Raw genomic sequence first — 41,821 nt, forward strand, 5'->3', positions numbered from 1 at the left:
GTCGGGGAAGTCTTCGAACAGAAAGTCGAATTGCCGAATATTGTCGGCGACCAGGATCAGCCCCTTATCCACCGACCGGCCCTTGATCGCCAGCAAGCGATCCACCGCTTCCTCGTTCCACGGGTCGCAGCCCAGGCCCCAGACGGCCTCGGTCGGATAGGCAATCACCGCGCCTGCGCGAATTTCTCGTGCGGCTTCTTGCACACGCCACCTGTTGACCATTACTCACTCTCCGGACTAAAGCTCTGCGCAGTTTACCGATGTTCGTTACAAAACCTAACTGCGTGCAAACCAACGACCGCTTTCGCAGATCACCCGACCCTCCAGCTCCAGTTCGGTGAGGCTCGCCAGCACCTGGCACAGGCTCTGCCCGCTGGCGATGGCCAAGCCTTCACTGGTCTGGGGCGCCGCATGCAACAGCGCCACCAGTGGATGGGTTACCGCCACCGGCGCGGGCCGCGATAACGCCTGCCAACCGTGCAACCCTTCAAGGATGTGTTCGATGGTTTCCACCAGCACCGCCCCGTCACGGATCAGTTGGTGACAGCCCCTGGCGCCAGGATGATGAATCGACCCCGGTATTGCATACACCTCGCGCCCCTGTTCGGCGGCCAGCCGCGCGGTGATCAGCGAGCCGCTGGCGACGCTGGCCTCCACCACCAGGACCCCCAGGGACAGGCCACTGATAATGCGGTTGCGCCGCGGGAAGTTGCCGGCCTGGGGACCGGCGTCCAGCGGGAACTCGGAAACCACCGCGCTGCCTTGGGCAATCATCGCCTCGGCGAGCTGGCGGTGGCGCTGTGGATAAAAATTTTCCAGGCCGGTGCCCAGCACGCCGATAGTCTGACCCCCGACATCTAATGCTGCCTGGTGGGCCGCCCCGTCGATACCCAGGGCCAGGCCGCTGGTAATGACAAAACCGGCGCTTGCCAGGCTGCGGGAAAAGGCGGCCGCCGTATCCATTCCGGGCCGGGAAGCGCGGCGGCTGCCGACCATGGCCAACTGCGGTTTTTCCAGGATAGCGGGGCTGCCGGCTACGAATAACAACGGTGGTGCATCATCCAGCTCGGCCAGCAAGGCTGGGTAATCGGGTTGGTCCCACATCAGCAAATGCTGGGCCGGACGCTCTAGCCAGGCCAATGCGACGCTGGCGCCATCGCGCACTTGCACGCTGCGCCGGGCTTCGGCACAGGCCGCCGGCAACCCCAGCGAACGCCAGGCACTGGCCGGCGCGCCGAGGGCTTTCGAGGCGCAGCCAAAGGCCTCGATCAATGTCTTGAAACGCCTGGGACCGAGCTCCGGCATGCGATGCAAACGCAGGCGGGCTTCCAGCTCGGCGGGGGAAATATCCGGGGTATGGATTACTGACATATGATCATCCTTGATCAGGAACAAGCTGTGGATAACTCTGTTGGTAACTTCTGTAGCAGGCTAATTATTGCAGCGGGTCATCGCCGCCCAACCGGCCACTGCATTTTGAAGACGAGTAGCGATTTCCTCATGGGCGCAATCTCCTTTATTATGTCGGTTCGCGTGAAATGCCTTGGCCTTCGCGGCCTGCGAGCGTTTCACACCGGTCGTGCGGGTTGTCCCGAGGCCGATTTGCCTTTACCTCACATGTGCAGCAATTACGCTTATGGCTATTTTGAACATCCTCGAATTCCCGGACTCGCGCCTGCGCACTATCGCCAAACCGGTGGCCGTAGTGGACGACAAGGTTCGTCAGTTGGTCGATGACATGTTTGAAACAATGTATGAAGCCCCGGGCATCGGCCTCGCCGCGACCCAGGTCAATGTGCACCTGCGCGTGGTGGTCATGGACCTGTCCGAAGACCGCAGCGAACCGATGGTGTACATCAACCCCGAGTTCGAGCCGCTGACCGACGAGATGGGCGAGTATCAGGAAGGCTGCCTGTCGGTGCCGGAGTTCTACGAGAACGTCGAGCGCCCGCTGCGCGTCAAGATCAAGGCCCTGGACCGTGACGGCAAGCCCTTCGAGCTGATTGCCGAAGGCCTGCTGGCCGTGTGTATCCAGCACGAGTGCGACCACCTCAACGGCAAGCTGTTCGTCGATTACCTGTCCACGCTCAAACGCGACCGGATCAAGAAGAAACTGGAAAAGAAGCATCGCCAGCAAGCTTGATTCCCTTCTTCCAAAGGCTTGCTCCGGCAAGCCTTTTTCTTTTGTGAGACGTTTCCCATGACCGAGCCACTGCGCATCGTTTTTGCCGGCACCCCCGAATTTGCCGCCGAACACCTCAAGGCCCTGCTTGCCAGCCCTTATGAAATCGTCGCGGTGTACACCCAGCCGGATCGCCCGGCCGGCCGTGGGCAAAAACTGATGCCCAGCCCGGTCAAGCAACTGGCCCTGGAGCACGGCATCGTCGTGCTGCAACCGCCCACCCTGCGCAACGCCGAAGCCCAGGCTGAACTGGCCGCGCTGAAGCCGGACCTGTTGGTGGTGGTGGCCTACGGCCTGATCCTCCCGCAAGCCGTGCTGGATATCCCGCGCCTGGGTTGCATCAACAGCCACGCCTCGCTGCTGCCACGCTGGCGCGGTGCCGCGCCGATCCAGCGCGCGGTGCAAGCCGGTGACGCCGAAAGCGGCGTGACGGTGATGCGCATGGAAGCCGGCCTCGACACCGGGCCGATGCTGCTCAAGGTCACCACGCCCATCACCGCGCAAGACACCGGCGGCAGCCTGCACGACCGCCTGGCCGAGCTGGGCCCGCCTGCGGTGATCCAGACCATTGCCGGCCTTGCGGCTGGCACCTTGGAAGGCGAAGTGCAGGACGACAGCCTCGCCACCTACGCCCACAAGCTGAACAAGGACGAAGCGCGCATCGACTGGAGCCGCCCGGCCGTGGAGCTGGAACGCCTGGTACGGGCGTTCAACCCATGGCCGATCTGCCACAGCACCCTCAATGGCGAAGCCTTGAAAGTCCTCGCCGCCAACCTGGCCGAAGGCCACGGCGCCCCCGGTGAAATCATCGGTGCCAGCAAGGAAGGCCTGTTGGTAGCGTGCGGGGAGCAGGCCTTGTGTCTGACCCGTCTGCAATTACCCGGTGGCAAGGCGCTGAACTTCAGCGATTTGTTCAATAGCCGTCGTGAGAAATTTGCCCCCGGCATCATCCTCGGAGTGGACGCTTGATGAACCCGCGTTTGGCCGCCGCCAAGGCCCTGGCCGCCGTGCTCAATGGCAAGGCTTCCCTGAACAGCTCGTTGCCGGTGCAACTGGATAAGGTCGAAGACCGTGATCGCGGCTTCACCCAGGACCTGGCATTTGGTACCGCGCGCTGGCAGCCGCGTCTATCGGCGCTGGCGGCCAAGTTGCTGCAAAAGCCGTTCAAGGCAGCCGATGCCGACGTCGAGGCGCTGCTGCTGGTGGGGCTTTACCAGTTGCTCTACAGCCGCGTGCCGGCCCACGCCGCCATCGGCGAAACCGTGGGCTGCGCCGACAAGCTGAAAAAACCCTGGGCCAAGGCCTTGCTCAACGCCGTGCTGCGCCGCGCCCAGCGCGAAAGCGAGGCATTGCTGGCCGAGCTGGAACACGACCCGGTAGTGCGCACCGCACACCCGCGCTGGCTGCAAAAATCCCTCAAGGCGTTCTGGCCCCAGCAGTGGGAAGCCATCTGCGCCGCCAACAATGCGCACCCGCCGATGATTCTGCGGGTCAATCGCCGCCACAACAGCCGCGATGCCTATCTCACGCTGCTGGCAGATGCCGGCATCAACGCCAGCGCCTGTGTGTACAGCCAGGACGGTATCGTCCTCGAAACGGCTGGCGATGTACGCAGCCTGCCAGGCTTTGCCGAAGGCTGGATCAGCGTGCAGGACGAAGCCGCGCAACTGGCCGCCGACCTGCTCGACCTGGCGCCCGGCCAACGGGTGCTGGACGCCTGCTGCGCGCCTGGTGGCAAGACCTGCCACATCATGGAAGTCCAGCCCAACCTGGCCGGCGTGGTGGCCGTGGATCTGGAAGCCAAGCGCCTGGTGCGGGTGCGCGAAAACCTCGCACGCCTGGGCCTGGAAGCTGAGTTGATTGCCGCCGACGGTCGCGACACCGCCACCTGGTGGGATGGCAAACCGTTCCAGCGCATCCTGCTCGACGCACCGTGCTCTGCCACCGGGGTGATCCGCCGCCACCCGGATATCAAACTGACCCGCCAACCCGACGACATCGCCGCCCTGGCTGTGCTGCAAGGCGAGCTATTGGACGCGCTGTGGCCGACACTGGAAGTCGGTGGCATCCTGCTCTACGCCACCTGCTCGACATTGCCCACCGAGAATACCGAAGTGATCCAAGCCTTCCTTGCCCGCACCAGCGGCGCGCGGGAGTTGGACATTGCCACCACGGCCGGCATCAAGCAGCCCCATGGCCGCCAGCTACTGGCGCAGGAAGGCGGGCACGATGGCTTCTATTACGCCAAGCTGATCAAGATTGCCGCTGCACGCGGTTGAATGGTTTTTAAGGGAGTGACCGGATGAAGATCATCATCCTTGGCGCAGGGCAGGTCGGCGGTACGCTGGCCGAGCATTTGGCCAGTGAAGCCAACGACATTACCGTGGTCGACACCGACGCCGAACGCCTGCGTGGCCTGGGAGATCGCCTGGATATCCGGACGGTCCAGGGCCGTGCCTCGTTCCCCACCGTGCTGCGCCAGGCCGGCGCCGACGACGCCGATATGCTGGTGGCGGTGACCAATAGCGACGAGACCAATATGGTCGCCTGCCAGGTCGCCCACACCCTGTTCCACACCCCGACCAAGATCGCCCGAGTGCGTGAAGCGGCCTACCTGACCCGCGCCGGGCTGTTCGACAACGACGCGATTCCGGTGGACGTGCTGATCAGCCCGGAGCAGGTGGTCACCCACTACATCAAGCGCCTGATCGAAATCCCCGGTGCACTGCAGGTGATCGACTTCGCCGAAGGCAAGGCGCAACTGGTGGCGGTCAAGGCCTACTACGGTGGGCCTCTGGTGGGCCAGCAACTGCGTCAGCTGCGCGAACACATGCCGAATGTGGAAACCCGCGTGGCCGCGATTTTCCGCCGCGACCGGCCGATCCTGCCCCAGGGCGACACAGTGATCGAAGCCGACGACGAAGTGTTCTTCATCGCCGCCAAGGCCAACATTCGCGCAGTGATGAGCGAAATGCGCCGGCTCGACGAGAGCTACAAACGCATCGTCATCGCCGGCGGCGGGCAGATCGGCGAGCGCCTGGCCGAGGCTATCGAAAGCCGCTACCAGGTGAAGATCATCGAGATGAGCCCGGCACGCTGCCGGCATTTGTCCGACACCCTCGACAGCACCGTGGTACTGCAAGGCAGCGCTTCGGATCGTGACCTGCTGATGGAAGAGAACATCGCCGACGCCGATATCTTCCTGGCCCTGACCAACGACGACGAGGCCAATATCATGTCGTCGCTGCTGGCCAAGCGGCTGGGGGCGAAGAAGGTCATGACGATCATCAATAACCCGGCCTATGTGGACCTGATCCAGGGCGGCGACATCGACATTGCCATCAGTCCGCAATTGGCCACCATCGGCACGTTGCTGGCCCACGTGCGGCGCGGCGATATCGTCAGCGTGCACTCACTGCGCCGGGGCGCGGCGGAAGCCATCGAGGCGATTGCCCACGGTGACTCCAAGTCGAGCAAGGTGATCGGCCGGGCGATCCGCGATATTGGCTTGCCACCGGGCACTACCATTGGCGCGATCATTCGGGATGAAGAAGTGATCATCGCCCACGACGACACGGTGATCGCCACGGGGGACCATGTGATTCTGTTCCTGGTGGATAAAAAACATATCCGCGATGTGGAGAAACTGTTCCACGTGGGGTTGAGCTTCTTCTGATCAAGTGGAGTGATTGAAATGCTCGAATCCCTGGAAAAAATGCTCGCCAAGGGTGTGGATAACTCGCTGCTGCGCTTTGGTTTGGGCAAGGGTTATCTGGACCTGAAAGACAACGCCAAGGCGGCCGAGCATTTAAGCAAGTGCGTCGGCTTTGATCCGAAGTATTCAGCAGCGTGGAAGCTGTTGGGCAAGGCGCATGCTGCGCTGGGCGATAAAGACGCGGCACGGCAGGCGTGGGAGCAGGGGATTGCAGCGGCCCAGGCCCATGGCGACAAGCAGGCCGAAAAAGAGATGACGGTGTTCCTGAAAAAACTCGACCGCCAAGCCTGAATGGAGATCACAACTGTGGGAGCGGGCTTGCTCGCGAATGCGGAGTCTCAGCCACTGAATGTGTAGCTGATACACCGCATTCGCGAGCAAGCCCGCTCCCACATTGGTTTCGCATCGACCTTGAATCAGTCGCGAATCAGTACCACCGCGCCTCGCCCGGCGGGCGTTTCTTGAAGCGCTTCATGCTCCACATGTACTGGCTCGGGTAAGCGCCCACATAACGCTCCACCACCTTGCTCATCGCCGCGCAGGACGTGGCCGTGTCGGTGCTGTACATATCTTCCGGCGCCGCTTCCAAAATCACTTTGTAGCCCGAGCCATCCGGCAGCCGCAGGGCATGAAGGAATACCCCGACCGCCTTGTGACCGGCGAGCATGTTCGGCACGAACTTGCTGGTCAGCGCCTGGGTGGCGAAGAACGGCACGAAGATCCCGGCCGACTCTGCCGGCTCCGGGTCAGCGGGAATCCCCACCTGGCCGCCCTTGCGCACTTCCTTGATGACACTGAGGATGCCTTCTTTGGTGGAGGCCGCCACCCGGTTGCCCAACTGCACGCGTTGCTTGCGCAGCAGGTCATCCACCGCCTTGAGCTTGGGCGGGCGGTAGAAAATGATCGGTTTGCACTGGCTGCAATAGAAGTGGTTCAACACTTCCCAGTTGCCCAGGTGGCTGGTGATGCCTACCACGCCTTTGCCTGAGGCCAGGGCTTGCTGCAGCACTTCCAGGCCTTCGACTTCGCGCACCAGGTCGATGGAACGCTGGGCCGGCCAGATCCAGGCGCAGGCGCTTTCGGTCAGGGACTTGCCGATGTCCATCAGGCTTTGGCCGACCAGGCGCTCACGCTCGATCGGGTCCATGTCGGGGAAACACTTGGAGAGGTTGATCCGCACCGTATCGCGGGAGCGGTTGGGGGTTTTCCACATGATCCAGCCAATGGCCGTACCCACCGCCTGGACGGCGCGCCAGGGCAGCAGGGCAAACAATCGCAGAGCGCCTACCAGCAAGGCGCCTTTTAACTTTTCCACAGGTCACTCCTGATGTTGTGCGGTGCGCAAAGTGCGCCATTCTACCCGGCGTTGACCAAGTCCGCGTAACGGTCGCAATCCTGAGTGTGGTCCATGACCATGCCCGAGGCCTGCATGAACGCATAGCAGATGGTCGGCCCGACGAACGTGAAGCCGGCTTTCTTGAGCGCTTTGCTCATGGCTTCGGCCTCTGGCGTAATCGCCGGAACCTGGCTGCGATCCTTGAAATGATTGACCTTGGGCGCGCCGCCGACAAACCCCCAGAGCAACCCCACCGGGTCCTCCAGCGCCAGCCAGGCGGCGGCATTGCGCCGGGTGGCATTGAGTTTCAAGCGGTTGCGCACGATGCCTGGGTCGAGCATCAACTGCTCGATCTCGGCATCACTCAACTGCGCCAGGCGCTGGGGATCAAAACCGAACAAGACCTTTCGATAATGCTCGCGTTTGCGTAAAACGGTGATCCAGGACAGGCCCGCCTGGAACCCTTCGAGCAAAAGCAACTCGAACAAACCCTGCGCATCGCGCAGCGGCGTTCCCCACTCCTGATCGTGATAAGCCATGTACAGCGGATCTTCAGAACACCAAAAGCAGCGTGGCATAAGGCTCCAGGGAGTGGTGGCAAGGCCGAATCGGGTATACTGCCGCCCTTTAAATCGCAGCCCAAGTAACAGGTGAATTTTGTGAGCCAGCCTACGCCAGCCGTGCGTACCTTCCAAGACTTGATCCTCGCCCTCCAGCAATACTGGGCCGAGCAAGGTTGTGTGGTACTTCAGCCCTACGATATGGAAGTAGGCGCCGGCACTTTCCACACCGCAACATTCCTGCGGGCCATCGGCCCGGAAACCTGGAACGCCGCTTATGTGCAGCCCAGTCGTCGCCCGACTGACGGCCGCTACGGCGAAAACCCCAACCGCCTGCAGCACTACTATCAGTTCCAGGTCGTCCTCAAGCCAAACCCGGACAACTTCCAGGAGCTGTACCTGGGCTCGCTGAAACATGTCGGCCTGGACCCGCTGGTCCACGATATCCGTTTCGTCGAAGACAACTGGGAGTCGCCAACCCTGGGCGCCTGGGGCCTGGGCTGGGAAGTCTGGCTCAACGGCATGGAAGTGACGCAGTTCACTTACTTCCAGCAAGCGGGCGGCATCGAGTGCTACCCGGTGACCGGCGAGATCACCTACGGCCTGGAACGCCTGGCCATGTACCTGCAGGGCGTGGACTCGGTCTACGACCTGGTATGGGCTGACGGCCCGTTCGGCAAAGTGACTTATGGCGATGTGTTCCACCAGAACGAAGTGGAGCAGTCGACCTACAACTTCGAACACGCCAACGTCGAGAAGCTGTTCGAACTGTTCGACTTCTATGAAAGCGAAGCCAAGCGCCTGATCGAACTGGATCAGCCGCTGCCGTTGCCGAGCTATGAAATGGTCCTGAAGGCATCCCATACCTTCAACCTGCTGGACGCTCGCCGTGCCATCTCGGTAACCGCGCGCCAGCAATACATCCTGCGTGTACGCACCCTGGCGCGTTCCGTCGCCCAAGCCTACCTGCTGGCTCGCGCCAAGCTGGGCTTCCCGATGGCCACCCCGGATTTGCGTGATGAAGTGTTGGCTAAGCTGGAGGCTGCACAATGAGTGCTCAAGATTTCCTGGTTGAACTGGGCACCGAAGAGCTGCCACCCAAGGCCCTCAACACCCTGGCCGACGCATTTCTGGCCGGTATCGAAAAAGGCCTGCAGACTGCCGGCCTGAAGTTTGAAGCCAAGAAGGTCTACGCCGCGCCACGTCGCCTGGCGGTGTTGCTGACCGCGCTGCAAACCCAGCAGCCGGACCGCAACATCAACCTCGACGGCCCGCCACGCCAGGCCGCTTTCGATGCCGAAGGCAACCCGACCCAGGCCGCCCTGGGTTTTGCCAAGAAGTGCGGCGTCGAGCTGAGCGAGATCGACCAAAGTGGCCCGAAACTGCGTTTCAGCCAGGTCATCACCGGCAAGCCGACTGCCAGCCTGCTGCCGACCATCGTTGAAGATTCGCTGAACGACCTGCCGATCCCCAAGCGCATGCGCTGGGGCGCACGCAAGGAAGAGTTCGTTCGTCCGACCCAATGGTTGGTAATGCTGCTCGGTGATCAAGTCATCGATTGCACCATCCTCGCCCAGAAGGCCGGCCGCGACTCCCGTGGCCATCGCTTCCACCACCCGCAAAACGTGCGCATCGGTTCGCCGGCCAGCTACCTCGAAGACCTGCGTGCAGCCTATGTGCTGGCGGATGCCAACGAGCGTCGCGAGCTGATCAGCAAGCGCACCGAAGAGCTGGCTCGTTTGCAGGAAGGCACCGCCATCGTGCCACCAAGCCTGCTCGACGAAGTAACCGCGCTGGTCGAGTGGCCGGTGCCGCTGGTGTGCTCGTTCGAAGAGCGCTTCCTCGATGTGCCACAAGAAGCCTTGATCACCACCATGCAGGACAACCAGAAGTACTTCTGCCTGCTGGATGTGGACGGCAAATTGCTGCCGCGCTTTATCACCGTGGCCAACATCGAAAGCAAGGACCCGCAGCAGATCATCGCTGGTAACGAAAAAGTCGTACGCCCGCGCCTGACCGATGCCGAGTTCTTCTTCAAGCAAGACAAGAAGCAGAAGCTCGAAGACTTCAACCTGCGCCTGCAGAACGTGGTGTTCCAAGAAAAACTTGGCAGCGTCTACGACAAGGCTGTGCGGGTTTCCAAGCTGGCGGCCTACATCGCGCCACGTATTGGCGGCGATGCGGCCTTGGCCGCCCGCGCTGGCCTGTTGTGCAAATGCGACCTGGCCACCGAGATGGTCGGCGAGTTCCCGGAAATGCAAGGTGTTGCCGGTTACTACTACGCGCTCAATGACGGCGAGCCTGAAGACGTCGCCCTGGCCTTGAACGAGCAGTACATGCCCCGCGGTGCTGGCGCCGAACTGCCGACCACCCTGACCGGCGCGGCCGTAGCCATCGCTGACAAGCTGGACACCCTGGTGGGGATCTTCGGTATCGGCATGTTGCCCACCGGCAGCAAAGACCCGTATGCCCTGCGCCGTGCGGCCCTGGGCGTGCTGCGCATCCTGATCGACAAGAAGCTGGACCTGGACCTGACCCAGGCCGTGGTGTTTGCAGTTGGTCAGTTCGGCGCCAAGGTCAAGCAAGCCGGTTTGGCCGAGCAAGTGCTGGAGTTCGTGTTCGACCGCCTGCGTGCGCGCTACGAAGACGAAGGCGTGGACGTTTCCGTCTACCTGTCGGTGCGTGCCCTGCAACCGGGTTCGGCACTGGACTTCGACCAACGTGTGCAGGCCGTACAGGCCTTCCGCAAGCTGCCGGAAGCCGATGCCCTGGCCGCCGTGAACAAGCGCGTGTCGAACCTGCTGAGCAAGGCCGAAGGCCTGGGCACCGGCGACGTCGATCCTGGCCTGTTTGCCGATGCCAAGGAGTTCTCGCTGAACTCGGCTATCGCCAAGGCAGAAAACGCAGTGAAACCGCTGATCGCCGAGCGCAACTACGCCGAAGCACTGGCGCGCCTGGCCACCTTGCGTGAGCCGGTGGATGCGTTCTTCGAAGCGGTGATGATCAATGCCGAAGATGCTGGCGTGCGGAAAAACCGCTACGCCATGCTGGCGCGTCTGCGCGGTTTGTTCGTCAACATCGCTGACATTTCGACGCTGAGCTGATCATGTTGAAACTGCTGATTCTCGATCGGGACGGGGTGATCAACTACGACTCCGACGCTTACATCAAGTCGGTAGAGGAGTGGATCCCGCTGCCCGGCTCGATCGAGGCCATCGCGCAGTTGAGCAAGGCCGGCTGGACGGTAGCCATTGCTACCAACCAGTCCGGCATCGCCCGCGGCTACTACGACATCGCCACCCTGGACGCCATGCACGCGCGCTTGCGCACGTTGGTGGCAGAGCAGGGCGGTGAGGTGGGGCTGGTGGTGTATTGCCCCCACGGGCCGGACGAGGGCTGCGATTGCCGCAAACCCAAGCCTGGCATGTTGAAAATCATTTCAGAACATTACAAGGTGCCCCTGGCTGGGATATGGTTCGTCGGGGACAGTCTCGGTGACCTGGAGGCGGCCAAAGCCGTCGACTCTCAGCCAGTTTTGGTAAAGACCGGAAAAGGCGAAAAGACCCAGGCGAAAAACCTGCCGGTAGGCACCTTGATTTTTGACGATCTGGCGGCGGTTGCCGCAGAACTTATCAACAACTAGTCGCCCTCGACTTCCTGACCAAGGATTGTTCGGGAGTGCACTTTTAACAGGCGGGCGTTGTCCCGCAACGGTAAATGCTGCCATGTCGATTTTGCAGGCCATCAGAACCTTCTTCTTTTACCTGCTGCTGGGCACCAGTTCGTTTCTCTGGTGCACCCTGAGCTTTTTTATTGCGCCCTTTTTGCCATTCAAGGCGCGCTATCGCTTTATCAACGTCTATTGGTGCCGCTGCGCGTTGTGGCTGACCAAGGTGTTCCTGGGCATCCGTTTCGAGGTCAAGGGCGCCGAGAATGTCCCGGACCAGCCGTGCGTGATCCTGTCGAACCACCAGAGCACCTGGGAGACGTTTTTTCTTTCTGCCTACTTCTCGCCCCTGAGCCAGGTGCTCAAGCGTGAGTTGCTGTTCGTACCGTTCTTTGGTTGGGCCATGGCCATGCTGCGCCCGATTGCCATCGACCGCGACAACCCCAAGGCCGCGCTCAAGCATGTGGCCAAGAAAGGTGACGAACTGCTCAAGGACGGCGTTTGGGTCCTGATCTTCCCTGAGGGCACCCGCGTTCCCTTTGGCACGGTCGGCAAGTTCTCCCGGGGCGGTACGGCACTGGCGGTCAACGCCAATCTGCCGGTGCTGCCGATTGCCCACAATGCCGGCAAGTTCTGGCCCAAGGAAGGCTGGGCCAAGCGCAAGGGCACCATCACTGTGGTGATCGGCGAGCCGATGTATGCCGAAGGGGAAGGACCGCGTGCAATTGCCGCGCTCAATGACCGCGCTGCAGCCTGGAATGAAGCGCAGCAACGGGCCATGGGTTCGCTGCCGCCACTGCCGGTTGCCGAAGACCGCGCGGTGATCTGACGTTCTGTGGATAACCTGTGTACGGTTTGTTGGCGAAAAGCAGTTTTTGGCTTATAGGCTTATGATTTGATTACATATTTCTTAAGCTAATAAAACACCGAAAAACGTGCATAAGTTTTTTCGACCGTTGAAGACCGGCCCTTGCGGCCGGTTTTTTATGCACAGCTGTTTACTCTTCCCACAACGGCAACTGCAGGCTGAAAACCGTGCCTTGCCCGACCTCACTCGCACACTCGATCCGGCCCCCATGGCGGTCCATGACCGCCTTGACCATGGTCAGGCCCAACCCAAGGCCTTCGCTGCCCTGGGCCGAAGCAAAACGTCGGTATTGGCTGAACAGTTCGGGAAGCTCCTGGGCCGCGATGCCGGGCCCCTGGTCCTGGATATGACAGGCCAACCATTGGCCTTTGCGTTCGAGTCGCACCGTCACTGTGGTGCCGGATGGGCTGTACTTGATCGCATTCTCCATCAGGTTGAACAAGGCTCGGGTCAGTAGGGATTGATCCGCCAGGACCATGTCCTCACCCGCCTCGTCCAGGTCGTGGACCAATTGGATCTTTTTCAGTTGGGCCAGCAGCGCTACCTGGTCAAACGCATCGAGCACCAGCATGGCAAACAGGCTGGGCTCAAACTGGTAGCCGTCGGACTCGGCCTTGGCCAATTGAACGAACGACTCGGTCAAACTCAATGCCCGCCGCACTTGCTGTTCGATCTGGGTAAATACCTGCCAGACGTCAGAGGCCTCATGTCGCTGCACATCCAACAACGCCAGAATGGCTGAGTGGGGCGCCCGCAGATCATGGGAGAGGAAGCGCAGCAGGGTTTCACGTTGCTGTTGGGCGTCACGTTCGATACTCAGGTCAGTCAGGCTCAGCAGCCAACCCAACGCCACATCACCGTCGACCGGTAACAACGGTGCCAACTCCAGGCGCAGGCTGCGTTGCTGGGTGTCGCGGAACTCGACGATTTCCAGGGCTGACAGCGGCGTGCTCACCCCGCCTTGCAAGGGCGGGTAGCCCAATGCCTTGAGTTGCTGTAGCAGGTTCTCGGTAATCAGCTCGTTGCCAAATACATCCCGGGCGATGCGATTGGCCAGCAGGATTTCGCCCGTGGGATCGGTAATCAGGGTCGCGACCGGCAGGCACTCCAGGCCGTCGGCCATAAAACGCCGGGTGTCGCGGGTGCGGCTGACCGCTTGCTCCAGGGCCACGATACGGCCCTGCAATACATCGCCCTTGCTGACGGCGGCACGACGGCGTTCCGGCAGCACCTTGGGCTCACTGTCTAGGCGCGCCAACTCCCAGCCGAAATAGGCCAGGATTACGCTCAGGCGACGCCAGTTCCAGATCAGATAGCCGAGCAACATGCCGACCAACGTGGCTGCTGGCGACCACCAGAGCCCCAGGCGCAACAAGCCCCAGGAAGCGAGGAGGGCACCCACCATACAACCCAGGCTCAGCCACAGGGCATAACGCGGGCGCAACAGCAGCAGGCCCAGCAGCAATGCCACCAGCGAGGTAGACAGCAGCGTGGCCAGCCAGCCAGGCAACACGGTAATGCTGCGCCCTTGCAGCAGGCCGTTGAGAATATTGGCCTGGATCTCGACACCTGGGGTCGTGCCAACGCTGGCCGAAAGCGGTGTCACGTAGCGATCGCCCATGCCTGGCGCGGTGGCTCCCACCAGGATGATCCGATCGCGCAACAGTTGGGCCGGGACTTCACCGCGCAGCACGCTGACATAGGGCACGCTGGGAAAGCCGTTATCGGCGGCGATAAATGGAATGCGGATGGCATTGTCCCGTTGCCAATCACTGGTTTCCGAAGACGCTGGCAGCCCCGGCATGTCGGCCTGTTGGCCGGTCAGTTCGAAGGCCAGCCACGCCAACTGCGGGACCAGTTGCCCCGGCGGCCCTTCACGCAAATAGAGGCTGCGCACAATACCGTCGCTGTCCGCTTCCACGTTGATATGACCCACCGCCCTGGCACAGTCGCGCAGTGGCAGCACGGGGAGGATTTGCGTGAGGGGTTGCCCCAAGCGCGGCGTGCCTTCGCGAATCAACGGCAGCAGCACATTGCCGGCCTTGCAGATCGCCTGGGCCAGGCGCTGATCATTGGCCGGCTCGCGTGCCGGTTCGCTGAAGATCACATCGAGCAGGATCCCGGCAGGTTTGGCGGCACTCAATTGGTCGATCAGGTCGGCATGCAGACGCCGCGACCAAGGCCATTGGCCAAGCTCCCTGAGGCTCATGTCATCAATGCTCACCAACAGGATGCGCGGGTCCACCTGCAACGGCGCCATGCGCCGCAAGCTGTCGTACAACAGGTTATTCAGGGACAGGCCAGGGCTCAGGGACAACAAGGCCGTCATCGGCAGCAGGAGCAGGCTGATCCACAGCCATTCCCTGACCAGCCCATTGAACAGGCGCTGGGCCTGGCTCGGCTGACGTTGTTCAGCCCGGCGCCACCACTTCACCGTCCCAACACCGCGGTGCTACTGCACACGGGTGGCAGGTGGGTAATAGAAGATGTCATAAACACCTGTTTCTCCTTCCAGTCCCTGGTCATCAAAGGCCGACACGCGCACGTGATAGAACGAGGCCTTGAGTCCAGTGAAGCTCAAGCGCGGTTCACTGGAGAAGTTTTCCTGCTTGATGTTCATGAAGGTTTTATCGGTAGCCACCTGCGCACGGTAGCGCTGGGCCCCCGGTTGCGGGTGCAGGATCAATGTCCAGACCGGCGCATCGCCTTTCTGGCCGTCCTGGCCCATCAGGCGCGGAGCAGGCAATAAGTCGACCGTCTTCAACTCGCCCTGCGTCTTGAGCAACAACCCTTGTCGAGCGCCAACCTTCAGCTCACCGTCCACCGGACCCGTCTGCGGTTTTTTCTTGAGCTGTTTGCCCTGCGGTTGCGACTCGCTGCGGCTGGCGGCCACCTGGCCGTTGAGCACTTCGACAACCGATTGCTGATCGTCATTACGCACACGGAAATGCGTCCCGCGCACGCCAAGTACGCCCACCGGGGTCACGATCTGAAAACGGTCATAGTCACTGGCGCGCTTGAGTACGTAGGCTTCCACTTGCCCTTGTTGCAGGATCACCTGGGGAATCGCCTGTTCTTCCACCAAGTGCAGACGCACCTCGGAGCTGGAGGGCAGGACAACCCGCGAGCCGTCACCCAGCAACAAGCTGACAAACGCCGAGGGCGAGGTTTTTACGCTTTCCTGCTCATCAATCAGCATGCCTTCTTCCAACACGCTGGGGCGTCCCTTGGCATCGAGCTTCCAGGCTTCACCGGTCAGGTGCTGCACGACTGCCGGCAGCGGCTGTGCCCGGCACATCAGGTTGTCATCTATGTAGGGCGCACGCACAGGGGCAGGCTTGGCTAGAACGTGTGGGCTGTTGATCACAAGCGCCAGGGCCAGGCTTGAACCGAATAGAGAGGAAAGGGAATAGCGGCGAGGAAAGAGGGTCATGGCGCTCATCAAGGTTCTAGTTCTAAAGGTCCGTCAGACTGTACGTTCAGAAAGCGTCTTGCCGCGGCAGGACCTTGAATCTCGCCTACGATACCCGATGACGCATCGAACTCGATAGCCGTAGTGGCAGGGATGAGGTGCTCGGAAAGGTGACACATCCCTGTGTCTGCCGGATCGACGAGGCCGAACCGGATGTACATCGAAGAAATACTGTCCCTCACATCCCTCCGACAGCAGCCCGTAGCGAACCGCGGACTACAGATGATACGTCCGTGTATCGAGAGCGCTTCCCGCGCACGCCCTCCATGTGTCACTCAGCGAAAGAGAATTTACCTACAAGAGTGGTGCACAGGGGCGCAGCGCAACATTTGTTCAGATTTAGAAGATCCACCGTTGGTCCTGGTCGAGCACGCTACCGTGTTGAAAGGCATTGGGTGCATCAACTTCCCTGAGTCCGGCGTAACCAAGGCCGTCTACCGATTCGGCATACACCGACATTTCGTTAAGGGGGGCAGACGGCGCCGGGCTACACGCATCCACCATTTCCGTGCCAAAACCTGTTGCCGCAACCAGCACTAACATCTTTCCCCACACTCTGACCTTCTGCACAAGACTCACCTGTCCCGACAGCGCATAAAACCTGATTGCCATTGATCCTTTTCCTGAGGGGCTTGAGCCGGTATCTTTCCAGCTGGGTACGCGATGTTTAACGGCCTTAGGGCTATTTGATATCAGCGTACCGAGAGATGCAGGGAGCTTGAGAAACTGGCCATAATTGTTCAGATTCAACGGCGAACCAATGTTCTCTTCAACCGCTGCAACACTCTTCAAAAAGAAAGGACCCTGCCATGCGTGTCGCGATACTGGATGACGAACCTGCCGAATTGCGGCGGGTGGAACAGACTCTGCGACAAATCCCAAGTGCCTCGGAGCAGCCATGGACGCTGCATTGCTTCGAGCGTGGCGAAGACTTGCTGCGCCAACTGCGCCGAGAAACCTTCGACTTGCTGGTACTCGACTGGCAATTGCCGGACCTGAGCGGTATCGCGATCCTGCGCTGGACCCGTGAGCACATGGAGGCGCCGCCTCCGGTGATCATGCTTACCAGCCGCGACGCCGAGAGCGATATCGTCCAGGCCCTGAACAGCGGTGCAGATGACTATGTCAGCAAGCCGTTTCGTCCCAACGAGCTGAAGGCACGGGTCAGTGCCGTCCTGCGCCGTCACGGCCTGCAGAAATCGGCTGCCTCGGAAGTGCTGGTTTTCAACGACCTGACTTTCGACGATGCCGAGCTGACCGTCAGCCGCGCCGGTGATCCGATCAACCTGACCGAAAGGGAGTACCGCCTGGCACGCTGCCTGTTCGCCAACCTGGCGCGGCCGCTGTCACGGGAATATCTCTATGAGCGGTTCTGGACCCATGAAGAAATGGTGTCTTCACGGCCCTTGGATACCCATATTTATCGCCTACGAAACAAGCTTGGGCTGACGCCGGAACGAGGCTGGCAGCTGCTGACCATCTACGGCTACGGCTATCGTTTGGAGAGCGTGACTGCCGCTACGGCATAACAGATGTTCCACGTGGAGCATTTAAAAATGCGCAATAAAAAAGGCCAACGTTAAACGTTGGCCTTTTTGTTTCGCAAATGCGTTATCAGAAGTCCAGGTTGGACACTGCCAAGGCATTGCTCTCGATGAAGTCACGACGTGGCTCGACCGCGTCACCCATCAGGGTGTTGAAGATCTGGTCCGCGCCAATGGCGTCTTCGATGGTCACACGCAGCATGCGACGCTGCGCTGGGTCCATGGTGGTTTCCCACAGTTGATCCGGGTTCATTTCGCCCAGACCTTTGTATCGCTGGATGGTATGGCGCTTGGTGCTTTCCGCCATCAACCAGTCCAGTGCTTCCTTGAACTCCTTGACCTGCTTCTTGCGTTCGCCACGCTGAATATAAGCGCCGTCGTCCAGCAGGGTGCTCAGTTGCGCGCCCAGGGTAACCACGGTCTTGTAGTCGTTGCTGCCGAAGAAGTCACGGTTGAAGGTGACGTAGTTCGACAGGCCGTGGGAGATCAGTTCGACCTCTGGCAGCCAAACGTTACGTTCACGGTCTTCACGCAGGCTGGCTTTGTAAACCAGGCCAGACTTCTCAACGGTGCGCAGGCGAACTTCGTACTGGGCCAGCCAATCCTGCATCGCTGCGTGATCGCCCAACTGTTCCAGGCTGACGGCTGGCAGGTAGATGAAGTGTTCGGTCAGCTCCTGAGGGTACAGGCGCGACAAACGCTTGAGGGTCTTCATCACCATCCGGAAGTCGTTTACCAGACGCTCCAGCGCCTCACCGGAGATCCCCGGGGCTTCATCGTTCAAGTGCAGGCCGGCATCTTCCAGGGCCGACTGCGTCATGTACTCTTCCATGGCGTCGTCGTCTTTGATGTATTGCTCTTGCTTGCCCTTTTTCACTTTGTACAACGGTGGCTGGGCGATATAGATGTAGCCACGCTCGATCAACTCCGGCAACTGACGGAAGAAGAAGGTCAGCAGCAGGGTACGGATGTGCGAACCGTCGACGTCAGCATCGGTCATGATGATGATGTTGTGATAGCGCAACTTGTCGATGTTGTACTCGTCGCGACCAATGCCACAGCCCAGGGCGGTGATCAAGGTGCCGACTTCCTGGGAGGAAATCATCTTGTCGAAACGGGCTTTCTCGACGTTGAGGATCTTACCCTTCAACGGCAGGATCGCCTGGGTGCGGCGGTTACGACCCTGCTTGGCGGAACCGCCAGCAGAGTCACCTTCCACCAGGTACAGTTCGGAGAGGGCAGGGTCCTTCTCCTGGCAGTCCGCCAGTTTGCCCGGCAAGCCAGCGATATCCAGCGCACCTTTACGACGCGTCATTTCACGGGCTTTACGCGCCGCTTCACGAGCCCGTGCCGCATCGATCATCTTGCCGACGACCAACTTGGCTTCGTTAGGGTTTTCCAACAGGAAGTCGGAGAAATACTTGCCCATTTCCTGTTCAACAGCGGTCTTCACTTCAGAAGAAACCAGCTTGTCTTTGGTCTGGGAGCTGAACTTGGGATCCGGGACCTTGACCGAAATAATCGCAGTCAGGCCTTCACGGGCATCGTCACCGGTGGTGGCGACCTTGTGCTTCTTGGCCAGGCCTTCGGCTTCGATGTAGGTGTTCAGGTTGCGCGTCAGTGCAGAACGGAAACCCACCAAGTGAGTACCGCCGTCGCGCTGGGGAATGTTGTTGGTGAAGCACAACAGGTTCTCGTTGAAGCTGTCGTTCCATTGCAGGGCGATTTCCACGCCGATGCCGTCTTCACGCTGGATGTTGAAGTGGAACACCTGGTTGACCGCAGTCTTGTTGGTGTTCAGGTATTCAACGAATGCACGCAGACCACCTTCGTACTTGAACAGCTCTTCCTTGCCGCTGCGTTCGTCCTTGAGGACGATACCCACACCGGAGTTGAGGAACGACAGTTCACGAATCCGCTTGGCCAGGATGTCCCAGCTGAAGTGAATATTCTTGAAGGTGTCAGCCGAAGGCTTGAAGTGAATCTGGGTGCCGGTGGTTTCGCTGTCACCGACGATCGCCATGGGTGCCTGAGGTACGCCATGCACGTAAGTCTGTTCCCAGATCTTGCCGCTACGGCGAACGGTCAGGATCAACTCTTCTGACAGGGCGTTTACTACCGACACGCCTACACCGTGCAAACCGCCGGATACTTTATAGGAGTTGTCGTCGAACTTACCGCCGGCGTGGAGCACAGTCATGATGACCTCTGCCGCCGATACGCCTTCTTCTTTATGCACATCTACCGGAATGCCGCGACCGTTGTCACGCACGGTGATGGATTCGTCCGGGTGGATGATGATGCTGATGTCGTCACAATGGCCGGCGAGAGCTTCGTCGATGGAGTTGTCGACCACCTCGAACACCATGTGGTGCAGACCGCTACCATCATCGGTGTCGCCAATGTACATACCGGGACGTTTGCGTACGGCATCCAAACCTTTCAGCACTTTAATGCTGGTCGAGTCGTACGTGTTTTCTTCGCTCATGCCTTCACTCCCGATGGTCGTGGGTCTGGGTGATACGGCCTTGTTCCACGTGGAACAAAGCGACTGGCGTTTCCGTCTGCCAGCCTTCCCTCAATAATTCGTGGTCTACACAGGTAATAAATACCTGGCAGCGTAAGTCTTCCAACAAGCGGCATAGCGCGCGGCGGTGTTGCTCGTCCAGTTCGGACGGCAAATCATCCACCAGATAAATACATTGACCGCGTCGGGCCTGGCTAACCAAGTGCCCCTGGGCGATACGCAGCGCGCAGACCACTAGCTTCTGCTGACCACGGGACAAGATATCCGCGGCGTTATGAGCACCTAATCTAAGGCGCAAATCAGCGCGTTGCGGTCCTGCCTGGGTGTGGCCAATTTGCTGGTCCCGTTGCAAAGAGGTGGCGAGTACTGCACTCAAGTCACGCTCTTTGTCCCAACCACGGTAGTAGCTCAGCGTCAGCCCCTCGAGTTCCAGCAACTCACTCAAGGTCTGTTCAAAGACTGGTTTCAAGGCTTTGATATAGGTGCGGCGGTATTCATCTATTTCGTCGCTGGCCAGGCACAGTTCACGGTCCCAGGCCGCTTGCGAAGCGGCGTCAAGTGTACCATGCCGCAGCCATGAGTTCCGCTGCCGCAGGGCCTTCTGCAGGCGCTGCCAAGTGGCCATGAACCTCGGTTCCACGTGGAACACTCCCCAATCGAGGAACTGCCGGCGAATTTTGGGTGCGCCTTCCAACAAGCGGAAGCTGTCGGGGTTGATCAATTGCAGTGGCAGGATTTCCGCCAGTTGCGCCGCACTGCGCGCATTCTGCCCATCGATACGGATCTGGAACTCCCCTTGGCGATCACGGGATATCCCCAGGCTGCTATGCCCGCCTTGCGCCAGTTCAACCTGGCCAAATACGGTGCACGCCAATTGCTCGTACTGAATCACCGGTAGCAGGCGGGCGCTGCGAAAGGAACGAGCAAGGCCCAACAAGTGAATGGCTTCCAGCACGCTGGTTTTGCCACTGCCGTTGGCGCCGTGGAGGATATTGATGCGGGGGGAGGGGGAGAAGGTCACCGGGTGCAGATTGCGCACCGCGGTGACCGAGACGCGACTGAGGGACATCTAGCTTCTGCTGAACATGATTACAGGCGCATCGGCATAACAACATAAGCCGAGTCGTCGTTATCGGATTCTTGCACCAGGGCGCTGCTGTTGGAGTCGGACAGGATCAGACGCACTTGCTCAGTGGTCATCACACCCAGCACATCAAGCAGGTAGCTCACGTTGAAACCAATCTCCAGCGAGCCGCCGTTGTAATCAACGCTGATTTCTTCTTCAGCTTCTTCCTGCTCCGGGTTGTTGGCCTGGATTTTCAGCTGACCGTTGGCCAATTGCAGGCGAATACCCCGGTACTTTTCGTTGGACAGGATCGCGGTACGGCTGAACGCTTCACGCAGCGCCTGACGATCACCGATCACCAGCTTGTCGCCACCTTTGGGTAGCACACGCTCGTAATCCGGGAACTTGCCGTCTACCAGCTTGGAGGTGAAGGTGAACTCGCCAGTGGTCGCACGGATGTGATGCTGGCCGAGGACGATGCTGACGTTACCGTCCGGCTCGGTGAGCAGACGCGCGAGCTCCAGGATACCTTTGCGCGGCACGATCACCTGATGGCGATCCGGCTGGCCGATATCAGCCTTCATCGAGCACATGGCCAGGCGGTGACCGTCTGTGGCCACGGCGCGGATGATGCCTTCAGATACTTCCAGCAGCATGCCGTTGAGGTAGTAACGCACGTCCTGCTGGGCCATGGCGAAGCTGGTGCGCTCGATCAAACGACGCAGACGGCTTTGTTCCAGGCTGCAGGTCAGCGAACCCGGGCCTTCTTCCACAGTCGGGAAGTCGTTGGCCGGCAAGGTCGACAGGGTGAAACGACTGCGCCCGGCCTTGACCACCAACTTCTGCTCATCGACCTTGATGTCGATCAGCGCGTCATTGGGCAGGCTTTTGCAGATGTCCATCAGCTTGCGCGCAGGCACGGTGATCTCACCGGGCTCAGCGGGTTCTTCCAGCTGTACACGACCAACCAGTTCGACTTCCAGGTCGGTACCGGTCAACGACAACTGCTGGCCTTCGACAACCAACAGTACGTTGGAAAGTACCGGCAAGGTCTGTCGGCGCTCGACGACGCCTGCGACCAGTTGCAGGGGTTTCAACAGGGCTTCGCGTTGAATGGTGAAATGCATGGTCTAGTCCCTTGCCTTAATAAGCTGCGCTGGTGTTCATCAAGTTGTCAGTGTACGCAGCAGGTTCTTGTAGTCCTCGCGAATATCCGCGTCGGATTCCTTAAGCTCGTTGATCTTGCGGCACGCGTGCAAGACCGTGGTGTGGTCGCGGCCACCAAATACATCGCCGATTTCCGGCAGGCTGTGGTTGGTCAACTCCTTGGAGAGCGCCATGGCCACCTGACGCGGACGCGCTACCGAGCGCGAGCGGCGCTTGGACAGCAGGTCGGAAATCTTGATCTTGTAGTACTCAGCCACGGTGCGCTGAATGTTATCCACACTCACCAGTTTGTCTTGCAACGCCAGCAGGTCTTTGAGGGATTCGCGAATCAGCTCGATGGTGATATCGCGGCCCATGAAGTGCGAGTGAGCGATAACGCGCTTGAGCGCGCCTTCGAGCTCACGCACGTTGGAGCGAATGCGCTGGGCGATGAAGAATGCGGCGTCGTGAGGCAGATCGACTTTCGCCTGGTCGGCCTTTTTCATCAGGATCGCAACCCGGGTTTCCAGTTCCGGCGGCTCTACCGCAACGGTCAGGCCCCAACCGAAGCGCGATTTGAGACGCTCTTCCAGGCCCTCGATTTCCTTGGGGTAGCGATCGCTGGTGAGGATGACCTGCTGGCCACCTTCAAGCAGGGCGTTGAACGTGTGGAAAAACTCTTCCTGGGAACGTTCCTTGCGCGCGAAGAATTGAATGTCATCGATCAGCAGCGCATCGACGGAGCGATAGAAGCGTTTGAATTCGTTGATCGCATTGAGTTGCAACGCCTTGACCATGTCGGCCACGAAGCGCTCCGAGTGCAGGTACACGACCTTGGCATTCGGGTTCTTCTTTAATAGGTGGTTACCCACAGCGTGCATCAAGTGCGTCTTACCCAAGCCAACGCCGCCGTAAAGGAAGAGTGGGTTGTAACCATGCTTGGGGTTGTCAGCTACCTGCCAGGCCGCAGCGCGGGCGAGCTGGTTGGATTTACCTTCGACGAAGTTTTCAAAGGTAAAGGTGCGGTTCAGGTAACTGGTGTGCTTGAGCGCACCCTCGACCTGGACCGTGCGCTGTTCGGCACGTACCGGCGCCTGCTGGGAGCTGGCTCCTGCCATCGGGTCGAAACTGTCGCGGGAGGGCTCTTCGCTGACTGGCGCGTTTTTCTGCGCGGCGGATTTCGTCGGCATAGACGCAGCGGGCGCCGGCGCATGATTGACCGGGGCAGAGGCAGCCTGGGCTTGCGACGCAGCGGCGGCAAGCGGCGCGTTGGGGGCGGCGCGAGGTACGGAGCTGCGTTTGCTGCCTATTAATAAGGAGAGCGCAGGAGCCATCCCATTGCCATGTTCGTCGAACAATTCGAGAACGCGGCTCAGGTACTTCTCGTTGACCCAGTCGAGAACAAAACGATTGGGTGCGTAGACACGCAACTCGTCGCCTTCGGCTTCGACCTGTAGTGGACGGATCCAGGTGTTGAATTGCTGGGCAGGCAGCTCATCGCGCAAAAGCTCCACGCACTGCTGCCAAAGTTCCACTGACACGGATATCCCCTAAGTTGAAAGCCGGTGAGGCAAAAACAGCCGCCATTGTAGCGGCGAGCGGGCCACTTATCCACATGTAGGTTGCTCACAGGCCGCCAAGAATCAATGCCTTAACCGTAAAAAAGGCGACAAATGGTCTGTGCATAAGCTCTGTGGATAAGCGCCCCTAAGCTCGTTGTACAAGTGGGGTCGAAAGTCTGTGGGTAACTGGCCTGTGGATAAGTAGCCATTCCACACACAGCTTATCCGACAGTGCAGCACAGGCAGAGCACTGCTTCTCCCCCGTGTTGTCATCCTCTGTACAGCACGTGGAATATGGTCTCAAGTCAGTTATCCACAGATGATCGGCTCCCTAGCTTTTATAAGCTTTACAGAAAAGCTTTAAATAACTTCCTTCTTTATTTTTATATCTATGGCATTGCTCGTGAAAGCCGAACCTCATGGAATCGGTCCCAGGGCCTGCAGATATCTAATTGAAGGAATAGCTGGTTGGAAATTGACCTAGAGGCTTGCTTTCTCTAGAATCCCCGGTCTCTTAAAACGGGGGCCATTCCGGCCCGTTGTGGACGAACCAGGTAACACGCCATGAAACGTACTTTCCAACCAAGCACCATCAAACGCGCCCGTACTCACGGTTTCCGTGCTCGCATGGCTACCAAGAACGGCCGTGCTGTCCTGTCGCGTCGCCGCGCCAAAGGTCGTGCGCGTCTGGCAGTTTGATAATCCGGTACTGGTGGTGAGTCAGGACTTCAGTCGGGAAAAGCGTCTGCTAACCCCCCGGCACTTCAAGGCAGTCTTTGACTCCCCCACCGGCAAGGTTCCGGGGAAAAATCTCCTGCTCCTTGCGCGTAACAACGATCTGGATCACCCCCGTCTCGGGTTGGTGATCGGCAAGAAGAGCGTAAAGCTCTCCGTTGAGCGCAATCGCCTCAAGCGTCTGATGCGCGAATCGTTTCGCCTCCACCAGGACACTCTGGTTGGTTGGGATATTGTTATCGTCGCGCGCAAAGGCTTGGGGGACGTAGAAAACCCCGAATTGATTCAGCATTTCGGCAAGCTCTGGAAACGTTTGGCTCGCACCAGCAAGCCGACCCCAGCAGTCAGCCCCGAAACTGTAGGGGTAGACAGCACTGATGCGTAAACTGGCCCTCGTTCCGATCCAGTTTTACCGTTATGCCATCAGTCCGCTGATGGCCAGCCACTGTCGTTTCTACCCCAGTTGTTCCTGCTACGCGTATGAAGCCATAGAAAATCATGGCCTTCTGCGCGGTGGCTGGCTGACCTTTCGTCGTTTAGGTCGCTGTCATCCGTGGAATCCCGGTGGTTATGACCCGGTTCCGCCTATCCCTACCTCCCGTTCTTCTTCGATGGCCGAGTAATCATGGATATTAAACGCACGATCCTGATCGTCGCCCTGGCAATCGTGTCCTACGTTATGGTTCTGAAATGGAACCAGGACTATGGCCAGGCTGCCCTGCCGACTCAGAATGTTGCTACCAATCAGTCTGCTCCTGCTATTGCAGATGCACCGTTGGGTAACAATGCTTCCGCCAGTGCCGATGTACCCAGCGCGAATGCCGATACCAGCACCCCTGTAGACAACGCGGTCATCACCAATAAAGACCTCATCCACGTCAAAACGGATGTACTGGACCTGGCGATCGATCCACAGGGCGGCGATATTGCCCAGCTGAAATTGCCACTGTATCCACGTCGCCAAGACCATCCGGATGTTCCATTCCAGTTGTTCGATAACGGTGGCGAACGTGTTTATCTGGCGCAAAGCGGCCTGACTGGCACTGATGGTCCTGATGCTCGTGCTACCGGTCGTCCGGTTTATTCGACCGAACAGAAGACTTATCAACTGGCTGATGGCCAAAACCAGTTGAACGTCGACCTGAAATTCAGTCACGACGGCGTCAATTACATCAAGCGTTTCAGCTTCACTCGCGGTTTGTACGATCTGAAAGTCACCTACCTGATCGACAACACCAGCGAAAAAGCCTGGACTGGCAACCTGTTTGCCCAGCTCAAGCGTGACGGCAGCTCCGATCCGTCTTCCAGCACTGCCACTGGCACCGCGACTTATCTGGGCGCTGCCCTGTGGACAAGTAACGAGCCGTACAAAAAAGTGTCGATGAAAGATATCGACAAGGCCGCGCTGAAAGAAACGGTGCAAGGTGGTTGGGTAGCCTGGCTGCAACACTACTTTGTAACCGCGTGGATCCCGAACAAGGGTGAAGCCAACCTGGTTCAGACCCGCAAGGACAACCAGGGCAACTACATCATTGGTTTCACTGGCCCGGCGTTGACCGTTGCACCAGGTGCCAAGGCTGAAACCAGTGCCACCTTGTATGCCGGCCCGAAAAGCCAAGCGGTACTCAAGGAGTTATCCCCAGGTCTGGAACTGACTGTGGATTACGGCATCCTGTGGTTCATTGCCCAGCCAATCTTCTGGTTGCTGCAACATATCCACAGCATCGTCGGTAACTGGGGCTGGTCGATCATCTTCCTGACCATGCTGATCAAAGGGATTTTCTTCCCGCTGTCGGCTGCCAGCTACAAATCGATGGCCCGTATGCGTGCGGTTGCACCGAAACTGGCTGCACTGAAAGAGCAACATGGCGATGACCGGCAGAAGATGTCGCAAGCCATGATGGAGCTGTACAAGAAAGAGAAGATCAACCCGTTGGGTGGATGCTTGCCGATTCTGGTACAGATGCCGGTGTTCCTGTCGCTGTACTGGGTGCTCCTGGAAAGCGTGGAAATGCGCCAGGCGCCGTTCATGCTGTGGATAACTGACTTGTCGATCAAAGACCCGTTCTTTATCCTGCCGATCATCATGGGCGCGACCATGTTCATCCAGCAGCGTCTGAACCCGACTCCTCCGGATCCGATGCAGGCCAAGGTGATGAAAATGATGCCAATCATCTTCACCTTCTTCTTCCTGTGGTTCCCGGCTGGTCTGGTCCTGTACTGGGTGGTCAACAACGTGTTGTCGATCTCTCAACAGTGGTACATCACACGTAAGATCGAAGCGGCTGCCAAAAAAGCCGAGGCGTAACTTACTCTGTGGATAACCACTCAAGACGCCCCCTCGTGGGGCGTTTTGCATTCTGTCACTTTTATCTGGGAAACCGCTGATGAGCGCTCCTCGTGAAACCATCGCTGCCGTCGCCACCGCCCAGGGCCGGGGCGGTGTCGGTATCGTTCGAATTTCCGGACCGCTGGCCGGCATTGCCGCCAAGGCTATCAGCGGGCGCGAGCTGAAGCCCCGGTATGCGCATTACGGGCCCTTTTTTGCTGAAGACCTCGAGGTGCTGGATGAAGGCCTGGCCCTGTATTTTCCCGGGCCTAACTCGTTCACCGGCGAGGATGTGCTGGAACTGCAGGGCCATGGCGGTCCTGTGGTGCTGGACATGCTGCTGCAGCGCTGCCTGCAATTGGGCTGCCGCCTGGCCCGGCCGGGTGAATTCAGCGAGCGTGCGTTCCTCAATGACAAGCTCGACCTGGCCCAGGCCGAGGCCATCGCCGACCTGATCGAGGCCAGTTCTGCACAGGCCGCACGCAATGCCCTGCGCTCGTTGCAGGGGGCGTTTTCCCTACGTGTGCATAACCTCACCGAGCAACTGATCAGTTTGCGCATCTATGTCGAGGCAGCCATTGATTTCCCGGAAGAAGAAATCGACTTTCTTGCCGATGGCCATGTCCTGGCCATGCTCGATAAGGTCCGCGATGAGTTATCCACAGTACTGAAGGAAGCCGGGCAGGGCGCATTGCTGCGCGACGGTATGACAGTGGTGATTGCTGGCCGGCCCAACGCCGGCAAGTCGAGTTTGCTCAACGCTCTTGCGGGTCGTGAAGCGGCCATCGTCACCGAGATTGCCGGTACCACCCGGGATATCCTGCGCGAACACATCCATATCGATGGCATGCCGCTGCACGTGGTCGATACCGCCGGTTTGCGCGATACCGATGACCAGGTGGAAAAAATCGGCGTGGAACGGGCGCTCAAGGCCATCGGTGAAGCAGATCGGGTGCTGTTGGTGGTGGATGCCACAGCACCTGAAGCTGTGGATCCTTTTGCCCTGTGGCCCGAATTCCTTGAACAACGGCCGGACCCGGCCAAAGTCACGCTGATTCGCAACAAAGCCGACCTCACGGGGGAAGCCATTGCCCTGGAAGTCAGCGACGATGGCCATGTCACGATCAGCCTCAGCGCCAAGTCTGCCGGCGATGGCCTGGAACTGCTACGCGATCATCTCAAGGCGTGCATGGGTTATGAACAGACCTCGGAGAGCAGCTTCAGTGCTCGTCGCAGGCACCTTGAGGCCCTACGCCATGCCAGCGCCGCCCTTGAGCACGGCAGAGCACAGCTGACGCTGGCGGGCGCGGGAGAGCTGTTGGCCGAAGACTTACGGCAGGCCCAGCAACTGCTGGGGGAAATTACCGGGGCGTTCAGCTCTGATGATCTGCTCGGCAGGATCTTTTCCAGCTTCTGCATCGGTAAATAACCCTTCGCTGTTCACAGACAGGCAATGGGTGCCTGTCTGTTTCGTCCGTTTCAGGGCACACCTTCGCATTTCCTCAAATTTACCTCCCCCAAGGCTGCCTTGCCGTGGGTGAAATTTGCCGTGTGTGACACTTTTCTGTGGATTAAGCCCTGTGAATAACCGCCCTTGTGCCCAGTTGATAACAGGGCTCGAAACCTGAGTAAAAACCCGCCTGTGGATAAGCACCTGTTTAATCCACAGGCTTAAAGCACTTATCCAAGGGCCTCATTGGCACCTAACCACAGACTTTTGAATCTCTGTACAGCACGTAAATAAAGGCCTATAGAGATCTATCCACAGAAAGTAGGCTCAGTAGAAATAAACATAAAAACAAAGATTTAATAAATTTCTCTCTTTTAATTTCTATTACCTCTGATTCATCCACAGCTGGTTAAATTTTGTGCAAAGGGTTCTTTAGGAAGGGCTAAGTCCCTATACTTGCCGCCATAGCTCCAAAACTCTTTCAACAGACAATTCCTGATTACCTACATAAGCAGGCACGAGGTGCGTGGTGGATTTCCCTTCCCGTTTTGAAGTGATCGTCATCGGCGGCGGTCATGCCGGTACCGAGGCAGCACTGGCGTCAGCCCGCATGGGGGTCAAAACCCTGTTGCTGACGCACAACGTGGAAACCCTTGGTGCCATGAGTTGCAACCCCGCCATTGGTGGGATCGGCAAAAGCCACCTGGTCAAGGAAATCGACGCCCTTGGCGGTGTGATGGCCATGGCTACCGACAAGGGTGGTATTCAATTTCGTGTGCTCAACAGCCGCAAAGGCCCGGCCGTGCGCGCTACTCGAGCACAGGCCGACCGCATTCTGTACAAGGCGGCAGTACGCGAAACCCTGGAAAACCAGGCCAACCTGTGGATATTTCAGCAAGCTGCTGACGACCTGATCGTCGAACAGGACCAGGTTCGCGGCGTTGTCACGCAAATGGGCCTGCGTTTCTTTGCAGAATCCGTGGTGCTGACAACCGGTACCTTCCTCGGTGGACTTATCCACATCGGGATGCAGAACTATTCGGGTGGCCGTGCCGGTGATCCGCCGTCCATTGCCCTTGCTCATCGCCTGCGCGAACTGCCACTGCGTGTCGGTCGCCTGAAAACCGGGACCCCGCCGCGTATCGACGGGCGTTCTGTGGATTTCTCGGTAATGACCGAGCAAGCCGGGGATACGCCGATCCCGGTGATGTCGTTCATGGGGTCCAAGGAGCAACACCCGAAACAGGTGAGTTGCTGGATTACCCACACCAATGCGCGTACCCACGAAATCATCGCGGCCAACCTTGATCGTTCGCCGATGTATTCCGGGGTGATTGAGGGCATCGGCCCGCGCTATTGCCCGTCGATCGAAGACAAGATCCACCGCTTTGCCGACAAGGAAAGCCACCAGGTCTTTATCGAGCCGGAAGGTTTGACTACCCACGAGCTGTACCCGAACGGGATTTCCACTTCCCTGCCGTTCGACGTGCAAATCCAGATCGTGCAGTCGATTCGCGGCATGGAAAACGCGCACATCGTGCGACCTGGCTACGCCATCGAGTACGACTACTTCGATCCACGGGACTTGAAATACAGCCTGGAAACCAAAGTGATCGGCGGCCTGTTCTTCGCCGGGCAAATCAACGGCACCACCGGTTACGAAGAAGCCGGCGCCCAGGGTTTGCTGGCCGGGACCAATGCGGCATTGCGCGCCCAGGGCAAAGACAGCTGGTGCCCGCGTCGCGATGAAGCGTACATCGGGGTGTTGGTTGACGACCTGATTACCCTGGGTACCCAGGAACCGTATCGGATGTTCACCTCCCGGGCCGAATATCGCCTGATCCTGCGCGAAGACAACGCCGACCTGCGCCTGACCGAAAAAGGTCGCGAGCTGGGCCTGGTCGATGACGCGCGTTGGGCAGCGTTCTGCAAAAAACGCGAAAGCATCGAACTGGAAGAGCAGCGCCTGAAAAGTACTTGGGTGCGTCCGGGTACTGAGCAAGGCGATGCCATTGCCGAAAAATTTGGCACGCCGCTGACCCACGAGTACAACCTGTTGAACCTGCTGTCCCGTCCGGAAATCGACTACGCTGGTCTGGTCGAAGTCACTGGCGGCGGCGCAGAAGATCCACAGGTGGCCGAGCAGGTCGAAATCAAGACCAAATATGCCGGTTACATTGATCGTCAGCAGGACGAGATCGCTCGACTGCGCGCCAGTGAAGACACCAAGCTGCCTGTGGATATCGATTACACCGGGATTTCCGGCCTGTCGAAAGAAATTCAAAGCAAGCTGGGGATAACTCGTCCCGAGACCCTGGGCCAGGCTTCCCGTATCCCGGGCGTCACCCCGGCAGCCATTTCGCTGTTGATGATTCATTTGAAAAAACGCGGCGCGGGCCGTCAGTTGGAGCAAAGCGCTTGAGTTCGTTGGTCACCTCGCAACACGCCGAAGAGTTATCCACAGGTGCGCGCCAATTGGGCGTGGAACTGACCGAAGCCCAGCATGAGTTGCTGTTGGGTTATCTGGCCCTGTTGATCAAATGGAACAAGGCCTACAACCTGACTGCGGTGCGCGATCCGGACGAAATGGTCTCGCGGCATTTGCTCGACAGCTTGAGCGTGATGCCATTCATCGAAAACGGGCGCTGGTTGGACGTTGGCAGTGGCGGAGGCATGCCTGGCATCCCGCTGGCCATCCTGTTTCCCGAGTCGCAAGTGACATGCCTGGACAGCAACGGTAAGAAAACCCGCTTCCTGACCCAGGTCAAACTCGAACTCAAGCTGGACAACCTGCAAGTTATCCACAGCCGCGTAGAAGCCTTCACGCCTGAGCAGCCCTTCAATGGAATTGTTTCCAGGGCCTTCAGCAGCATGGAGAACTTCAGCAACTGGACGCGCCACCTGGGCGACCTGAACACCCGTTGGCTGGCAATGAAGGGCGTTCATCCAAGCGACGAGCTGTTAGCATTGCCGGCAGACTTCCACCTCGATAGCGAACACGCCTTGGCCGTACCCGGTTGCCAAGGCCAACGCCATCTGCTGATACTGCGCCGCACGGCATGATTGGGAACACAAGCAAGAATGGCTAAGGTATTCGCGATAGCGAACCAGAAAGGTGGCGTGGGCAAAACCACCACCTGCATCAACCTCGCAGCATCCCTGGTCGCTACCAAGCGTCGGGTGCTGTTGATCGATCTCGATCCACAGGGCAACGCCACCATGGGTAGCGGTGTGGATAAACACGGCCTGGAAAACTCGGTCTACGACTTGCTGATTGGCGAGTGCGACCTGGCCCAGGCCATGCACTATTCCGAGCACGGCGGTTACCAACTGCTGCCGGCCAACCGCGATCTGACCGCGGCGGAAGTGGTGCTGCTGGAAATGCAGATGAAAGAAAGCCGTCTGCGCAGCGCCCTGGCGCCGATACGCGAGAATTACGATTACATTTTGATCGACTGCCCACCGTCGCTGTCGATGCTGACGCTCAACGCGTTGGTCGCCGCCGATGGGGTGATTATCCCCATGCAGTGCGAGTACTTCGCCCTCGAAGGCTTGAGTGACCTTGTGGATAACATCAAGCGCATCGCTGAGTTGCTCAACCCGAACCTGAAAGTCGAAGGCCTGCTGCGGACCATGTATGACCCGCGCCTGAGCTTGATGAACGATGTGTCGGCGCAGCTCAAGGAGCACTTTGGCGACCAGCTCTACGACACAGTGATCCCACGGAACATCCGCCTGGCCGAAGCGCCAAGCTATGGCATGCCCGCGCTGGCGTACGACAAGTCATCCCGTGGTGCCATTGCCTACCTGGCGCTGGCCGGCGAGATGGTTCGTCGCCAACGCCGCAACTCACGCACCGCTGCCGCCCAGCCAACTTAAGGAATCCCCATGGCCGTCAAGAAACGAGGTCTCGGACGTGGACTGGATGCACTGCTGAGTGGTCCGACTGTCACTTCGCTGGAAGAACAGGCGGTGCAGGCCGACTCCCGTGAGCTGCAACACTTGCCGTTGGACCTGATCCAGCGTGGCAAGTACCAGCCGCGCCGGGACATGGACCCGCAGGCGCTGGAAGAGCTGGCCAATTCGATCAAGGCCCAGGGCGTGATGCAGCCGATTGTGGTGCGCCCCATTGGTGGCGGTCGGTTTGAAATCATCGCCGGCGAACGCCGGTGGCGCGCCAGTCAGCAGGCCGGCCAGGAAACCATCCCGGCGATGGTGCGCGATGTGCCGGATGAAACTGCCATTGCCATGGCATTGATCGAGAATATCCAGCGCGAAGACCTCAATCCCATCGAGGAAGCCATTGCCCTGCAGCGCTTGCAGCAGGAATTCAAGCTGACTCAGCAGGAAGTGGCCGATGCGGTGGGCAAATCCCGTGTCACGGTTTCCAACCTGTTGCGTCTGATCGCGCTTCCAGAAGTGATCAAGACCATGTTGTCCCACGGTGACCTGGAAATGGGTCATGCCCGTGCTTTGCTCGGTTTACCGGAAAATCAACAGGTTGAAGGGGCGCGACACGTTGTCGCACGAGGTCTCACCGTTCGTCAGACCGAGGCCCTGGTTCGCCAGTGGCTCAGTGGCAAACCTGCACCGGTTGAAACCGCCAAAACTGATCCGGATATTGCGCGCCTTGAGCAGCGCCTGGCCGAGCGGCTGGGCTCTGCGGTGCAAATTCGCCACGGTAAGAAGGGTAAAGGGCAATTGGTTATCGGATATAACTCCCTCGATGAGCTCCAGGGCGTTCTTTCCCACATCCGCTGAAACATTTGCTTATGTAGCGTGCAGTCGGAAATCACTACCCGGCAGTTGAATAGGGGCAGAACCGCCCCTATACTCTGCGCGCATTTTGTCGGCACAAATTATGCCAAGTTATTGATTTCCGGCAGCCGACCATTGAGGAGCAAGAGTGATGGAAACCCGCACGCCAAACACGTTGCCGTTCCATCGCTTGGCCGTTTTCCCGGTTTTATTGGCCCAATTTGTCATTCTGCTGATCGCCGCATTGGCGCTTTGGTATTGGCATGGGGTCGTAGCCGGGTATTCAGGACTCTGCGGAGGCCTGATAGCCTTGCTGCCCAATATGTATTTTGCTCACAGGGCCTTTCGGTTTTCCGGCGCCCGAGCAGCCCAGGCTATCGTCCGGTCTTTTTATGCCGGCGAAGCAGGGAAACTGATTTTGACGGCAGTGCTGTTTGCACTGACCTTTGCAGGTGTGAAGCCATTGGCGCCGCTAGCTGTATTCGGCGTCTTCGTGTTGACCCAACTGGTCAGCTGGTTCGCTCCCCTGCTAATGAAAACAAGACTTTCGAAACCTTAGGGCGTTTGAGGCAACCATGGCAGAAACAACCGCTTCGGGCTATATCCAGCACCACTTGCAGAACCTGACCTTCGGTCAGCTTCCCAACGGCGGCTGGGGCTTTGCCCACTCCGCAGCAGAGGCCAAAGAAATGGGTTTCTGGGCTTTCCACCTGGATACTCTGGGCTGGTCGGTCGCATTGGGTCTGATCTTCGTCCTGATTTTCCGCATGGCGGCAAAGAAGGCGACTTCCGGTCAGCCAGGTGCTTTGCAGAACTTCGTTGAAGTATTGGTCGAATTCGTCGATGGCAGCGTGAAAGACAGCTTCCATGGCCGTAGCCCGGTGATTGCACCGCTGGCACTGACCATCTTCGTCTGGGTGTTCCTGATGAACGCCGTCGACCTGATCCCGGTGGACTGGATCCCGCAAGTGGCCATGTGGATCAGCGGCGACCCGCACATCCCATTCCGCGCGGTATCGACCACTGACCCGAACGCTACCCTGGGCATGGCCCTGTCGGTGTTCGCGTTGATCATCTTCTACAGCATCAAGATCAAGGGCATCGGCGGCTTCATCGGCGAACTGACCCTGCACCCGTTCGGCAGCAAGAACATCTTCGTTCAAGCCCTGCTGATCCCGGTGAACTTCCTGCTGGAATTCGTCACCCTGATCGCCAAGCCGATTTCCCTGGCTCTGCGACTGTTCGGCAACATGTATGCCGGCGAGCTGGTGTTCATTCTGATCGCTGTGATGTTCGGCAGCGGCCTGCTCTGGCTTAGCGGCCTGGGCATTGTTCTGCAGTGGGCGTGGGCTGTGTTCCACATCCTGATCATTACCCTGCAGGCGTTTATCTTCATGATGCTGACCATCGTCTACCTGTCGATGGCGCACGAAGAGAACCATTAAGACCAGTCTCGACTAGTCTGATGTCCTTCCCGGTGAAACGGGAAGGTGGCCCCCAAGGGCTATGAAACGATTTGTTTTACCGCTTTAAAATCTAAAAAACCTAAACCATACGACGTAAAAGTCGGGAGGAAAGATGGAAACTGTAGTTGGTCTAACCGCTATCGCTGTTGCACTGTTGATCGGCCTGGGCGCCCTGGGTACTGCCATTGGTTTCGGCCTGTTGGGCGGCAAGTTCCTGGAAGGCGCAGCGCGTCAGCCAGAAATGGTTCCAATGCTGCAAGTTAAAATGTTCATCGTTGCCGGCCTGCTCGACGCCGTGACCATGATCGGTGTTGGTATCGCTCTGTTCTTCACCTTCGCGAACCCCTTCGTTGGTCAACTCGCCGGTTAATCACTCGTTTTTTCGAGTGATTGGTGTGTTGTGCAACGAACGAGCGAGGTATTGGCGTGAACATTAATGCAACCATTATTGGTCAGTCCTTAGCGTTCTTGATTTTTGTTGTTTTCTGCATGAAGTTCGTATGGCCTCCGGTCATCGCGGCTTTGCACGAACGTCAGAAGAAGATCGCGGATGGACTGGACGCTGCCGCACGAGCAGCTCGCGACCTGGAGTTGGCCCAAGATAAAGCGGGTCAGCAACTGCGCGAAGCGAAGGCTCAGGCAGCTGAAATCATTGAGCAAGCCAAGAAACGCGGTAACCAGATTGTTGAAGAGGCTGTTGAAAAAGCCCGTATCGACGCTGACCGTGTGAAGGTTCAGGCTCAGGCCGAGATCGAACAGGAATTGAACGGTGTCAAAGATGCGCTGCGTGCCCAACTGGGTGCTCTGGCCGTCGGCGGTGCTGAGAAGATCCTGGGTGCCACAATCGATCAAAACGCGCACGCGGAGCTGGTAAACAAACTGGCTGCTGAAATTTAAGCGAGGGCGATCATGGCAGAATTGACCACGTTGGCCCGACCTTACGCTAAGGCAGCCTTCGAGCACGCCCAGGCCCACCAGCAGCTGGCCTCTTGGTCAGCCATGCTCGGCCTGGCTGCAGCAGTGTCGCAAGACGACACCATGCAGCGCGTGCTCAAGGCCCCGCGACTGACGAGCGCAGACAAGGCCGCCACGTTTATTGACGTGTGCGGCGACAAGTTTGATGTGAAAGTGCAGAACTTCATCCACGTCGTTGCCGAAAACGACCGTCTCCCGCTTTTGCCGGAGATTGCCGCTCTGTTCGACCTGTACAAGGCCGAGCAAGAGAAGTCGGTAGACGTTGAAGTGACCAGTGCTTTTGCATTGAACCAAGAACAGCAAGACAAACTCGCCAAGGTTCTCAGTGCACGACTCGACCGGGAAGTGCGCCTGCAAGTTGCGGAAGACCCATCCCTCATTGGGGGTGTTGTCATTCGCGCCGGCGACCTGGTTATCGATGGCTCGATTCGCGGCAAACTCGCGAATCTTGCCGAAGCATTGAAATCTTGAGTTTGAAGGGGCAGCAGAGCAATGCAGCAACTCAATCCTTCCGAAATAAGTGAAATTATCAAGGGCCGCATCGACAAGCTCGATGTGACCTCCCAAGCCCGTAACGAAGGCACTGTCGTCAGCGTATCTGACGGCATCGTGCGGATTCACGGTCTGGCCGACGTAATGTACGGCGAGATGATCGAGTTTCCGGGCGGCGTCTACGGTATGGCCCTCAACCTGGAGCAAGACTCCGTAGGTGCCGTTGTATTGGGCGCATACACCAGTCTGGCTGAAGGCATGAGCGCCAAGTGCACAGGCCGCATCCTCGAAGTTCCGGTTGGTAAGGAACTGCTGGGTCGCGTTGTCGACGCACTGGGTAACCCTGTTGACGGTAAAGGTCCACTGGGCAACACCGAGACCGACGCGGTCGAGAAAGTTGCTCCAGGCGTGATCTGGCGTAAGTCGGTAGACCAGCCTGTACAGACTGGCTACAAAGCTGTCGATGCCATGATCCCAGTCGGCCGTGGCCAGCGTGAGCTGATCATCGGTGACCGTCAGATCGGTAAGACCGCTCTGGCGATCGACGCGATCATCAACCAGAAAGACAGCGGCATTTTCTGCGTCTACGTAGCAATCGGTCAGAAACAATCGACCATCGCCAACGTGGTTCGCAAGCTGGAAGAAAACGGCGCCCTGGCCAACACGATCATCGTGGCTGCCAGTGCTTCGGAATCTCCTGCGCTGCAATTCCTGGCACCGTACTCCGGTTGCACCATGGGTGAATTCTTCCGCGACCGCGGTGAAGACGCGCTGATCGTTTATGACGATCTGTCCAAGCAAGCAGTGGCTTACCGCCAGATTTCCCTGCTGCTGCGCCGTCCACCAGGCCGTGAAGCCTACCCAGGCGACGTGTTCTATCTCCACTCCCGTCTGCTGGAGCGCGCATCCCGCGTATCCGAAGAGTACGTAGAGAAGTTCACCAACGGCGCAGTGACCGGCAAAACCGGTTCCCTGACCGCACTGCCTATCATCGAAACCCAGGCTGGCGACGTTTCCGCGTTCGTTCCGACCAACGTGATTTCCATCACCGACGGTCAGATCTTCCTGGAATCGGCCATGTTCAACTCCGGGATCCGTCCTGCTGTGAACGCCGGTGTTTCGGTATCCCGTGTGGGTGGTGCCGCTCAGACCAAGATCATCAAGAAGCTCTCCGGTGGTATCCGTACCGCTCTGGCTCAGTACCGTGAACTGGCGGCATTCGCCCAGTTCGCTTCTGACCTGGACGAAGCGACCCGTAAGCAACTTGAGCATGGTCAGCGCGTTACCGAGCTGATGAAGCAGAAGCAATACGCGCCAATGTCGATCGCTGACATGTCGCTGTCGCTGTATGCCGCTGAGCGTGGGTTCCTGACTGACGTCGAAATCGCCAAGGTCGGCAGCTTTGAACAAGCGCTGATTGCTTACTTCAACCGAGATCATGCCGATTTGATGGCCAAGATCAACGTGAAGGGTGACTTCAATGACGAAATCGACGCTGGCCTGAAGGCTGGTATCGAGAAGTTCAAGGCCACCCAAACCTGGTAAGCCGCAGCGGGAGCCGCAAGGCTCCCGCTTGCTAACCTGATAGGTGTTACATGGCAGGCGCAAAAGAGATTCGCAGTAAGATTGCGAGCATCAAAAGCACGCAAAAAATTACCAGCGCCATGGAGAAAGTGGCGGTCAGCAAAATGCGCAAGGCACAAATGCGCATGTCTGCTAGCCGTCCTTATGCGGAGCGTATCCGCCAGGTAATTGGGCATCTGGCCAACGCCAACCCGGAATACCGCCACCCGTTCATGATCGAGCGCGCCGTCAAGCGTGTAGGTTATGTGGTAGTGAGCAGTGACCGTGGTTTGTGCGGTGGTTTGAATACCAACCTGTTCAAGGCCCTGGTCAAGGACATGGCGGTAAACCGCGAAAACGGCGTCGAGATTGATCTGTGTGTTGTTGGTAGCAAGGGTGCGGCCTTTTTCCGCAACTTCGGCGGTAACGTCGTTGCAGCTATCAGCCACCTGGGTGAAGAGCCGTCGATCAATGACTTGATCGGCAGTGTGAAGGTGATGCTGGATGCGTACCTGGAAGGCCGGATCGACCGCCTGTCCGTGGTATCCAACAAGTTCATCAACACCATGACCCAGCAGCCAACCGTGGAGCAATTGATTCCACTGGTGGCGACCCCGGATCAGGAACTCAAGCACCACTGGGACTACCTCTACGAACCAGACGCCAAAGAGCTGCTTGACGGCTTGATGGTGCGCTACGTGGAGTCGCAGGTGTACCAGGCGGTGGTCGAGAACAACGCAGCTGAACAAGCGGCGCGGATGATCGCGATGAAAAACGCTACCGACAACGCCGGTGATCTGATCAGCGATTTGCAGCTGATCTACAACAAGGCGCGTCAGGCTGCGATCACCCAAGAGATCTCGGAAATCGTCGGCGGCGCTGCCGCGGTTTAACGGTTCAAATATTCAGAGGATCCAGCTATGAGTAGCGGACGTATCGTTCAAATCATCGGCGCCGTTATCGACGTGGAATTCCCACGCGACAGCGTACCGAGCATCTACAACGCGCTGAAAGTACAAGGCGCGCAAACGACTCTCGAAGTTCAGCAGCAGCTGGGCGACGGCGTAGTTCGTACCATTGCGATGGGTTCCACCGAAGGCTTGAAGCGCGGTCTGGACGTTGTCGACACTGGCGCTGCCATCTCCGTACCGGTCGGTAAAGCGACCCTGGGCCGGATCATGGACGTACTGGGCAACCCGATTGACGAAGCTGGCCCGATCGATACTGAAGAGCGCTGGGGCATTCACCGTCCAGCACCTTCGTTCGCCGAGCAAGCGGGCGGCAACGACCTGCTGGAAACCGGCATCAAGGTTATCGACCTGGTTTGCCCGTTCGCCAAAGGCGGTAAAGTCGGTCTGTTCGGTGGTGCCGGTGTAGGCAAAACCGTAAACATGATGGAACTGATCCGTAACATCGCCATCGAGCACAGCGGTTATTCCGTGTTCGCCGGTGTGGGTGAGCGTACTCGTGAGGGTAACGACTTCTACCACGAGATGAAGGACTCCAACGTTCTGGACAAAGTGGCACTGGTCTACGGTCAGATGAACGAGCCGCCGGGTAACCGTCTGCGCGTAGCACTGACTGGCCTGACCATGGCCGAGAAGTTCCGTGACGAAGGTAACGACGTTCTGCTGTTCGTCGACAACATCTACCGTTACACCCTGGCCGGTACTGAAGTATCCGCACTGCTGGGCCGTATGCCTTCTGCAGTAGGTTACCAGCCGACCCTGGCTGAAGAGATGGGCGTTCTGCAAGAACGTATCACTTCGACCAAGGAAGGTTCGATCACTTCGATCCAAGCGGTATACGTACCTGCGGATGACTTGACCGACCCGTCGCCAGCGACCACCTTCGCCCACTTGGACGCCACCGTCGTACTGTCCCGTGACATCGCTTCCCTGGGTATCTACCCAGCGGTCGATCCACTCGACTCGACTTCGCGCCAGCTGGACCCGAACGTGATCGGCCAGGAGCACTACGACACCGCTCGCGGCGTTCAGTACGTGCTGCAGCGCTACAAAGAGCTGAAGGACATCATTGCGATCCTGGGTATGGACGAGCTGTCGGAAACCGACAAGCAGTTGGTATCCCGCGCTCGTAAGATCCAGCGCTTCTTGTCGCAGCCGTTCTTCGTGGCTGAAGTCTTCACCGGTGCTTCGGGTAAATACGTTTCCCTGAAAGACACCATCGCTGGCTTCAAAGGCATCCTCAACGGTGACTACGACCACCTGCCAGAACAAGCGTTCTACATGGTCGGCGGCATCGAAGAAGCGATCGAGAAAGCCAAGAAACTGTAATCCAGGCGCCCGGCAACGGGCGCTCATCAGGTTGAGGCAATCAGATGGCTATGACAGTCCATTGCGATATCGTCAGCGCGGAAGGGGAAATCTTCTCCGGTCTGGTAGAAATGGTGATTGCACACGGCGAACTCGGTGACCTGGGTATTGCCATGGGCCACGCGCCGTTGATCACCAGCTTGAAGCCAGGTCCGATCACTCTGACCAAGCAGGGCGGGGAGAGGGAGGTGTTCTACATCTCCGGTGGTTTCCTCGAAGTTCAGCCGAACATGGTCAAGGTACTTGCCGACACCGTGCAACGTGCTGGCGACCTGGATGAAGCCTCCGCTCAGGAAGCCGTCAAGGCTGCCGAGAAGGCCCTGAACGAAAAGGGTGCGGACTTCGACTACAGCGCTGCTGCTGTACGTCTGGCCGAGGCTGCAGCCCAGCTGCGCACGCTCCAGCAGATCCGCAAGAAGTAAGCGGCCAAGCCGTCATGCTTCATGCGCGATTGATTAAAAAGGGTAGCCTCGGCTACCCTTTTTCTTTTCTTGCAAAACACTTCTTTGGTCTGAAGCCGGACCGCCCAGGATTGGTAGCCATTCATGTCTCTTGAAATCGTCATTCTCGCCGCAGGCCAGGGCACTCGCATGCGTTCAGCCCTGCCCAAGGTACTGCACCCGGTTGCTGGCAACTCCATGCTTGGCCATGTTATCCACAGCGCCCGGCAATTGGAGCCACAGCGTATCCACGTGGTGATTGGCCACGGCGCCGACGTGGTGCGTGAGCGTCTGGCCGCCGACGACTTGAATTTCGTATTGCAGGACAAGCAATTGGGGACCGGTCATGCCACGGCGCAAGCCGTACCGTTCATCAAGGCTGACACTGTGCTGATCCTTTACGGTGACGTGCCGCTTATCGAGGTAGAAACCCTGCAGCGTCTGCTCAAACACGTGGTGCCTGGCCAGATGGGGTTGCTCACCGTCGAGCTGGACGACCCGACCGGTTACGGCCGTATCGTGCGCAATGCCGACGGCAAGGTCACAGCCATCGTCGAGCACAAGGACGCCACTGAGGCCCAGCGGGCAATTACCGAAGGCAACACGGGGATTCTCGCGGTGCCGGCAGCGCATTTGGCGGACTGGATGAGTCGTCTGTCGAACAACAACGCCCAGGGCGAGTACTACCTCACCGACGTCATCGAGATGGCCGTCAGCGATGGCCTGCTGGTCGCCACTGAGCAGCCCCACGACCCAATGGAAGTGCAGGGCGCCAACGACCGCAAGCAACTGGCGGAACTGGAGCGTCACTACCAACTGCGCGAAGGCCGCCGCTTGATGGCCCAGGGCGTGACACTGCGTGATCCGGCGCGTTTCGATGTGCGCGGTGAGGTTACCGTGGGCCGTGACGTGCTGATTGATATCAACGTGATCCTTGAAGGCCGCGTGATCATTGAAGACGACGTGGTGATTGGCCCCAACTGCGTAATTAAGGACAGCACCCTGCGCAAAGGCGTGGTGATCAAGGCTAACAGCCATATTGACGGAGCAGTGATGGGCGAGGGCAGCGATGCCGGGCCGTTCGCGCGGTTGCGGCCTGGTAGCGTGCTGGAGGCCAAGGCCCATGTGGGTAACTTTGTCGAACTGAAAAACGCCCACCTGGGCGAGGGCGCCAAGGCGGGTCACCTGACTTACCTGGGCGACGCCGTTATCGGCGCTCGCACCAACATCGGCGCAGGCACCATCACCTGCAACTACGATGGCGCCAACAAGCACCAGACCGTGTTGGGAGAAGATGTATTCATCGGCTCCAATAACTCGCTGGTTGCCCCTGTGAAGGTGGGCGATGGTGCCAGTACGGCCGCAGGCTCCACCATCAATCAGGATGTGGATAACTTGCAGCTAGGTGTGGCCCGCGCCCGCCAGCGAAATATCGACGGCTGGAAGCGCCCGGTCAAAATCAAAAAGACCTGAGTTATCCACACCGTCACAGGCAAAAAATCTCCAATGTGGGAGATTCTATGTTGCAGGTAAACCCTGCAACCTTAAGTTCGGTTGGTATTCGCTCTGGTTTTTCATCAGCGCGAATGCCACCCGGCAGAGCTTGCGGGCGAGGATTACCAGGGCTTGGGT

At 58.7% G+C, this 41,821-nt stretch carries 40 protein-coding genes and 1 pseudogene (1 of these 41 only partly in view); 29 read left to right on the plus strand and 12 right to left on the minus strand.

The features are described 5' to 3' along the window. Together tsaC and dprA are read right to left on the minus strand one after the other, a co-directional pair. Positions 1 to 222 carry the 5' portion of an L-threonylcarbamoyladenylate synthase type 1 TsaC gene (tsaC, locus tag FIV38_RS05780; RefSeq protein ID WP_029290233.1) on the minus strand. 336 nt of this gene lie to the left of the window's left edge, so only the first 222 of its 558 coding nucleotides appear in the window; its start codon is at positions 220 to 222; its stop codon lies beyond the left edge, outside the window. A gap of 54 nt (positions 223 to 276) precedes the next feature. Then, the gene (dprA, locus tag FIV38_RS05785) at positions 277 to 1,371 is read right to left on the minus strand and encodes a DNA-processing protein DprA (protein ID WP_092232374.1); all 1,095 of its coding nucleotides are present in this window, start codon (positions 1,369 to 1,371) and stop codon (positions 277 to 279) included. A 265-nt stretch (positions 1,372 to 1,636) separates the two neighbouring features. Here dprA and def point away from each other — a divergent pair, with 265 nt between their 5' ends. From def to FIV38_RS05810, 5 genes are read left to right on the plus strand one after another with little or no spacing between them, the layout of a single operon-like run. Further along, positions 1,637 to 2,143, plus strand: coding sequence for a peptide deformylase (gene def / locus FIV38_RS05790; RefSeq protein ID WP_029290229.1), 507 nt, complete (start codon positions 1,637 to 1,639; stop codon positions 2,141 to 2,143). Positions 2,144 to 2,200: 57 nt separating this feature from the next. Continuing rightward, positions 2,201 to 3,151: a methionyl-tRNA formyltransferase gene (gene fmt, locus FIV38_RS05795; protein ID WP_092232377.1), complete on the plus strand. Its 951-nt coding sequence runs from the start codon at positions 2,201 to 2,203 to the stop codon at positions 3,149 to 3,151. Continuing rightward, positions 3,151 to 4,461, plus strand: coding sequence for a 16S rRNA (cytosine(967)-C(5))-methyltransferase RsmB (rsmB, locus tag FIV38_RS05800; protein ID WP_029290224.1), 1,311 nt, complete (start codon positions 3,151 to 3,153; stop codon positions 4,459 to 4,461). Before fmt ends, rsmB begins: the two co-directional genes overlap by 1 nt. A gap of 23 nt (positions 4,462 to 4,484) precedes the next feature. Further along, positions 4,485 to 5,858, plus strand: coding sequence for a Trk system potassium transporter TrkA (gene trkA, locus FIV38_RS05805; protein ID WP_029290222.1), 1,374 nt, complete (start codon positions 4,485 to 4,487; stop codon positions 5,856 to 5,858). A gap of 18 nt (positions 5,859 to 5,876) precedes the next feature. Next, complete coding sequence (locus tag FIV38_RS05810; RefSeq protein WP_092232380.1) at positions 5,877 to 6,188, plus strand: tetratricopeptide repeat protein; 312 nt, start codon at positions 5,877 to 5,879, stop codon at positions 6,186 to 6,188. A 136-nt stretch (positions 6,189 to 6,324) separates the two neighbouring features. On the opposite strand, the gene FIV38_RS05815 is transcribed toward FIV38_RS05810, so the two are convergent. Together FIV38_RS05815 and FIV38_RS05820 are read right to left on the minus strand one after the other, a co-directional pair. Further along, the gene (locus FIV38_RS05815) at positions 6,325 to 7,212 is read right to left on the minus strand and encodes a lysophospholipid acyltransferase (protein WP_070996605.1); all 888 of its coding nucleotides are present in this window, start codon (positions 7,210 to 7,212) and stop codon (positions 6,325 to 6,327) included. A 41-nt stretch (positions 7,213 to 7,253) separates the two neighbouring features. After that, complete coding sequence (locus FIV38_RS05820) at positions 7,254 to 7,811, minus strand: DNA-3-methyladenine glycosylase I (RefSeq protein WP_092232382.1); 558 nt, start codon at positions 7,809 to 7,811, stop codon at positions 7,254 to 7,256. 81 nt (positions 7,812 to 7,892) lie between these two features. Here FIV38_RS05820 and glyQ point away from each other — a divergent pair, with 81 nt between their 5' ends. The 4 genes from glyQ (at position 7,893) to FIV38_RS05840 (ending at position 12,289) form a co-directional block, all read left to right on the plus strand. Continuing rightward, positions 7,893 to 8,846: a glycine--tRNA ligase subunit alpha gene (gene glyQ, locus FIV38_RS05825; protein ID WP_003213601.1), complete on the plus strand. Its 954-nt coding sequence runs from the start codon at positions 7,893 to 7,895 to the stop codon at positions 8,844 to 8,846. Further along, positions 8,843 to 10,897: a glycine--tRNA ligase subunit beta gene (glyS, locus tag FIV38_RS05830; protein ID WP_029290211.1), complete on the plus strand. Its 2,055-nt coding sequence runs from the start codon at positions 8,843 to 8,845 to the stop codon at positions 10,895 to 10,897. The genes glyQ and glyS overlap by 4 nt, the downstream gene beginning before the upstream one ends. After that, on the plus strand, positions 10,897 to 11,436 hold the full coding sequence (gene gmhB, locus FIV38_RS05835; RefSeq protein WP_169870889.1) for a D-glycero-beta-D-manno-heptose 1,7-bisphosphate 7-phosphatase: 540 nt from the start codon (positions 10,897 to 10,899) through the stop codon (positions 11,434 to 11,436). Before glyS ends, gmhB begins: the two co-directional genes overlap by 1 nt. A gap of 82 nt (positions 11,437 to 11,518) precedes the next feature. Further along, entirely contained in the window at positions 11,519 to 12,289 is a 771-nt protein-coding gene (locus tag FIV38_RS05840) for a lysophospholipid acyltransferase family protein (RefSeq protein ID WP_029290207.1), read from the plus strand. A 169-nt stretch (positions 12,290 to 12,458) separates the two neighbouring features. Here the strand turns inward: FIV38_RS05840 and FIV38_RS05845 are convergent, their stop codons facing one another. The 3 genes from FIV38_RS05845 to FIV38_RS05855 all read right to left on the minus strand — a co-directional run bounded on the left by FIV38_RS05845 (position 12,459) and on the right by FIV38_RS05855 (position 16,592). After that, positions 12,459 to 14,762 (minus strand): CHASE2 domain-containing protein, encoded by a 2,304-nt coding sequence (locus FIV38_RS05845; RefSeq protein ID WP_092232385.1) that lies wholly within the window; start codon positions 14,760 to 14,762, stop codon positions 12,459 to 12,461. An 18-nt stretch (positions 14,763 to 14,780) separates the two neighbouring features. After that, positions 14,781 to 15,770, minus strand: coding sequence for a FecR family protein (locus FIV38_RS05850; protein ID WP_167362625.1), 990 nt, complete (start codon positions 15,768 to 15,770; stop codon positions 14,781 to 14,783). A 369-nt stretch (positions 15,771 to 16,139) separates the two neighbouring features. After that, positions 16,140 to 16,592, minus strand: coding sequence for a hypothetical protein (locus FIV38_RS05855; RefSeq protein ID WP_133715196.1), 453 nt, complete (start codon positions 16,590 to 16,592; stop codon positions 16,140 to 16,142). Between the two features lie 17 nt (positions 16,593 to 16,609). Here FIV38_RS05855 and FIV38_RS05860 point away from each other — a divergent pair, with 17 nt between their 5' ends. Continuing rightward, the gene (locus FIV38_RS05860) at positions 16,610 to 17,329 is read left to right on the plus strand and encodes a response regulator transcription factor (protein ID WP_029290199.1); all 720 of its coding nucleotides are present in this window, start codon (positions 16,610 to 16,612) and stop codon (positions 17,327 to 17,329) included. An 85-nt stretch (positions 17,330 to 17,414) separates the two neighbouring features. On the opposite strand, the gene gyrB is transcribed toward FIV38_RS05860, so the two are convergent. From gyrB to dnaA, 4 genes are read right to left on the minus strand one after another with little or no spacing between them, the layout of a single operon-like run. After that, entirely contained in the window at positions 17,415 to 19,832 is a 2,418-nt protein-coding gene (gyrB, locus tag FIV38_RS05865) for a DNA topoisomerase (ATP-hydrolyzing) subunit B (RefSeq protein WP_092232392.1), read from the minus strand. A 4-nt stretch (positions 19,833 to 19,836) separates the two neighbouring features. Next, positions 19,837 to 20,940, minus strand: a complete 1,104-nt coding sequence (gene recF, locus FIV38_RS05870) for a DNA replication/repair protein RecF (RefSeq protein WP_029290195.1) — start codon at positions 20,938 to 20,940, stop codon at positions 19,837 to 19,839. Positions 20,941 to 20,960: 20 nt separating this feature from the next. Beyond that, positions 20,961 to 22,064 (minus strand): DNA polymerase III subunit beta, encoded by a 1,104-nt coding sequence (gene dnaN, locus FIV38_RS05875; protein ID WP_029290193.1) that lies wholly within the window; start codon positions 22,062 to 22,064, stop codon positions 20,961 to 20,963. Between the two features lie 39 nt (positions 22,065 to 22,103). Continuing rightward, positions 22,104 to 23,624: a chromosomal replication initiator protein DnaA gene (dnaA, locus tag FIV38_RS05880; RefSeq protein WP_029290191.1), complete on the minus strand. Its 1,521-nt coding sequence runs from the start codon at positions 23,622 to 23,624 to the stop codon at positions 22,104 to 22,106. A 585-nt stretch (positions 23,625 to 24,209) separates the two neighbouring features. On the opposite strand from dnaA, the gene rpmH reads away from it, so the two are divergent. The 19 genes from rpmH (at position 24,210) to glmU (ending at position 41,662) form a co-directional block, all read left to right on the plus strand. Then, positions 24,210 to 24,344: a 50S ribosomal protein L34 gene (rpmH, locus tag FIV38_RS05885; RefSeq protein ID WP_003213577.1), complete on the plus strand. Its 135-nt coding sequence runs from the start codon at positions 24,210 to 24,212 to the stop codon at positions 24,342 to 24,344. 16 nt (positions 24,345 to 24,360) lie between these two features. Further along, entirely contained in the window at positions 24,361 to 24,765 is a 405-nt protein-coding gene (rnpA, locus tag FIV38_RS05890) for a ribonuclease P protein component (RefSeq protein WP_029290189.1), read from the plus strand. Then, positions 24,758 to 25,003 (plus strand): membrane protein insertion efficiency factor YidD, encoded by a 246-nt coding sequence (gene yidD, locus FIV38_RS05895; protein WP_010465488.1) that lies wholly within the window; start codon positions 24,758 to 24,760, stop codon positions 25,001 to 25,003. Before rnpA ends, yidD begins: the two co-directional genes overlap by 8 nt. Before the next feature lie 2 nt (positions 25,004 to 25,005). Next, positions 25,006 to 26,688: a membrane protein insertase YidC gene (gene yidC, locus FIV38_RS05900; RefSeq protein WP_029290187.1), complete on the plus strand. Its 1,683-nt coding sequence runs from the start codon at positions 25,006 to 25,008 to the stop codon at positions 26,686 to 26,688. Between the two features lie 79 nt (positions 26,689 to 26,767). Beyond that, on the plus strand, positions 26,768 to 28,138 hold the full coding sequence (gene mnmE, locus FIV38_RS05905; protein ID WP_070996612.1) for a tRNA uridine-5-carboxymethylaminomethyl(34) synthesis GTPase MnmE: 1,371 nt from the start codon (positions 26,768 to 26,770) through the stop codon (positions 28,136 to 28,138). Between the two features lie 550 nt (positions 28,139 to 28,688). Then, entirely contained in the window at positions 28,689 to 30,581 is a 1,893-nt protein-coding gene (mnmG, locus tag FIV38_RS05915; protein ID WP_029290183.1) for a tRNA uridine-5-carboxymethylaminomethyl(34) synthesis enzyme MnmG, read from the plus strand. Next, positions 30,578 to 31,222 (plus strand): 16S rRNA (guanine(527)-N(7))-methyltransferase RsmG, encoded by a 645-nt coding sequence (rsmG, locus tag FIV38_RS05920; protein ID WP_029290181.1) that lies wholly within the window; start codon positions 30,578 to 30,580, stop codon positions 31,220 to 31,222. Before mnmG ends, rsmG begins: the two co-directional genes overlap by 4 nt. 18 nt (positions 31,223 to 31,240) lie before the next feature. After that, positions 31,241 to 32,038: a ParA family protein gene (locus FIV38_RS05925; RefSeq protein WP_005792605.1), complete on the plus strand. Its 798-nt coding sequence runs from the start codon at positions 31,241 to 31,243 to the stop codon at positions 32,036 to 32,038. A gap of 9 nt (positions 32,039 to 32,047) precedes the next feature. Further along, entirely contained in the window at positions 32,048 to 32,920 is an 873-nt protein-coding gene (locus tag FIV38_RS05930; RefSeq protein WP_070996615.1) for a ParB/RepB/Spo0J family partition protein, read from the plus strand. Positions 32,921 to 33,068: 148 nt separating this feature from the next. Beyond that, a complete protein-coding gene (locus FIV38_RS05935) occupies positions 33,069 to 33,476 on the plus strand; it encodes a F0F1 ATP synthase subunit I (RefSeq protein ID WP_010565865.1) in 408 nt (135 codons plus the stop codon). Positions 33,477 to 33,492: 16 nt separating this feature from the next. Next, positions 33,493 to 34,362 (plus strand): F0F1 ATP synthase subunit A, encoded by an 870-nt coding sequence (gene atpB / locus FIV38_RS05940; protein ID WP_029290172.1) that lies wholly within the window; start codon positions 33,493 to 33,495, stop codon positions 34,360 to 34,362. Between the two features lie 133 nt (positions 34,363 to 34,495). After that, a complete protein-coding gene (gene atpE, locus FIV38_RS05945) occupies positions 34,496 to 34,753 on the plus strand; it encodes a F0F1 ATP synthase subunit C (RefSeq protein ID WP_002555987.1) in 258 nt (85 codons plus the stop codon). Between the two features lie 56 nt (positions 34,754 to 34,809). Next, a complete protein-coding gene (locus tag FIV38_RS05950; RefSeq protein WP_008439543.1) occupies positions 34,810 to 35,280 on the plus strand; it encodes a F0F1 ATP synthase subunit B in 471 nt (156 codons plus the stop codon). Between the two features lie 12 nt (positions 35,281 to 35,292). After that, positions 35,293 to 35,829, plus strand: coding sequence for a F0F1 ATP synthase subunit delta (locus tag FIV38_RS05955; RefSeq protein WP_057439298.1), 537 nt, complete (start codon positions 35,293 to 35,295; stop codon positions 35,827 to 35,829). Between the two features lie 21 nt (positions 35,830 to 35,850). Beyond that, positions 35,851 to 37,395, plus strand: a complete 1,545-nt coding sequence (gene atpA, locus FIV38_RS05960; RefSeq protein WP_029290137.1) for a F0F1 ATP synthase subunit alpha — start codon at positions 35,851 to 35,853, stop codon at positions 37,393 to 37,395. 50 nt (positions 37,396 to 37,445) lie between these two features. Then, on the plus strand, positions 37,446 to 38,306 hold the full coding sequence (gene atpG, locus FIV38_RS05965) for a F0F1 ATP synthase subunit gamma (protein WP_029290134.1): 861 nt from the start codon (positions 37,446 to 37,448) through the stop codon (positions 38,304 to 38,306). 27 nt (positions 38,307 to 38,333) lie between these two features. Next, on the plus strand, positions 38,334 to 39,710 hold the full coding sequence (atpD, locus tag FIV38_RS05970) for a F0F1 ATP synthase subunit beta (protein WP_029290131.1): 1,377 nt from the start codon (positions 38,334 to 38,336) through the stop codon (positions 39,708 to 39,710). Between the two features lie 44 nt (positions 39,711 to 39,754). Further along, positions 39,755 to 40,171: a F0F1 ATP synthase subunit epsilon gene (locus FIV38_RS05975; protein WP_032885166.1), complete on the plus strand. Its 417-nt coding sequence runs from the start codon at positions 39,755 to 39,757 to the stop codon at positions 40,169 to 40,171. Positions 40,172 to 40,294: 123 nt separating this feature from the next. Next, a complete protein-coding gene (glmU, locus tag FIV38_RS05985; protein WP_092232395.1) occupies positions 40,295 to 41,662 on the plus strand; it encodes a bifunctional UDP-N-acetylglucosamine diphosphorylase/glucosamine-1-phosphate N-acetyltransferase GlmU in 1,368 nt (455 codons plus the stop codon). A gap of 45 nt (positions 41,663 to 41,707) precedes the next feature. On the opposite strand, the pseudogene FIV38_RS05990 reads toward glmU, so the two are convergent. Beyond that, positions 41,708 to 41,821, minus strand: a pseudogene (locus FIV38_RS05990) (IS110 family transposase); the annotation flags it as partial.

Origin of the sequence: Pseudomonas proteolytica (assembly GCF_007858275.1) — a bacterium.
Classification (GTDB): Bacteria; Pseudomonadota; Gammaproteobacteria; order Pseudomonadales; family Pseudomonadaceae; genus Aquipseudomonas; species Aquipseudomonas proteolytica.

Coding starts and splice junctions, on each gene's coding strand:
- dprA (WP_092232374.1), bottom strand. CDS start 1,371: ATGTCAGTAATCCATACCCCGGATATTTCCCCCGCCGAGCTGGAAGCC.
- def (WP_029290229.1), top strand. CDS start 1,637: ATGGCTATTTTGAACATCCTCGAATTCCCGGACTCGCGCCTGCGCACT.
- fmt (WP_092232377.1), top strand. CDS start 2,201: ATGACCGAGCCACTGCGCATCGTTTTTGCCGGCACCCCCGAATTTGCC.
- rsmB (WP_029290224.1), top strand. CDS start 3,151: ATGAACCCGCGTTTGGCCGCCGCCAAGGCCCTGGCCGCCGTGCTCAAT.
- trkA (WP_029290222.1), top strand. CDS start 4,485: ATGAAGATCATCATCCTTGGCGCAGGGCAGGTCGGCGGTACGCTGGCC.
- FIV38_RS05810 (WP_092232380.1), top strand. CDS start 5,877: ATGCTCGAATCCCTGGAAAAAATGCTCGCCAAGGGTGTGGATAACTCG.
- FIV38_RS05820 (WP_092232382.1), bottom strand. CDS start 7,811: ATGCCACGCTGCTTTTGGTGTTCTGAAGATCCGCTGTACATGGCTTAT.
- glyS (WP_029290211.1), top strand. CDS start 8,843: ATGAGTGCTCAAGATTTCCTGGTTGAACTGGGCACCGAAGAGCTGCCA.
- FIV38_RS05840 (WP_029290207.1), top strand. CDS start 11,519: ATGTCGATTTTGCAGGCCATCAGAACCTTCTTCTTTTACCTGCTGCTG.
- FIV38_RS05850 (WP_167362625.1), bottom strand. CDS start 15,770: ATGAGCGCCATGACCCTCTTTCCTCGCCGCTATTCCCTTTCCTCTCTA.
- FIV38_RS05860 (WP_029290199.1), top strand. CDS start 16,610: ATGCGTGTCGCGATACTGGATGACGAACCTGCCGAATTGCGGCGGGTG.
- gyrB (WP_092232392.1), bottom strand. CDS start 19,832: ATGAGCGAAGAAAACACGTACGACTCGACCAGCATTAAAGTGCTGAAA.
- recF (WP_029290195.1), bottom strand. CDS start 20,940: ATGTCCCTCAGTCGCGTCTCGGTCACCGCGGTGCGCAATCTGCACCCG.
- dnaN (WP_029290193.1), bottom strand. CDS start 22,064: ATGCATTTCACCATTCAACGCGAAGCCCTGTTGAAACCCCTGCAACTG.
- rpmH (WP_003213577.1), top strand. CDS start 24,210: ATGAAACGTACTTTCCAACCAAGCACCATCAAACGCGCCCGTACTCAC.
- yidD (WP_010465488.1), top strand. CDS start 24,758: ATGCGTAAACTGGCCCTCGTTCCGATCCAGTTTTACCGTTATGCCATC.
- yidC (WP_029290187.1), top strand. CDS start 25,006: ATGGATATTAAACGCACGATCCTGATCGTCGCCCTGGCAATCGTGTCC.
- mnmE (WP_070996612.1), top strand. CDS start 26,768: ATGAGCGCTCCTCGTGAAACCATCGCTGCCGTCGCCACCGCCCAGGGC.
- FIV38_RS05925 (WP_005792605.1), top strand. CDS start 31,241: ATGGCTAAGGTATTCGCGATAGCGAACCAGAAAGGTGGCGTGGGCAAA.
- FIV38_RS05930 (WP_070996615.1), top strand. CDS start 32,048: ATGGCCGTCAAGAAACGAGGTCTCGGACGTGGACTGGATGCACTGCTG.
- FIV38_RS05935 (WP_010565865.1), top strand. CDS start 33,069: ATGGAAACCCGCACGCCAAACACGTTGCCGTTCCATCGCTTGGCCGTT.
- atpB (WP_029290172.1), top strand. CDS start 33,493: ATGGCAGAAACAACCGCTTCGGGCTATATCCAGCACCACTTGCAGAAC.
- atpE (WP_002555987.1), top strand. CDS start 34,496: ATGGAAACTGTAGTTGGTCTAACCGCTATCGCTGTTGCACTGTTGATC.
- FIV38_RS05955 (WP_057439298.1), top strand. CDS start 35,293: ATGGCAGAATTGACCACGTTGGCCCGACCTTACGCTAAGGCAGCCTTC.
- atpA (WP_029290137.1), top strand. CDS start 35,851: ATGCAGCAACTCAATCCTTCCGAAATAAGTGAAATTATCAAGGGCCGC.
- atpG (WP_029290134.1), top strand. CDS start 37,446: ATGGCAGGCGCAAAAGAGATTCGCAGTAAGATTGCGAGCATCAAAAGC.
- atpD (WP_029290131.1), top strand. CDS start 38,334: ATGAGTAGCGGACGTATCGTTCAAATCATCGGCGCCGTTATCGACGTG.
- FIV38_RS05975 (WP_032885166.1), top strand. CDS start 39,755: ATGGCTATGACAGTCCATTGCGATATCGTCAGCGCGGAAGGGGAAATC.
- glmU (WP_092232395.1), top strand. CDS start 40,295: ATGTCTCTTGAAATCGTCATTCTCGCCGCAGGCCAGGGCACTCGCATG.